At 61.8% G+C, this 57,671-nt stretch carries 31 protein-coding genes (2 of these 31 only partly in view); 21 read left to right on the top strand and 10 right to left on the bottom strand.

All coding sequences use genetic code 11. The features are described from left to right. From BUA36_RS06465 to BUA36_RS30925, 12 genes are all read left to right on the top strand, one after another. On the top strand, positions 1-768 hold the end of the coding sequence (locus BUA36_RS06465; RefSeq protein WP_167544263.1) for a ligand-binding sensor domain-containing protein. The gene continues 2,385 nt to the left of window position 1, outside the view; 768 of the gene's 3,153 nt are visible here — the last part of the coding sequence; its start codon lies off the left edge, out of view; the stop codon is at positions 766-768. Positions 769-944: 176 nt separating this feature from the next. After that, positions 945-2,108, top strand: coding sequence for a DUF5009 domain-containing protein (locus tag BUA36_RS06460; RefSeq protein WP_072782497.1), 1,164 nt, complete (start codon positions 945-947; stop codon positions 2,106-2,108). A gap of 1 nt (position 2,109) precedes the next feature. After that, positions 2,110-3,201, top strand: coding sequence for an acyltransferase family protein (locus BUA36_RS06455; RefSeq protein ID WP_072782494.1), 1,092 nt, complete (start codon positions 2,110-2,112; stop codon positions 3,199-3,201). A 7-nt stretch (positions 3,202-3,208) separates the two neighbouring features. After that, a complete protein-coding gene (locus tag BUA36_RS06450) occupies positions 3,209-4,471 on the top strand; it encodes a glycoside hydrolase family 18 protein (protein ID WP_072782491.1) in 1,263 nt (420 codons plus the stop codon). Next, positions 4,468-5,382 carry a glycoside hydrolase family 18 protein gene (locus tag BUA36_RS06445; RefSeq protein ID WP_139260368.1) on the top strand — a complete coding sequence of 305 codons (915 nt, stop codon included), beginning with the start codon at positions 4,468-4,470 and terminating at the stop codon, positions 5,380-5,382. Before BUA36_RS06450 ends, BUA36_RS06445 begins: the two co-directional genes overlap by 4 nt. Before the next feature lie 325 nt (positions 5,383-5,707). Next, the gene (locus BUA36_RS06440; RefSeq protein ID WP_072782485.1) at positions 5,708-8,368 is read left to right on the top strand and encodes a TonB-dependent receptor; all 2,661 of its coding nucleotides are present in this window, start codon (positions 5,708-5,710) and stop codon (positions 8,366-8,368) included. A 117-nt stretch (positions 8,369-8,485) separates the two neighbouring features. Then, positions 8,486-10,096: a glycosyl hydrolase family 18 protein gene (locus BUA36_RS06435; RefSeq protein WP_072782483.1), complete on the top strand. Its 1,611-nt coding sequence runs from the start codon at positions 8,486-8,488 to the stop codon at positions 10,094-10,096. A gap of 21 nt (positions 10,097-10,117) precedes the next feature. After that, positions 10,118-11,020 (top strand): SMP-30/gluconolactonase/LRE family protein, encoded by a 903-nt coding sequence (locus BUA36_RS06430; RefSeq protein WP_208861861.1) that lies wholly within the window; start codon positions 10,118-10,120, stop codon positions 11,018-11,020. 23 nt (positions 11,021-11,043) lie between these two features. Beyond that, on the top strand, positions 11,044-11,655 hold the full coding sequence (locus BUA36_RS30185; protein WP_072782480.1) for a PulJ/GspJ family protein: 612 nt from the start codon (positions 11,044-11,046) through the stop codon (positions 11,653-11,655). Then, positions 11,655-12,575, top strand: a complete 921-nt coding sequence (gspK, locus tag BUA36_RS06420; RefSeq protein WP_072782478.1) for a type II secretion system minor pseudopilin GspK — start codon at positions 11,655-11,657, stop codon at positions 12,573-12,575. The genes BUA36_RS30185 and gspK overlap by 1 nt, the downstream gene beginning before the upstream one ends. Before the next feature lie 35 nt (positions 12,576-12,610). Then, the gene (locus BUA36_RS06415; RefSeq protein ID WP_208861860.1) at positions 12,611-14,308 is read left to right on the top strand and encodes a beta-N-acetylhexosaminidase; all 1,698 of its coding nucleotides are present in this window, start codon (positions 12,611-12,613) and stop codon (positions 14,306-14,308) included. A 10-nt stretch (positions 14,309-14,318) separates the two neighbouring features. After that, a complete protein-coding gene (locus BUA36_RS30925; protein WP_072782475.1) occupies positions 14,319-16,196 on the top strand; it encodes an MFS transporter in 1,878 nt (625 codons plus the stop codon). Between the two features lie 2 nt (positions 16,197-16,198). Here the strand turns inward: BUA36_RS30925 and BUA36_RS06405 are convergent, their stop codons facing one another. From BUA36_RS06405 to BUA36_RS06380, 6 genes are all read right to left on the bottom strand, one after another. Continuing rightward, positions 16,199-16,849 carry a DUF2459 domain-containing protein gene (locus tag BUA36_RS06405; RefSeq protein WP_072782473.1) on the bottom strand — a complete coding sequence of 217 codons (651 nt, stop codon included), beginning with the start codon at positions 16,847-16,849 and terminating at the stop codon, positions 16,199-16,201. Next, positions 16,849-17,217: a hypothetical protein gene (locus BUA36_RS06400; RefSeq protein ID WP_072782470.1), complete on the bottom strand. Its 369-nt coding sequence runs from the start codon at positions 17,215-17,217 to the stop codon at positions 16,849-16,851. Before BUA36_RS06400 ends, BUA36_RS06405 begins: the two co-directional genes overlap by 1 nt. 99 nt (positions 17,218-17,316) lie before the next feature. After that, a complete protein-coding gene (locus BUA36_RS06395) occupies positions 17,317-18,687 on the bottom strand; it encodes a Dyp-type peroxidase (RefSeq protein WP_072782468.1) in 1,371 nt (456 codons plus the stop codon). Position 18,688: 1 nt separating this feature from the next. Beyond that, complete coding sequence (locus BUA36_RS06390) at positions 18,689-19,387, bottom strand: hypothetical protein (RefSeq protein WP_072782466.1); 699 nt, start codon at positions 19,385-19,387, stop codon at positions 18,689-18,691. 12 nt (positions 19,388-19,399) lie between these two features. Beyond that, positions 19,400-20,485: a catalase family protein gene (locus BUA36_RS06385; RefSeq protein WP_208861859.1), complete on the bottom strand. Its 1,086-nt coding sequence runs from the start codon at positions 20,483-20,485 to the stop codon at positions 19,400-19,402. Between the two features lie 68 nt (positions 20,486-20,553). Beyond that, positions 20,554-21,771, bottom strand: coding sequence for a DUF2252 family protein (locus BUA36_RS06380; protein ID WP_072782463.1), 1,218 nt, complete (start codon positions 21,769-21,771; stop codon positions 20,554-20,556). A gap of 203 nt (positions 21,772-21,974) precedes the next feature. On the opposite strand from BUA36_RS06380, the gene BUA36_RS06375 reads away from it, so the two are divergent. The 7 genes from BUA36_RS06375 to BUA36_RS06345 all read left to right on the top strand — a co-directional run bounded on the left by BUA36_RS06375 (position 21,975) and on the right by BUA36_RS06345 (position 49,257). Beyond that, positions 21,975-24,560: a bifunctional aconitate hydratase 2/2-methylisocitrate dehydratase gene (locus tag BUA36_RS06375; RefSeq protein WP_072782461.1), complete on the top strand. Its 2,586-nt coding sequence runs from the start codon at positions 21,975-21,977 to the stop codon at positions 24,558-24,560. 276 nt (positions 24,561-24,836) lie between these two features. Continuing rightward, positions 24,837-25,337, top strand: a complete 501-nt coding sequence (locus tag BUA36_RS06370) for an RNA polymerase factor sigma-70 (RefSeq protein WP_072782459.1) — start codon at positions 24,837-24,839, stop codon at positions 25,335-25,337. A gap of 68 nt (positions 25,338-25,405) precedes the next feature. Beyond that, a complete protein-coding gene (locus BUA36_RS06365) occupies positions 25,406-25,612 on the top strand; it encodes a DUF4880 domain-containing protein (RefSeq protein WP_072782456.1) in 207 nt (68 codons plus the stop codon). 136 nt (positions 25,613-25,748) lie between these two features. After that, on the top strand, positions 25,749-25,979 hold the full coding sequence (locus BUA36_RS06360; protein ID WP_072782453.1) for an MbtH family protein: 231 nt from the start codon (positions 25,749-25,751) through the stop codon (positions 25,977-25,979). A gap of 15 nt (positions 25,980-25,994) precedes the next feature. After that, on the top strand, positions 25,995-31,265 hold the full coding sequence (locus BUA36_RS06355; RefSeq protein WP_072782450.1) for a non-ribosomal peptide synthetase: 5,271 nt from the start codon (positions 25,995-25,997) through the stop codon (positions 31,263-31,265). Beyond that, a complete protein-coding gene (locus BUA36_RS06350; RefSeq protein WP_072782447.1) occupies positions 31,262-38,830 on the top strand; it encodes a hybrid non-ribosomal peptide synthetase/type I polyketide synthase in 7,569 nt (2,522 codons plus the stop codon). The genes BUA36_RS06355 and BUA36_RS06350 overlap by 4 nt, the downstream gene beginning before the upstream one ends. Next, positions 38,830-49,257 (top strand): non-ribosomal peptide synthetase, encoded by a 10,428-nt coding sequence (locus tag BUA36_RS06345; RefSeq protein ID WP_072782444.1) that lies wholly within the window; start codon positions 38,830-38,832, stop codon positions 49,255-49,257. Before BUA36_RS06350 ends, BUA36_RS06345 begins: the two co-directional genes overlap by 1 nt. A 57-nt stretch (positions 49,258-49,314) precedes the next feature. Here the strand turns inward: BUA36_RS06345 and BUA36_RS06340 are convergent, their stop codons facing one another. After that, complete coding sequence (locus BUA36_RS06340) at positions 49,315-50,058, bottom strand: GNAT family N-acetyltransferase (RefSeq protein ID WP_139260364.1); 744 nt, start codon at positions 50,056-50,058, stop codon at positions 49,315-49,317. Beyond that, positions 50,051-51,004 (bottom strand): alpha/beta hydrolase, encoded by a 954-nt coding sequence (locus BUA36_RS06335; protein WP_072782629.1) that lies wholly within the window; start codon positions 51,002-51,004, stop codon positions 50,051-50,053. Before BUA36_RS06335 ends, BUA36_RS06340 begins: the two co-directional genes overlap by 8 nt. A 137-nt stretch (positions 51,005-51,141) precedes the next feature. Between BUA36_RS06335 and BUA36_RS06330 the strand changes: the two genes are divergently transcribed. Then, entirely contained in the window at positions 51,142-51,981 is an 840-nt protein-coding gene (locus tag BUA36_RS06330; protein ID WP_072782441.1) for a formyltransferase family protein, read from the top strand. A 37-nt stretch (positions 51,982-52,018) separates the two neighbouring features. Here BUA36_RS06330 and BUA36_RS06325 read toward each other — a convergent pair whose 3' ends face one another. Next, a complete protein-coding gene (locus BUA36_RS06325; RefSeq protein ID WP_072782438.1) occupies positions 52,019-54,217 on the bottom strand; it encodes a TonB-dependent siderophore receptor in 2,199 nt (732 codons plus the stop codon). 138 nt (positions 54,218-54,355) lie between these two features. Beyond that, positions 54,356-55,591, bottom strand: coding sequence for a lysine N(6)-hydroxylase/L-ornithine N(5)-oxygenase family protein (locus tag BUA36_RS06320; protein ID WP_072782435.1), 1,236 nt, complete (start codon positions 55,589-55,591; stop codon positions 54,356-54,358). Positions 55,592-55,752: 161 nt separating this feature from the next. On the opposite strand from BUA36_RS06320, the gene BUA36_RS06315 reads away from it, so the two are divergent. Continuing rightward, on the top strand, positions 55,753-57,671 hold the 5' portion of the coding sequence (locus tag BUA36_RS06315) for a penicillin acylase family protein (RefSeq protein WP_072782433.1). It continues 451 nt past the right edge of the window; 1,919 of the gene's 2,370 nt are visible here — the first part of the coding sequence; its start codon is at positions 55,753-55,755; the stop codon falls past the right edge of the window.

Here is a 57,671-nt window from a genome sequence, read left to right as displayed (position 1 = left end):
TCAGCGCTGATACTGGTGTGGCTGGGCCACCGCACCCGTGAACGCATGCATGCGCGCCGGCGGCGCGAGCTGGAGGTGCAGGTGCGGACCCGCACGCAGGAGCTGGAGCAGGCGCAAACCCAGCTGCAGCGCTATGTGGAAGACCGCGAACGCCTGTTCCTCTCGATCTCTCACGATCTGCGCACGCCGATCACGCGCCTCAAGCTGCGCTCCGAGCTGCTGAACAATGACGCCGTGCGCAGGGAGTTTCATGACGATCTGGATGATCTGGACATGATGGTAAAAGGTGCGCTGCAAACCGTGAAGGACAGTGACATCTATGAAAACACCACGCCCGTCAGGCTGGACGCGCTGATCGGGCGCATGCTGCGCAGCGCGCAACTGGCCGGACACAAGATCGGCTTTGCGCCGGCCGGACTGGTGGTGCACGCCAGGCCGCTGGCGCTCAAGCGTGCCATCGGCAACCTGTTGGACAATGCCCTGTTCTACGGCGGCCGCGCCGATATCTCTACCTCGGAGTACGACGGTGTGGTGCATATCCAGATTCGAGATTACGGGCCGGGCGTGCCGCCGGAACAGCTGGCGCAACTGTTTGAGCCGCACATGCGGCTCGATCATGGACGTGCCAAAAATGCGGATGGTCTGGGACTGGGACTGGGAATCGCCCGCAGCATCATCGAAGAAAACCAGGGCACGCTGGTACTGCAGAACCATCCGGAAGGTGGCTTGCTTGCCACGATCCTGCTGCCGGGCGCCATCAATTCGTAATGATTTGTGAACTGGCGGAGTTCAGGGGCACCGGTTCTGCGGCGATGCAGACCACTTCTGTAAAGAAGCGTAAGCGCGATTCCTCCATTTTTAATGATTCTTCCATGTAATCAATCACTTGCCGTGTTAGCTGGGTGCCGTTGCGAGGCCCGTCAGGCACATGCTAGTGTCTCTGCATGCAAATAAAAAAACTCCCTGTTCTACCGCGCCAGCGCATCGTCGCCATCGACGCCTTGCGCGGCCTGACGTTCGTTGTCATGCTGTTCGTGAACTGCCTGTCGGGCGCCGACGGCGTCCCTTACGGCATCCAGCACATGGCGGCCAGTGTTGACGGCATGAGCCTGGCCGACATCGTGTTCCCGGCGTTTCTGTTCGTGGTCGGTACCTCGGTGCCTTTCAGCCTGAATCACCGGCTGGCAATCGGGGGCAGTATGGGCCAGACCCTGCGCCAGGTTGCGGCAAGGGCGTTTGGCCTGATCGTCTTCGGCCTGTTCATGGTCAACACGGAGGAGGGCTACAACCAGGCGGCAATGGGTATCTCCATCGAGCTGTGGGCCTTGTGCTTTTTTGGCGCGGCGCTGCTGGTATGGGGCACGCGCAGCAACCGCCTGCTGCGCTGGTCTGGCGTGGCGGCAATCGTGTTCCTGGCGCTGGTCTACCGCAGTGGTCCGGCCGGCGATGGCTGGATGCAGACGTCGTGGTGGGGCATTCTGGGCTGCATCGGCTGGGCGTACCTCGCCGCCAGCCTGGTGTATCTCGCCGGGCGTGGACGGCTGGCAGTGCTGGTTCTTGCGGCAGTGACCTGCGTGCTGTGGTTCATGGCCAGCCACGCTTTCGATGGCAACGAAGTCGTCGCCATGCACGCCACGCATACCTCCGTTGTGTTGTGCGGCGCCATCTGCGCGCTGCTGTTGTTTGATGGCGCACGTGGCGCCGATGGCAAGCGGCGGGTAGCGGCAGGTTTGGCAATGGCCTTGCTGCTGTCCGTGGCGGCGTACCTGCTGCATCACGTTTATCCCATCTCCAAGATCGGCGCGACACCGCCGTGGGCGCTGTATTGCGCGGCGCTGTGCAGCGGCCTGTTGGTACTGCTGTACTGGCTGACCACAATGCGTCACCTCACGCAATGGACTGCGCTGGTGCAGCCTGCAGCGGCCAATCCCCTGGTGACTTATCTGCTGCCGATCGTGCTGGCCACGCTGATGCGCTACCTGCATCTGCACTGGTGGCCGGTGCTGATGCATGGCGGTGTTGCCATCGCTTTCGCGCTGCTGTTTTCTTCAGTGATCGTGGCGGTCGTCGCTGTCCTGAATGTCTATAACGTTAAACTGAAACTCTGAGATGTCGAATCCTGCTTCCCCGCGCTATCTGGCGCTGGACGTCTTCCGCGGCCTGACGCTGGCGCTGATGATTATTGTGAATACCCCTGGCGGTGAAAACAGCTATGCGCCGCTGGAGCACGCGCTCTGGCATGGGTTCACGCTGACGGACCTTGTCTTCCCGTCCTTCCTGTTTGTGGTGGGCGCTGCCATGAGCTTGAGCATGAAGAAGTTCGAGGCCCATAGCGAGGCGTATTTCCTCAAGCGCGTGCTCAAGCGCGGTGCGCTGATTTTCTTGTGCGGCTATCTGCTGTACTGGTTCCCGTTCTTTACGCCGGACTTCACGCTGGCGCCGTTCGCGCATACCCGCGTCATGGGCGTGCTGCAGCGGATCGGCCTGTGCTACGTGTTTGCCGCGCTGATCGTGCGTTATAGCGGCTTGCGCGGGGCCGCCGTATTCAGCGTGATCGCGTTGACGGGATACTGGTGGCTGCTGGCTTCCTTCGGTGACTACACGCTCAGTGGCAACGCCGTGCTCAAACTCGATCTGGCGCTGCTGGGCGCACCGCATCTTTATCACGGCGAGGGCATCGCATTTGATCCGGAAGGAATACTCAGCACCTTGCCATCCATCGTCAACGTGCTGGCGGGTTATGGCGCGGCGGTGTGGCTCCGGCAAAAGCGCCCGCTGACGCAGCTGGCGATGGCGGGAGCGGCCTGCCTGTTGCTGGCGTACGGATGGGACGCGCTGCTGCCGATGAACAAAAAGCTGTGGACCAGTTCCTTCGTGGTCTGCACCGTGGGCTGGGATCTGATCATCCTGGCGGTGCTGTCTGCTGTTATCGACAAGGCGGGGCTGCGGTCTGGCACATACTTTTTCGAGGTCTTCGGCAAAAACACGCTGTTCATCTATGTGCTGGCGGATGTCGCGGTGATTGTGCTGGCACGGCTGCACGTGGGCGGCGACATGCTGTACCGCTGGCTGTATCAAACCCTGTTCCTGTCGTGGTCATCGCCTTACAACGCGTCCCTGTTGTTCGCGGTGGCGTACATGCTGGCATGCTGGCTGGTGGCCTATGTGATGGACCGCCGAAAAATATACATCAAACTCTGAGGAGACTATGCGTACACGTTTATCCTGTCTGGCCATCGCAGCGGCCCTGTTGGCTGGCGGCGCTCACGCCGCCGAAGTGGGTTCCTACTACACCGGCTGGAGCATCGGCAAAGGCTTCCGGCTCAAACAGCTGGACCAGTCCGGGGCCGCAGCGGGCTACACCTACCTGGTGTATGCGTTTGAAAATGTCTACAAAATGCCGGATGGCGGTGTGCGTTGCGACAGTGGGCGCGATAGCGAGGACACGGCCAACGGCATGAACGCGACGCTGGATTATGCGCGCCGCTTTACGGCCGATGAATCGGTGGACGGCAGCGCCGACCGGCCAGGGCAGGCGCTGGCGGGTAACTTTAACCAGCTGGCGCAATTGAAGAAACGCCATCCCCAGCTCAAAGTGCTGGTGGCCCTGGGCGGCGGCGAATGGTCGCATCAGTTCCCGGCTGGTGCGGCGACGCCGGCGCTACGCAGTGCTCTGGTTTCGTCCTGCATCAACCTCTATTTGCGTGGCAATCTGCCCAAGCTGGACGGCCATGGCGGCATCGGTGCGGCTGCTGCGGTGTTCGACGGTATCGATCTGGATTGGGAACATCCCGGCCCGGACGACAAGGCCAATTTCACATTGCTGCTGGAGGAGTTCCGCCGCCAGCTCGATGCGCTGGGCAAGGAAAATGGCAAGCGCTATCTGCTGACCGCCGCCATCAACAGCACCGGCGACAAGATGCGCCATACCGATCCCGCTGCTTATAGCCGCTCGCTGGACTGGATCAACCTGATGACCTATGACTTCCACGGCGCGTGGAGCAAGCAGGGGCCGACCGGCTTCCAGTCCAACCTTTACTCCGATCCGGCCAGCGGCGACGCCAGCCCGCGTAGCGTGGATGCCGGCGTCAAGCGCTTTATGAAAGCGGGCGTCCCGGCAGAGAAAATCGTCGTTGGCGTACCGTTCTATGCGCGTGGCTGGAGCGGCGTCAGTCCGGCCAACAACGGCTTGTATCAGCCGGCGACCGGTGCGGCGCAGGGATTCGAAGAGGGCGCGGAACAGTATTCAACCATCGCAGCGCGCGGCCTGAAAGTTTTCTATCATCCGCTCACCAGACAGTTATGGACCTACGATAAAGGGACTTTCTGGACCTACGATGATCCGCGCGTGATCCGCGAAAAAGCGGCGTATGTGCGCAAGCAAGGCCTGCGCGGCCTGATGTCCTGGTCACTGGACCAGGATGATGCCGCCTTCTCGTTGTCGCGCGCGATGCAGGAAGTACGCCAGTGAGATTAAAACACGTTGTCGCCGGCGTCTGTATTGCCGGCGTGGTTGCTGCGGTGGGTGCGGCACTTGGCATGCAGGGCGCTACACCGGCGGGCCTGCCGGCGCGGATTCTGGCGGGCTATTATCCCGGCTGGTACGAGGCGCCGGTGCGCTTGCGTGACATCGAACCGCACTATGGCCTGGTGTATTTGTTTGCCGCGCGGCCGGTGGGCGGTGCACCCGGCAGTACTGGCGCCGTGTATTGGACGTCACCCGGGGATGGCCGTGGCGCCGCCGCACACTTCAAGGACGATCTCCAGTATGTACGCCGGGTGCAGGGCCGCAAGATCATCCTGTCGGTCGGCGGCGACGGCAACGGCATGAGTTTTCCCGACCGCGCCAAATCGCGCGCCTTCATAGCCAGCATCGCCGGCTTGCACCGCCAGTTCGGCGGCATTGATGGCCTGGACTGGAATACCTTCCAGGCCAACCAGCGCCCCGATACGGCCGAAATGATCTGGATCAGCCTTGAACTCAAACGCATGTATCCCGGCTTTATTATCAGCGCACCACCGGCGCCGTGGAGCGCCATCGACCAGCGCTTCTGCCGCGACATGCTGAACGCGGGTGCGCTCGACTACTGTGCGCCGCAGTACTACGACGGCCCCAATCTGGCCGACCCCGCGTATGTCATCGCCAACGTTGACCAGTGGGTCAAGCTGCTCGGCGCATCGCATGTGGTGGTGGGCTTCGGCATCAACAACGCTGCCAATTTCATGAGCGATGCACAGGTGGCAAGCACCTGGCGCGAACTGCAGCGCCGCCATCCTGACTTGCGCGGCGCCTTCAATTGGGAACTGGCGACGGATGAACGTCAGGGCTGGCCGTTTGCCCGCAAGATCGGACCGATGGTGCTGCAGGCCGCAGCGCCATGAGCGGGCGTCTGGCGCTGTGCCGACGTGCTTGCGTGTTGCAGGCACGGCACAGCAGCTCTGTAATGAATTGTAAAGAGATGCAGGTTTTTCGGAGCGATGGCGGCGACCATCAGGGCACATACGGCGGCTCCGTAAGGAAGTGTAAGTGCAGTGTCAGAGGTAAGTAGAAATAGTCAATCAATTCAGAAGCTTATGATTTTTATGATGATGTGGGCGCAGGTTTGTTGCGGCCACAAAGGCAGTGTTAGTGTTGAACCACGGATGCAAATAAACGCAAACAAGAGCAGTTAGGATTTCAATCAACAAAACAACAAGAGGAAAGAGCATGTTTGATTTGAACCGCAGGAAAACCCTCATCAGTTCTGCCGTTGCCGGGGCGCTGGCCATGCTGGCCGCACCAGGCTACGGACAGGAGGAGGCCAGCAAACCCAAGTCCGCCGATACCATTCAGGAGGTGATGGTGACGGCAACGCGTTACAGCACGTCGCTGCTGAAAACGCCGGTGGCAGTAACGGCCGTAACCCAGGAAGACCTGACGCGCCAAGGCGCGCTCAATGTGAAGTCGCTGTCCGGCGAAGTGCCCAACCTGCAGCTGGGCGGCGCGGTGGACGGCAGCTCCGGGGTACAGATCGCGATTCGCGGCGTATCGAATTCCGACTTCACCGAGATCGGCAACCCGGCGGTTGGCCTGCACGTTGCGGGTATTTATTCGCCGCGTCCGCAGGGCGCGCTGGCGCTGCTGTTTGACCTGGACCGGCTGGAGATTCTGCGCGGCCCGCAAGGCACGCTGTTTGGCCGTAACTCGACCGGCGGCAGCATCAACGTCATTCCGAACAAGCCTGTGATTGGCAGCAAGGAAGGCAGTGTTGAACTGGACCTGGGCAACTACAACCACCGCCAGCTCAGCGTGGTGCAGAACATTCCCGTCACCAGCGACTTCGCGTTGCGCTTCACTGCCATGGGCGTCAAGCGTGACGGCTGGATCAATCAGACGCAGGACAAGTACGACGTCAACATGCCATCGAAAGGCTTCCCGGCGGACGGCATTCCCGATACCGACCAGCGCCTCAACCGCAAACTCGACAAGAGCGACTACTACACCAACCGCAATCAGTGGGCCGCTCGCCTGTCCGGCCTGTGGAAGGTGAACAAAGACCTGCAATGGCTAGTCTCTTACGAAACCTACCAGAACAATGATGCAGGCGATCTGGCGCTCAAGGACTGCGCGCAGGCGGCGGGCACGCCTTACGCGTGCAAAGGCGGTAAATACGACGTTGCCATCAACGTGCCGGGCGTGACCGATATGTCGATCCGCACGCTGCGCTCCAATATTGTGTGGAATCTGAACCAGCAAACCGACATCGAATATAGCTATGCCCACGCGGTACAGCGCCGTTTCCAGCAGCAGGATAGCGATGCCGGTTACCAGAATATCGAAGCGGATGTCAACGCGACCGCAGCGGCCGGCGGCGATCACTGGCCGGTGGTGGACAACGCCACCTATACCCTGGGCTCCCGGTTTGCATCCGACGTGCACGAGCTGCAGCTGCGGCAGAATTTCGGCTCGCTGCGTTATGTAGCTGGCCTGTTCTACATGAAGGAGAAGAACAGCATCGACTTCGGCCAGGATTTCCTGAATCAGGGACCGAGCGGCTATCCGTACGCGAACTTCTACCATCAGCCCGACCGCCGCTCCGAATCCAAGGCAGCGTTTGCGCAATCCGACTGGCAGTTCGTCCCGGCCTGGAATTTCACGGCGGGCGTCCGCATGAGCAAGGACTCGCGGGCCGATAACAATGGCCAGTTCTGGGAAGCGTATGGCAAGGACTACTTCAATGGCATCCTCGATCCCGGCGGTCCGGGCACGCCGGGCTACACGGGCGTCAATTCCAGCCTGCTCAAGCCTGGCATGGGCGCTTACTATGGCAGCAGCGCATTTCCTGCTGCCTCGTCGATCAGCAACCACGCCGAGTCGTGGAGCAAAACCACCGGCCGCCTGGGTCTGACCTGGCAGATCAATCCGCGCAACATGGTGTACACCTCGCTGTCGACCGGCTACAAGGCGGGCGGTTTCAATGACCGCTTCAATCTGTGCGGCACCGAACTCGATGCCAACGGCAAGCCGTATGATTGCGCCTCCGGCCCACCGGGACCGCAGTATTCCTTCCTGCCGTACCGCCCTGAGACCGTCACCAATCTGGAATTCGGCTACAAGGGCAAGCTGCTGGATGACCGTCTGACGCTGTCTGCCACGGTGTTCTACAGCCGCTACAAGGACATGCAGGTCACCGGCCAGCATACGGTTGGCCGCAGCAAACGCACCTGCGACGCCGACCATCCGGCTTGCGATGCGGTGATCAGCTGGTGGTCGACGCAGAACGTGGGCCGCGCCGACATCAAGGGCCTGGAGCTGGAAGGGCAGTACCGCCCATGGCGTGATGCGCGCATCAGCTACTCGGCCTCGCTGCTGAGCGCAAAGATTGCGGACTATCCAACCTACAGCGACGACATCGGCTGCACCGCGCGCGCCGCGCAAGGCGTGACGCCATGCCCGGACTACTACACCGGCACCGATCCGTCGCTGGCGCAACTGCGTCCCTACAACGTGGTCGGCAACCACCTGCCGTATTCGCCGCCCAAGACCTTGAACCTGAGCTTCTCGCAGGACTTCTACTTCAACGACGGCTGGTCGCTGTCGCCCTGGATCCAGTGGCGCTGGCAGGACAAGATGTATTTCTCGCTGCGTAATCTCGATACGCCGCACCTGTCCGATGCCCAGCAGGCCTATAGCCAGGTGGACGCCTCGCTGCGCCTGAGCGCACCGGGCGGCTCGAAATTCCCATGGCACGCCGAACTGTATGTTCGCAATCTGGGCGACGTACGTGCCAAGACCTGGGCTGGTATCGGCGGCCCGCAGCAGACCTTCACCGTGGCGTCGTACAACGATCCGCGCATGTTCGGCATTCGCCTGGGCACCGAGTGGTAAGCGCCCCGGCAGTCTGATTCAACCCGTGGTAATGCAGCAAGCGGCGGTTCGTACGCGGACCGCCGTGGGGCGAACTCGCCCAGTCGTTCCTGATGAATACTCAACCTGGAGACTTTCGTGATTGCTACCAAAATTGTTTCGTCCCGGCTGCGCACCCTGGCCGCTTCCCTGTCACTGGCCGCCGCCGTACTGAGCGCCGATGCATCCGCCGGCGCTTTCGTACTGGCCTATACCGACGGCCAGCTGACCCAGTCCTACACCAATTTGCAGGCGTATTACGGCAGCCTGTCGGCGGTCGGCCTGGGCTCATCGTATGCGATGCTGGCCAACGGCAGCATCGACAGCAGCGGTGTTACAGCCACCACCAACAGCATCATCACTTTCGCCAAGAGCAAAAGCCTGCCGCTGTATCCCACCGTGTCGGATTACAGCAATTCCTACGGTGGCTTTGACCCGTCGGTAAGCAATGGCTTCCTGGCCACCGCCAGCGGCCGTGCGGCTGCCGTGACCAGCCTGGTCAACCTGGCGGTCAACAATGGCTTTGCCGGTATCGACATCGACCTTGAAGCCGTGCAGCCTGCCATGAAGACGCAGATGTCGTCCTTCATCAGCGCACTGGCGACGGCGCTGCACAACCAGAACAAAAAACTCATCATCAGCATTCCGCCGATGAGCGGAGACGGCCAGCCGGCTTACCTGGCGGGCTATGACTATGCGGCCATCGGCGCGGCGGTGGACTACTTCCAGCTCATGACGTATGACGAAGTCGGGCCAGGCTGGTCCTCCTCCAGCTCCGCTACCTGGCCAGGACCGGAAGTGGGCCTGGACTGGATGCAGGCCAAGCTGAGTTATGCGGTATCGCGCGTGCCGGCGGCCAAGGTGCTGCAAGGCCTGCCGACCTACGGCTATGACTACAGTACGGGCGCTATCGCTTACTGGAAGGGCGCGAACGGCGTCTCGGGCTACAACGATGTCATTGCGGCCCATGGCGCTACCAAAAAACGCGACACGCCATCGGCAACGCCATACGCTACCTGGGGCACCGTGGTGCAGCAGCCGGATGGCACCGGATGGAGCAGTAGCACCAAACAGCCGGTGCTCTGGTATGACGATGCGCAGAGCATTACCGCCAAGGCCGCGCTGGTGAACACCTATGCGCTGGGCGGCACCAGCGTCTGGGCCATGGGCTATGAAGATGGGACTTTCTGGAGTGCGGTGTCGGCAGGCCTGGGGAATGGTGGCGGCGGTACAACAGATAGCAACATCGCTACCTCCGGCAGTGGTTACGTGTGGACCGCTAATACCACTTCGACCGCAAACACCAACAAGGCGGCAGCGGCGGCAGTCAATGACGGCAACACCAGCACCAGCCTGACCCTCAACGGCGCGGGGGAAGGCGGAAACCAGAAATGGCAGGCGGCTGGCGTGACCTTCGCAGCGGCCAAGACCATTTCATCGGCCAAGTTCATTAACGGCGTAATTGACACTTATGGCAACGGCTATTTTGAAGCCGGATTGAGCTTGCAGTACACAAGCAACGGTACGACTTGGGTAGACTCTGGGTGGGCTGTGAGCCCGGCCTACCCGAACAGCGCATCGGCTGGTGGCGTGACCTACACCTTTAGCGGCACCGGCATCAGCGGCGTAACCGGGGTGCGGGTGGCGGGACGCACCGGCGCTTCGTCATGGAGCGGGTCGATCAAGGAGCTGCAGGTGCTGGGCCATTGAATTTATTTTAAGGAGTAATGCATGCGGTGCATGATGGTGGTTTTGCTGTCGGCAGGATTGAACTGGAGCGCGCCTTCGATGGCCGAGGAGTTGTATGTCGCGACTGCGCTGACAGCCGAGCGCAGTTTTACCGCCGGGATAGAAGGCCCGGCGGTGGACGCGGCAGGCAATATCTACGCGGTCAATTTTGGCCGCCAGCAGACCATCGGCATCGTCACGCCGCAAGGCGCCGGGCGCGTGTTTGCGCAGTTGCCCGGCGCCTCCGTGCCGAACGGCCTGCGGTTTGACCGCCAGGGAGCGCTGTATGTGGCCGACTACGTTGGGCACAATGTGTTTCGCATCGCCCCGGGTTCCAGCCTGCCACAGCTGTACGCCCATGAGGCGAAGATGACGCAGCCAAACGATCTGGCGATGACTGCGGACGGCGTGCTGTATGCCAGCGATCCTGACTGGGAACATAACACTGGCCGCGTGTGGCGCATCGACACGGACGGCAAGGTCAGCCTGGCGGCGGATGGCATGGGCACCACCAATGGCATTGATCTGAGCCCCGACGGCCGCACGCTGTACGTGAACGAGAGCGTGCAAAAGCTGATCTGGGCCTTCACGGTGGGGGCGGGTGGCGCATTGACGGACAAGCGCTTGCTGCACCGCTTTGAGGACTTTGGCATGGATGGCATGCGCGTCGATGTGGACGGCAATCTGTATGTGAGCCGCTTTGGCAAGGGCACGATCGCCAAGCTGTCACCGGGCGGCGTGCTGCTGCAGGAAATCCGTCTGCCCGGCGCGCGGCCCAGCAATCTGTGTTTCGGCGGTCCGGATGGCCGCACGGTGTATGTGACCGAGGTCGAACACCAGCGGCTACTGCAATTCCGGGTTGACCGTCCCGGCCTGGAGTGGCAGCGCATACAAGGCCGCCAGTGAGTCACCCGCGCCACGCAGACGGCATGTCGCTGATCGAGCTGCTGGCCGCGATGCTGGTGCTATCGCTGATGACCGTGATGGGGTGGCGCGCGCTGGACGGCATACTCGCTTCGCGCATGGCACTGAACGCGCAGCTGGACGCCATGCGCGGACACCAGCTGGCCTTTGCCCAGCTGGAGGCTGACTGCGCGCAGCTGGTACGAAGCGCGGCGCTGGATGGACAGCCGACGCTGTCCGCCGCGCCGGGACGGCTGGTGATGCTGCGTAGTGTCGTTGTTGACGGCGGTGCCGATCAGATGCAAGTGGTGGTCTATCACACCGACGGCGCTCAGCTGATCCGCAGTACCTCGGCCGCCACGCGTGATATCGAGCAGCTGCGAGCTGCCTGGCAGGCGGCAATTGCCGGTGTGGCGCCGCAGGCCGGCGCCGCGCTGGACCAGCAGGTGGCGGCAGTGGAGCTGCAAACCTGGAGCGGCGGTGCATGGCAGCCCATCGCGGCTGCTGGTGGCGTGAGAATACGTACCCGGCGCGTGGTCAGACCACCGTCGGCGGATGTACCTGGTCTGCAGGTGATACTGCACCCGGCCGGCAGCGTTGCCCCGCTGGTGCGGATGTTCATGCTGGGAGCAGGCTAATGCAGCACGGTGGCAGCCGCCGTCAGCGCGGCATCGCAATGGTTACTGCGTTATTGATTACCACGCTGGCGGTGAGCGCGGTCGCCAGCCTGTTCTGGCATCAGCAGGTCCAGGTCCGCATGATGGAAAACCAGCGCCTGCATGTGCAGACGCAGTGGGTGCAACGCGCGGGCCTGGACTGGAGCCGGCAGATATTGCGTGACGATGGCCAGCGCTCCCCCGAACTGACGACGCTGGACGGTGTCTGGAATACGCAGCCCGCCGAAATTCGTCTGGACCGCTACTTCGACCGTGATCCAGGCGATGCGGTGGCGGCCAGCATTACCAGCCGGCTGGTGGATGCGCAGTCGCGCTACAACCTCGCCAACCTGGCCAACGGCAGCACGCTGAACCTGCCGGAAGTCCGCCTGTACGAGCGCTTGCTGGCCAGTCTGCAGCTTGATCCGGCGCTGGCCTTGCGCACTGCGCAGGTGATCGCTGCCAGCCAGCCGGGTGAGGGCAGTACCAGGCGCCAGGTGGCGCTCAAGCGTATCGATGAATTATCCAGCGTGCCAGGCTATACGCCGCCGGTGCTGGCCGCGCTGGCAGCTTTCATCATTCTGCTGCCTGCGCCTGCCGAACTGAATCTGGAAACGGCGGCGCCGGAGCTGCTGGCCGCCGCCACGCGCCTGTCCTTGGCGCAGGCGCGCCAGCTGGCGGAGCGCCGCCGCCAGGCGTATTTTCGCAGTATGGCGGAATTTCGCGCTGCGCTGCCTGATGGCTCGGTGCTGGATGGCGTGCAGGCCGGTTTGCGCAGCGACTATTTTCTGGTCGAGGGCAATATCCGGCTGGCGCATGCTGAACTGAATACCGTTTCATTGCTTTACCGGCCGCGTGGGAGCGCGGCCGCCATTGAGCTGGTCTGGTCCCGCGAGGAATGACTGGCCGGTGTTTTCATTTTACGTTTGAGGTGAGTATGCGTTTACAAATTGTGGTGTCATGCTGGCTGGGGATGATGGGGGCAGCATATGCGCAGCAGGTCGTGCCGCTGCCGGCACATATGCAGCGCAATGCCGGCGAGTTTGTGCTGACCTCCGCCACGCGCATCGTTGCGGATGGCGCGGCGCGGCCGGAGGCGCAGATGCTGCGCGACTATCTGCGTCCGGCCACGGGCTTTGATCTGCCTCTGGCGACGGCTGGCGGGACCAATGTCATCCAGCTTAAACTGGACAAGAAACTGGCCAAGCTGGGCAAAGAGGGCTATCGCCTCGCCAGCGACGTGCATGGGGTCACCATCACCGCGGCAGAACCGGCGGGCCTGTTCTACGGCGTGCAGACGGTGCGCCAGATGCTGCCAGCGGATATCTACCGCAAGGCGCAAGTACAGCGCCGCTGGCAGCTGCCTGCCGTCCGCATCGAGGATCAGCCGCGCTTTGGCTGGCGTGGCAGCCATCTGGACACGGCACGGCACTTCATGCCCAAGAGTTTTGTACTCAAACACATCGAGCTGCTGGCGCAGAACAAGATGAACGTATTTCACTGGCATCTGACGGACGATCAGGGCTGGCGCATCGAAATCAAGCGCTTTCCGCTGCTGACGCAAGTGGGCGCCTGGCGTAGCGAAACCCAGCTGACGCCGCGTCCCGGCGATCCACCGGGCCTGCGTTACGACGGCCAGCCGCATGGCGGCTACTACACGCAAGAGGATATCCGTGAAGTGGTGGCTTATGCGGCGGCCCGCCACATTACCGTGGTGCCGGAGATCGAGATGCCGGGCCACGCGCTGGCGGCGATTGCCGCCTATCCTGAGCTGGGCAACCAGCCGGCGACCCGGCTGGCAGTGGGCCGTGAATGGGGCGTGATCCGGCAAGTGTTCAGCCCAGAGGACAACACCATCCGCTTCCTGCAACAGGTGATGGACGAGGTGCTGACGCTGTTCCCCGGCCAGTACATCCACGTCGGCGGCGACGAGTGTCCCAAGACCGAATGGGCGCAATCTCCTGCGGCGCTGGCGCGCATGAAGACGCTGAAGCTGGTGCCGGCATCGGCCACGCTGGAAGACATCCAGCATTACCAGGACGCGCAAGGCAAGCCTGCCGAACATCCCGCACTGCATCAGCTGCAAAGCTGGTTCATCGGTCAGATGGACGCTTATCTTTCGCAGCATGGCCGCCGCCTGATCGGCTGGGACGAAATTCTGGAAGGCGGCCTGGCGCCGGGGGCGACGGTCATGAGCTGGCGCGGCGAGGAGGGTGGCCTTAACGCCAGCCGCGCCGGGCACGATGTGGTCATGACGCCCGAGCGCGAAACCTATCTCGATTACGCGCAGATCCCGGCCAACACAGAGGGCTACCGCGAACCGCCGGGAGCGCGTGCGGTCATCACGCTGGAGCGCATCTATGCCTACGACCCGCTGCCTGCGGCCATGCCGCCGGAACTGGCCGGGCATGTGCTGGGCAGCCAGGTGCAGTTGTGGACCGAATACATGAACGGGCCGCGCGAGGTGGAGTACATGGCCTGGCCGCGCCTGCTGGCGATGGCGGAAGTGTTATGGACGCCGAAACCACGCAAGGACTACAGCGGCTTCCAGCAGCGCCTGCCGTCGTCGCTGCAGCGTCTGGACGTACAAGACGTCAATTACCGTACTGCTGACGGCCCACGCTGGCCACGCTGAGAGGAGCGCCATGTCGCAAAAGAGTTATCAGATATTCCTGGCCGTGGTCAGCGGCCTTGCCGGCCTGCTGTACGGAATCGATATCGGCATCATTGATCCGGCGCTGCCTTATTTGAACCGTGCCACCAGCCTGTCGGAAAGCCAGTTGTCGCTGGTGGTGGCGGCGGTGCTGGGCGGCTCGATTCTGGGTTCGGTGGTGGCCGGCGCGCTGGCCGACTGGCTGGGCCGCAAACCCATGATGGTGATGAGCGCGCTGATGTTTGTCGGCAGCGTGGCCGTGATTTATCTGTCGCAGTCCTTTGTGCCGCTGTTGCTGGGCCGCCTGTTGCAGGGCACCAGCGGTGGCGTGATCGCCGTGGTGGTGCCCCTGTATCTGGCCGAATGCCTGCCCGCGACCCAGCGTGGGCGCGGCATGGCGGTATTCCAGTTCATGCTCACGGGCGGGATTGTGCTGGCGGCTTTCGTCGGCAACCATTATCTGGGCAACGCGGAGCTGGAAATCCAGGCGGCAGGCAGCGACCAGCAGCGCATCGTCGCGGCGGCCGACCATGCGTGGCGCAGCATGTTCCTGACGGTGATGTATCCGGGCGCCCTGTTTTTCCTGGGCTGCTGCCTGGTATCGGAGTCGCCGCGCTGGCTGATACGCCATGGGCGTGCAGAAAAAGCGCGCGCTGCGCTGGCACGCCTGCTGCCACCGCCGGCCGCAGCGGCGGAATTTGAGGATATCGGCAGTGCGCTGGCGGCGGAGCGCGCCCGGCCCAAGACGTCGCCGTTTACGGCGCTGACGGAGATGCTGACTGAACGCCGTTATGTGCTGCCATTCGTCCTGGCCTGCATTATCCTCGGCTGCAACCAGGCGACGGGCATCAATTCGGTGCTGCAGTTCATGTCGACCATTTTGCAAAAAGCCGGACTCGATCCGGTTTCGGCGGCGGGCTATGGCACGCTTATCAAGATCCTCAATTCAGTGATGACGGTGGTGGCGATCATACTGGTTGAACGCAAGGGCAGGGTATTCCTGCTGAAGCTGGGGACGGGCGGGATTATCGTGTCGCTAGGTCTGCTGGCGGTGCTGTTCTACCGCTTTGAGTCGCAGCGGGTTGACGTGCGCGCCGACGTGGCGGCGCTGGTCAAGGACAACCGTCTGGATTTCAACCTGGCGGATGCGCGCTGGGCTGGCCAGGGTGCGGTGCAACTGAGCATCCTGTATCAATACGGCGACCATCAGCAAGTCGCGGAAGCCTATACGCCGACCGATGCATCGCTGGCGGTGCTGGCGCGTGCAAGGTCGGAGCTGCAGGCGCTGCCCGCCGCGCAGCGTGCGTTGCTGGAGCAGGCGCAGCTGGCCTGGAGTGGACGCGGTGCAGCCGCGGCTGCAGATCAGGCGCAGCAGCTGATTGCCACGCTGCCGCCGGCATCGCGTGACGCGCTGAATGCGGCACGGCGCGTGTATGCGGCGCAGCATGTACAGGTGCAGGCCGCCGGCCCTGCTGCGGAACGGCTGCCGCTGCAGATCGTCCGCGCCAGCGTCGGCCCGACACCCAGCCGCGCGACCGGCCTGCTGGCGGCGCTGTGCATCGGCGGCTTTATCGCTTTCTTCTCGATCGGGCCTGGGGTGTGCGTGTGGCTGGCGCTGTCCGAACTGATGCCGACACGGATACGCTCGGTCGGCATGGGCGTCGCGCTATTGATTAACCAGGGCACGGGAACATTGATTGCAGGCGCCTTCCTGCCGATCGTCGGCAATTACGGCTTCCACCTCATGTTCCTGTTCTGGACCGCTTGCACCGTGGTGTACTTCGTGACATCGGCCTTCTTCCTGCCCGAAACCAAGGGCAAATCGCTGGAAGAAATCGAGCAGCTGTTTGCGCGGCCGGGGAAGACGTAGAACTACTTCTGCCGCTGGAGCGCAGAAATGCGCTCGGCTTGCTCGAAGACGCTGCGGGCAGTCAGGTTGATGCCCGATACCGGCAAGCCGGCGGCCCGCAGCGCGCCAACCAGCCATGAGTTGCAGTTGTTGAACATGCTGTAATTGCCGGTGGCCTTGTAGAACAGGTTCAGGTTGGCCACCTGCTTGCCGAGGTAAACCGGCTTGCCGTCCGCATCGGCGGCAATGCTGCGGTCAACGTAGGCAACCAGTTGCGCATAGCCGCTTTCCGTGACTGCCAGCGCGACGCTGTCTCCGGCTGCCACGCCCAGTGGTGGATTGGTCTCGCGGCCGCCTACCTGCAAGGCAGGATAGTCGGACGCCACCAGCGCCTTGACGGCCTGGCCCATGCTGGGGTGGTCTTCCACAAAATACTCGCCATCGCCCCAGCCGACCAGCATGTACTTGTGGTCCTTGAAATCGTGCCCCAATTTGGTGCTGCGGGCCAGGAAGGACGGGCCGTCAAACAGCAGCGCGGTATGCCAGCCGTACTGCACCACATGCACGGTGTACGGCGTTTTTTCTGCCGGCAGGTCAGCCCGGCTCGGGGTGCCGGCACAGCCGGTCAGGAATAAGGTGAAGGCGAAGAGGAAGCACTGCTGGATTGATTGCATCAAGAAAAACGGCCGAAGGTCAGAAATACCCACGCTACCACAATCACTGCCATGCCGGCCAGTGTCATACATGACCAGGTGAAGAAGCAGGCCGACAGCATGGTGGCCTGCAAACCGCGCTCAAACAAAAATCCCAGCCCGAAGTCGAACGTGGCCAGCATGCTCCAGCGGCGCAGGTAGACCGGCAGGTAGCGGCTCATGTATTTGTTGTGCTGCAGCGCCGCGTGGCGCTCAAACCGGTTACGTGCCGCATTGACGTCGCGGAATAGCCAGTCGAAGAAGATGAACCGGTAGAGCAGGGTGCGGAACGGTATGGCCGGCGGCTCTGGCGTTTGATTCTCTTGATTGGGCTTCAATATTTCCGTCATCTCGAGCTCTCCCGCTGGTTTGTGGGCCGCCATCCTGCTGTTTAGCATATACGCAACGGCGGCCAGCCTCAAGCGAATGTGGAGGCTGGCGTTGCCTACTTAACGCCAGTCGGCATTTCCTATCCAGCGCAGCGCGCTCAGCGACGGCATGAACAGGTACTCACCGCCGCGCAGGCGGTTGAAGGTGTTCACACCGTCTATCCGGCGGCGCACCGGCGTTTCCGGAATGGTGAAACTGCCTGGCGGCTCCTGCAGCCCCACGAGCGGGTCGCGCTCCTCGCCGAGGTCGATGAAGTTGCCGCGGTTGATCCATTCCTGCTGGAAGAACTCGATGGTGTCGTAGGCACGGGCGCTGATAAAAATGAAAAATATGCCGCTGTCGCCCTTGTCATCTTGCGCCGTCAGGCTGCGCTGCCACTTGGGACCAAAGGTCGAGGAGCGGCGAATGATCCGGTGGATATTGATGTCAGTGAGGATGGTCAGCTGGCTGTCACGCGGATTCAGGCGCCGCATATGCGCGGCGTGCGGACACAGCAGGCCGCGCGGGTCCTTGGAAAAATCGAAATCGTTATTCCGGCCGGGATCTGCGCCGAGGGTGGCATCGTCGTGGTCCGGCGACATCACCAGCGGGGCGCCGCTGCGCCAGCGGCCGACCATTTTGGCGGCCAATAATTCTTCGTCGGCCTCGCTGCTCGCCTGGTTGCGGATGAAGTCATTGAAGGCGCCGACCTGGCTTTGATACTTGCGCAGCACCACAAAAGAGCCGTTCCGGCCGAGCTCGGTTGGATCAGGCATGGCCACCGGCGCGCCCGTTTCGCTGTTTTCACCCAGGATGAACTCTCCGGCGGCGATGGCGCGTTCCTGTCCAGGCGTGGGCGCGATGCCGCTGCCGGCGATGGACGGCTGCGAAATGGAGTCGCGGAAGCCAAACGGATTCTTGGCATCGGCGTCGGCGCCGAAAGCATGCTGTGCCACCAGCGTGACGCCGTGCGAGCGGCCCAGTTCGTCCATGGCCTTGGCTTTTGCCACGTCCAGCGCGGCCTGGTCGCGCGCATAAATCGTCAGCGCCAGGTGGCAGGTGCCCGGCTGGAATGCCGGGTCCCAGTGCTCCGGTGCGTTGCTGCCGACATCGCGCAGCTGCTCGGAACGCTGCGCCATGCCTTGCTGGAACGGCAGCGGGAAGCTGTCCAGCGAAGCCTGCGGCACTTCCAGCGCCTTCAGGCCCTGGAAGCTTAGCGCCATGCCCATCCAGGCTTCGCGGTCATCGGTCCAGCCGGCGGCTGATGGAATGTGTTCCGCCATGCGGCGTATCAGGTCACGTCCGCCTTCGGCGTCGTCGATATGCAGCATGGCATGCAGGCCGACATATGGCTCCGGGCGGGAACGCAGGATCAGGGCCTGGATATCATCGAGCGCCAGTGTGACGTGTTCGCGCTTGAAGCGCGCTGTGAGATCGGTGAGGAAAGCCATATCAGTAATCCACTCCTTTCGGCTGGGACAAGGCGGTACTCAACTGATTGAGTGCCTGGCGGGTGGCTTCGTCCTGCGGCGGCTGGCGCGACATCTGGTCAAGGAAGGCATTGAGCGCCTTGTCCATGCGCTGGAAGCGGCGGGTGTCCACCACCGTGACCTGCGGATTGGCGACAAACCAGCCCGCCGCGTCAATCTGATGGCCGGCGATGAAGTCTTTCACGGCCGGGCTGTCGATGCCAGGCCAGCCCTCGATATTGGCAAACAGCAGATCCATCAATTCCGGAATCTTGGTAGCGAAGTCGTTGATGTAGCTGTCCCAGTCGCCGTCGTAGGTGGTGGCGAACAGGATGCGCGTATCGTTGTCAAAGAACACGAAGCGCATATCGTGCAGCGTGGAGACCCGCTGCGCGCCATCCATATTGCCGTTGGTCAGGTCGAAAATCCGCCGCAGGCGCTCGGCGCCGCCAGGCTTGAGCGGCGCGATGGCCGTGAGTTCGGAGACGTTGCCGGACTGCTTGCCCGCGCGCCCGGCGGAGCTGGCGCTGCCCTTGAGGTCCGGGTTATGTTTGCGCACCAGGGCTTCCAGCGCGATTTTCGCCAGGTGGGGTGCATCATGGGCGACCGCGTCGATCTTGCGGCGGATGGCTTGCAGGGCCGATTCGTCGGCCAGGCGTGGGTCGGTACTGTGGTCAGTCATGGGAGTGTCCTTTCAATCGGGAATATCGGAAGCCTGGCCCGGCTCAACGCGCGGCTGCGCGTTCATCGCATGGCGGAAGGCAGTGGAGCGTTCGTAGGCAAATCGGCGGATACGCATGATGCCGCCAAGCGGCTGGTGCGCAACGATGCCGTTCCATGGGTTGAACGACAAGACGTCGTCACCATAGACCTGGCGCGCCGGATGGGCGGTGGACTGCGGCGCGAAGCGCAGCGTGGCAAGCGGGCGGTGCGGCGAGGCATGTTCCGGCCAGGTGACAGCGGCATCTTCCACCGGCATGCTGGCCAGATCGGTGCATAGCTGAGCCGACAGCGTGTACTCGGCGCCGTGCTGGGCAAAATGTGCTGCGACTGCATCGCGCATGCCTGCGTAGGCGATGTCGTCCACCGGCTGGCCGGTCAATTGGCGCACACTGGCCGAGCTGGGATGCAGTGCCAGCTTGGCGATGTAGTCGCCGAAGCGGATGGCGGCCTGGGTATGGTAGGTCTCGCCCAGCGGATGGTGATTGTCGCGCGCGAGTCCGTCCAGGGTAGCGCCCGGCGTGCCGCCCAATGCTTCGACCACCTGCTTGGCGCCGTGGGCGGTACCGGCCACCAGCCGTTGGAAGGTGTCGGGCGCATGGGCATTGGCCTCCAGCAGCGTCAGCATGCGTTTGTATTTGGCGATGGTGCCGAAGGCGAGGGCAGGGAAGTTCACCATCAGGAAGTCCTGGTTGTGGCCACCGATATCGGGCGTCAGCCGCTCACCTTCGACGCCGATGATCTTCAGCGCAAAGCCACGCGCTGCCGGGATGGCATCGGAATGGATATCGCCCGGCGCCGACGACAGCCTGGCGACCACGTCGTAGGTGCGCGGCTGGGCGAACAGGCCCTGGCGCAATTCGTCGGGCAAATCGGCATGCACCGTGAGCTGCCCTTTGAGCAGGCCGTTCGACTTGGCATGGGCATCGCGCAGTGCATGGCGGTGGCGTTCGAAGGCGCAGCGTGAGGTGGCGCCCATCTGTTCAACGATCTGGTTGATGAGTGTGCGCTCTTCTTCATCGATGACTTCAATGTCTGGTGTGTAAAGTATGGGGCTCACAATTTCCTCGGTAGTTGGGATTGAAAACGCACGATGGTGCTTTTTTTGTTTAAAAAAATGGCGTTGCTTTAGGCGGACATGGCGTACTGGCGGCAGTGCTCCAGATAGCCCGCCTCGTGGCTGGCGACCAGTTGCACCACGCTTTGCCACAGCCATTCCGGCGTGCCGGTGATCTTGCCGGGATTGGCCATCAACTCCTGCAGCCACTGGGCGCGGACGCCACTGTCCATTTGCGCGGCGTGGGCGCGGCCGACCACGTAGGCCAGGTAGCTTGCGGTGCGTACCGCGTCATGGATATCGAGCTGCTCAATTTCCAGTTTCAGGTCTTGCGGCATCAGCTGGCGCACGAATACGCCGCGCTCCATGAAGCGGCGCGCCACCATGCGCTGCCCCAGCGAGGGCGACAGGTGGCTGGCGCCTTCAACCACGCGCCGGGCGTTATCGCGCGGCATGCTGATGCGGCGGTAGCGCGGACTGGTGGCCGCCACCGCTTCCTTGATGTCGACCAGGCAGTGCGCGCCATTGAAATCCACCAGTACCGCGTAGCGCAGCAGGCCTAGCGAGCTGCAACCCTTGACCCAGTAGGCGGCATCCAGCACGGTGGCTTGCGGTGCCTCGGCGTCGGTGTCGCCTACAGCACGGCTGCCGGTGATGTGCTCCATGACGAGCGGGTCGGCAAACAGCTCTGCAATGGCGGCGCGTTCCGCCTCGCTCAGGGGCCAGAAGTTCTTGCCGAGCGGGATAGTCTGGCGCACGTCGATGGCGCGCTCCCGCGCCAGCATGCGCCATGACCGCTGCTGGGCGTGGCGCAGCGCGGACTTGACCACGCCAGGCTTGGCGACCAGGCCATCGTGGCCGGGATAAAACGCCCGCTGGTATCCGAGCAGCATGTGCTGTAGCATATGCGCTGTGACCACGCCCGGCAGCGACGAGCCCCGTGCCGCTGTTGCCAGTGACAGGCCAAGCCGGATCAGATCATGGGTGGGGTTGCCGATGGTGGTCTGGTCGAAATCGCGTAATTCGAGTTGCACCTTGCCGTCGAAATCGGCCACTGGCCCCAGATTGCCCACGTGGCAGTCGCCGCAGATCCAGATCGCCGGCCCACGCGGCAGCCGTTGTCCTGCCAGCGAGTGCAGCCAGTCGTAATACTGTGCGGTATTGCCCCGTACATAGGCATGCGGCGACCTGGCCATTTTGGCGTCGCGTCGCCGTAGTAACAAAGGGCGCCGTTGTTCCGGGGCGGGCAGGGTAGATGGCCTGGAGGAGTATGTTGGTGTTTTTGCCATGAACACGATTCTGCCCGGACTCCGCCGGCGTCACTGTGCGTAGCCCAACAGTAGAGCTCAAGTGCTTTTGTGCATCGAATGTGGCAAAAACTGCGGTGGCGTCTCCTATTATATGTCTTATATAAGAGTTGTTGATGTACAATAGCGCTCAGAACAGGCGGTCGCTCATTGCCTGCCCTGCAATCAACCTGACGAGATCTCTTATGTTAGCTGCTTATCGTGACCACGTTGCCGAACGTGCATCCCTTGGTATTCCTCCGCTGCCGCTGTCCGCAGCCCAGACCACCGACCTGGTGGAACTGCTGAAGAACCCACCTGCCGGTGAAGAACAATTCCTGGTCGATCTGATCACCAACCGCGTACCTGCGGGCGTGGACGATGCCGCCAAGGTCAAGTCCGCCTTCCTGACCGCCGTTGCCAAGGGCACCGAAACCTCGCCGCTGATTTCGCGCGAACTGGCGACCCAGCTGCTGGGCACCATGCTGGGCGGTTTCAACATCAAGCCGATGATCGATCTGCTGGATGACGCGGTGGTCGGCGACGTCGCCGCTGAAGGCCTGAAGAAAACCCTGCTGATGTTCGACTACTTCCACGACGTCAAGGAACTGGCCGACAAAGGCAATGCGCGCGCCAAGGGCGTGCTGCAATCGTGGGCGGATGCCGAGTGGTTCACCTCGCGTCCGGAAGTACCACAGAGCCTGACCCTGACCGTGTTCAAGGTTTCCGGCGAAACCAATACCGACGATCTGTCGCCAGCACCTGACGCCACCACCCGTCCTGACATTCCGATGCACGCACTGGCGATGCTGAAAAATCCACGCCCAGGCATCAATCCTGAAGAGCCAGGCAAGGTCGGTCCGCTGAAGCAGCTGGAAGCGCTGAAAGCCAAGGGCAACCTGGTGGCCTACGTTGGCGACGTGGTCGGTACCGGTTCGTCGCGTAAATCCGCGACCAACTCGGTGCTGTGGTTCACCGGCGAAGACATTCCATTCATTCCGAACAAGCGTTTCGGCGGCGTCTGCCTGGGCACCAAGATCGCTCCTATCTTCTACAACACCATGGAAGATGCGGGCGCACTGCCGATTGAGCTGGATGTGACCCAAATGGAAATGGGCGACGTGATCGAACTGCGTCCATACGAAGGCAAGGCCCTGAAGAACGGCGTTGTCATCGCCGAATTCAAGGTGAAATCCGACGTGCTGTTTGACGAAGTCCGTGCCGGTGGCCGTATTCCGCTGATTATCGGCCGTGGTCTGACCACCAAGGCGCGCGAAACGCTGGGCCTGCCAGCATCGACGCTGTTCCGCCTGCCGCAGAACCCGGCCGACACCGGCAAGGGTTTCTCGCTGGCGCAGAAGATGGTTGGCCGTGCTTGCGGCATGCCAGAAGGCCAGGGCATCCGTCCAGGCACCTACTGCGAACCGAATATGACCACCGTGGGTTCGCAAGACACCACCGGCCCGATGACCCGCGACGAGCTGAAAGATCTGGCTTGCCTGGGCTTCTCGGCGGACCTGGTGATGCAATCGTTCTGCCACACTGCGGCGTATCCAAAAATCGTCGACGTGAAGATGCACCGCGAACTGCCAACCTTCATTGAAAACCGCGGCGGCGTGGCACTGCGTCCAGGCGACGGCGTGATCCACTCGTGGCTGAACCGTCTGCTGATGCCGGATACCGTCGGCACCGGCGGCGACTCGCACACCCGTTTCCCTATCGGTATCTCGTTCCCGGCAGGTTCCGGCCTGGTGGCGTTTGCCGCCGCCACCGGCGTCATGCCGCTGGATATGCCGGAGTCGGTACTGGTGCGCTTCAAAGGCGAAATGCAGCCAGGCGTGACCCTGCGTGACCTGGTCAACGCGATTCCGCTGTACGCGATCCAGCAAGGCCTGCTGACCGTGGATAAGAAAGGCAAGAAGAACATCTTCTCCGGCCGTATCCTGGAAATCGAAGGTCTGCCGAAACTGAAAGTGGAACAGGCATTCGAGCTGTCCGATGCGTCGGCAGAGCGTTCGGCTGCTGGTTGCACCGTGCACCTGGATAAAGAGCCGATCATCGAGTACATGACCTCGAACATCACGCTGATGAAGTGGATGATCGCCAATAACTACCAGGACAAGCGCACGCTGGAACGCCGTATCAAGGCCATGGAAGCATGGCTGGCCAACCCGAACCTGCTGTCGCCGGATGCGGACGCCGAATACGCAGCGGTCATCGAAATCGATCTGGCCGACATCCACGAGCCTATCGTCGCCTGCCCGAACGATCCGGACGACGTCAAGACCCTGGCTGATGTGGCCGGCGACAAGATCGACGACGTGTTCGTTGGTTCGTGCATGACCAACATCGGTCACTTCCGCGCGGCGTCCAAAGTCCTGGAAGGCAAATCGGATATCCCGGTGCGTCTGTGGATCGCACCGCCGACCAAGATGGATGCGCAACAGCTGACCGCCGAAGGCCACTACGGTACGCTGGGCCGCACCGGCGCCCGCATGGAAATGCCGGGCTGCTCGCTGTGCATGGGTAACCAGGCGCAGATCCGCAAGGGTGCTACTGTGATGTCGACCTCGACCCGTAACTTCCCGAACCGTCTGGGTCTGGAAACCAATGTGTACCTGGGTTCGGCGGAACTGGCGGCGGTGTGCTCGGCACTGGGCCGCATCCCGACCAAGGAAGAGTACATGTCGCACATCGGCGTGATCGACCAGAACGCTGACAAGATCTATCGCTACATGAACTTCGACCAGATCGAAGAGTTCCGCGCTGTCGCCGATACGGTCAAGGTCTAATCCGGTCTTCCGGCTATCGCCCAAAAGCCCCTGAGCAATCAGGGGTTTTTTTTCGACTATCAAAAAGATATCCATTGGCTGTAGACGGATGGGGGCGGGCCGCTGCTGGTTTTCCCTGGCAAAGCCCGTGGTGACGGGGCCTGCACCCCTCTTTGTACGCAACAGTATTTTCCTGGCGTCCTGCAAAAAAAGACACATTGCAAAAAAGGCTAGCATCTGCGAGAATTGGTAAACGCGAATCATTATCATTCCAACTCCTCACATATGCCCATGCCCATGACCACTGCTGTCGACATCCGTCAGCTCTTTATTGCATCCCGCACCCAATTGCGCGATGCAGCCGCGCGCATCCTGGGTTGCCGCCAGCGCGCCGAGGATGTTGTGCAGGATGCGTATGTCAAGCTGGCCGACGGTATCGAAGAGCTGCATATTTTGAATCCCGGGGCCTACCTGTTTCAGCTGGTGCGCAACCTGGCCATCGACCGTCATCGCCGCGCCGCTTTCGAGCAGCAGGTGTTTTCGCCGGGCGAGGAAGACTTGCAGCCCGGTTCGAACGTCACGCCGGAAGTGCAGGCCATCCACACCCAGGAGCTGGTCCGTGTGGCGCGTGCGCTCGACAAACTGCCGGAGCGCACCCGCGCCGCATTCGAGCTGCACCGCCTGGCCGGCAAAACCCAGCGCGAGGTGGCGGCCCATCTTGGCATCTCCACCACGCTGGTGAACTTTATGATCCGCGATGCGATGGAATGCTGCCGCGATGCCTTGCGGGCGGCCTGATAACGCCAGTTGATATAATGTGCCGGCGGCGTCAATGACGATGTCGTGCATCTCATATCGGCAAGGCCATGACGACAAATACAAACGCTGACCAGCATTGGCAAAGCGCCCTCGATTGGATACAACGCGAGCACGAAAATGCACTCGATGAAGCTGCGCTGGCCGAACTGGCGGCGTGGCTGAAAGCCTCTCCCGATCACCTCAAGGCATATGAAGAAGCGCGCCGCGTCTGGCTTGCGGCGGGCCTTGTGCCGCCTGCGGACAGGCAGGCCTGAACTGGCGCCGTAGCCGCTTTTTCCTTACCCATCGCAGTAAATTTCGCTTTGCCTCATGCGTCATAGGGGAGAGTAGTGCCGCTGGCCTTCCATGTCGGAATGCGCGGCGCTGCCATCACCATCATGAGGTTAGCGCATGTCCACCAGTTGTTTCGATCGTGAAGATGAAGTCTTCATCGTCCTTGTAAATCACGAAGAACAGTATTCGATCTGGCCGCAATGGAAAGCGGTGCCCGGCGGCTGGCGTGCCGTCGATGGCGTGCGTGGCAACAAGAAGAGCGTGCTGGAATACGTCGAGAAGACGTGGACCGATATGCGTCCGAAGTCGCTGCGCGACTGGATGGCCGAACAATCCAGCGCACGCTGATACGCGGGACATCCGATGCTTACTCAGTCGCCCGCGCGCCACTATCCCGAGAATTTTGTCGCCCATCTGCGCGCGCTTGCCAAACAGCGTCCCGACGACGTCGCCCTGATTGTGGTGGCCGAGCGGGACGGCGCGGCTTTTGATGCACCCGTTTCCTATGCCTTGCTGGAGCAGCGCGTGCGTGCGCTGGCGGCGCATTTGCAGCGCCGCTTCGGCCATGGCGAACGCGTATTGCTCCTGCTGGATAATGACGATCACTATGTGGTCGGCTTCTTCGCCTGCATGTACGCGGGATTGGTCGCGGTGCCGGTGTTTCCGCCGGAGTCGGCGCGGCCGCAACATCTGGCGCGGCTGGTTGGTATCGCGGAGGATGCGCAGGCGGCTTGTATCCTGACGTCCGGCGCGATCCTGGCGATGGTGGGCGAGGCCATGAGTGCATTCGGCAGCGCGGTGGTGATTGCGGCCGATGGCTTCAGCGCCAGTCTGGCGGATGAATGGGCGGAGCATGCGCCGGCAAGCAGCGACGTCGCCTTTCTGCAGTACACCTCGGGCTCGACCTCGACGCCCAAAGGCGTGATGGTCACGCACGGCAACCTGATGGCAAATGAGCGCGCCATCGAAACCAGCATGGATGTGCGTAGCAGCGACATCTTCGTCTCCTGGCTGCCGCTGTATCACGACATGGGCTTGATCGGCGGCCTGCTGCAGCCGCTGCATCGCGGGATTCCCGTCGGCTTGATGACGCCGAAATTTTTCCTCGAACGGCCGGTGCGCTGGCTGCAGGCGATATCGCGGTTGCGCGCGACCATCAGTGGCGGGCCGGATTTCGCGTTCCGTCTTTGCCTTGAACGGATCAGGGATAGCCAGATTGCGCAGCTTGACTTGTCGAGCTGGCGGCTGGCGTTTTCCGGCGCGGAGCCGGTGCGCTACGATACGCTGCGTGATTTCATCGCCCACACCAGGCCTGCTGGTTTTTCCGCTGATTCAGTCTACCCATGCTATGGCCTGGCTGAAGCCACGCTGCTGCTGACTGGCGGCCGCCGTGCCGAGGGCTTATGCGTACAGGGCTTCTCCGCTGAGAGCCTGGCGCAAGGCCAGCCGCTGGCGGATGACGGTGGCGCCATGCTGGTGGCGTGTGGCGCCATCGCTGTCGATCACGTGCTGGAGATTGTCGATCCTGAGACGGGCCGTGTGCTGGATACCGGACATGCCGGCGAAATCCAGGCCAGCGGCCCAAGTATCGCCCGTGGTTACTGGCGGCGCGAGGATGCCAGCGCCGAAACGTTTATCGAACGCGATGGGCGGCGCTGGCTGCGCACGGGCGACCTGGGCTTCCTTTATGACAGACAGCTGTACATCACGGGCCGCATCAAGGACTTGATTATTGTGCGCGGCCTCAATATCTATCCGCAGGATATCGAGCAGGGCATCGAGGCGGATGTTGAAGCCGCGCGTAAAGGGCGGGTGGCGGCGTTTGCCGTCAGGACGCCCGATGGCGGTGAAGGCGTCGGCGTGGCCGTCGAAATCTCACGTGGCTTGCAGAAGCTGGTACCAGTGCAGGCATTGGTGGAAGCCCTGAGCCAGGCGGTTGTCACGGCCTGCAAGGAACCGGCATCGGTAGTGGTGCTGCTGAATCCGGGCGCGCTGCCCAAGACATCGAGCGGCAAACTGCAACGCGGCGCGTGCCGCAAGGGCTGGCAGGAGCGCACGCTGGACGCCTATGCGGTGTATGAATTCGGTGCATTTGCATCAGGAGGCCCTGCGGATGCGGATAGTGCAGACGCAGCGCCGCTGAACGACACCGAGGCAGTATTGGCGGCCCTGTGGCGCGATGTGCTCAAACGGGATGCCGCAACGGTGTTTGTGCGCGAGGCACATTTTCTCGCCAGCGGCGGCAATTCGCTGACGGCGGTACAGCTGGCGGCGCGCATAGGCGAGCGTTGGCATGTCGATTTTCCGGTTCGCCTGCTATTCGAGCATCCGCAATTGGGCGCGATGGCCGCTGCCATCGGCAGACAGCCGCAGGCTGCCGTCCATCCCGTCACCATCGTCCCGCTATCAGCAGATCGACTTGGTGCGCCGCTGCCGCTGTCGCATGCCCAGCAAAGACAGTGGTTCCTGTGGCAGATGGCGCCGGAAAGCTGCGCCTACCACGTCAGCGGAGCGTTGCGTTATACCGGCCCGCTGGATAGCGCCGTACTGCGTTCAAGCTTCGAAGCGCTGGTGGCCAGGCATGAATCGCTGCGTACCTTGTTCCAGCCAGGCGCAGATGGCAAGGGAGAGCAGCTGATACTGCCTGAGTTGCCGCTGGCCTGGTCGGAAAACGACCTGCGCGAACTCCCCGCAAACGCGCGTGAAGCCGAAGCACTGCGCCTTGCGGAAGAACTCAATGCCGAGCCGTTCGACCTGTGCCACGGCCCGCTACTGCGCGCGAAACTGCTGCGCCTTGACGGCGAAACCCATATCCTGGCAGTGGCCATGCACCACATCGTTTCGGACGGCGTGTCGATGCAGGTTTTGCTGTCCGAGCTGGGCGCGCACTACCGCGGAGATGCTGCGGTCATGGCGCCACTGCCGGTACAGTATGCGGATTACGCCGCCTGGCAGCAGGCATGGTTGCAAGAGGGTGAAGGCGCACGCCAGCTGGCGTACTGGCGCGAACAGCTGGGCGGTGAACAGGCGGTGCTGGCCTTGCCGGTCGATCGTCCACGGCCCGCAGTGGCAAACTATAAGGCAGCCGCCCATCAGCTGGAACTGGCGCCGCAACTGGCTGAGGCGTTGAATGCGTGTGCGCGCCGCAACGGCAGCACGCTGTTCATGGCGCTGCTGGCTGGCTTCATGGCGCTGCTGCACCGCTACAGTGGCCAGCGCGATATCCGTGTCGGCATCCCGATCGCCAACCGGCAGCGCATCGAGGCGGAAGGCCTGATCGGCTTCTTCGTCAACACCCAGGTGCTGCGTGGCGATATTCAGGGCCGTGGCAGCCTTGGCGCGCTGCTGGCGCAGGTGCGAAACGCTGCACTGGAGGCGCAATCGCATCCCGATCTGCCGTTCGAGCAGCTGGTCGATGCCCTCCAACCCGAGCGCAGTCTGAGTCATACCCCATTGTTCCAGGTGATGTTCAATCATCTGCGTTCGGACTTCGGAACACTGGCGCAACTGCCTGGCGTGACAGCCGAATACCTCCGCCTGCGCGAGCAGGCCGCGCAGTTTGAGCTGACGCTGGAAACGACGGAGCAAACGGATGGCCGTCTTGGCGTACGCTTCATTTACGCAGCAGAGCTGTTCGATGCCGCGACAATCGCCCGGCTGGCCGAAGACTATCTGGCTATCCTGGCGGCGCTGGCGCACCGCAGTGAGCTGGCGGTAAGCGATGTGGCGCTGGTAAGCCAGCATGAGCAGATCCAGCTGGAGAAATGGGGCGTGAATCCGGTCCGCCATCAGGACGCGGAGCCGGTGCACCGCAGCTTTGAACACAATGCGGCGCGCTATCCCGACGCGATAGCTTTGCTGTTTGGCGATCAGGCACTGAGTTATGCGGAACTCAACGAGCGCGCCAATCGCCTTGCGCATCGGCTCATCGCGCAGGGAATCGGCCTGGAAAGCCGCGTCGGCATCGCGGTTGAACGTTCGTTTGACATGATGACAGGGCTGCTGGCGATACTGAAGGCGGGCGCCGCCTACGTTCCGCTGGATACCGATTATCCGGCTGAACGGCTGCGCTACATGGCCGAGGACAGCGGCATCAGCCTGCTGCTGACGCACAGTGCGCTGACGGACAATCTTGCGTTGCCCGCGCTGCCCGTCCTGCTGCTGGACCAGATTGACCTTGACGCTGAGAGCACCGCCAATCCAAACGTTGCCGTGCATGGCGAGAACCTGGCGTATGTCATCTACACCTCCGGCTCGACCGGCAATCCCAAGGGCGCAGCCAACCGCCATCGTTCCCTATCCAGCTGCATGGCCTGGATGCAGGAGACCTACCGCCTGACGCCTGCCGATACGGTGCTGCATAAAGCCGCTTTCGGTTTCGACGTCTCGGTATGGGAGCAGTTCTGGCCACTCACCACTGGCGCACGCCTGGCGTTGGCTTTGCCGGGCGATCAGCGCGATCCGGCACGCCTGGTGGCGCTGATCCAGCAGCACCAGGTCACGACGGTGAATTTTGTGCCGCCGATGCTGCAAGCCTTCCTCGCGCATGAAGGCATTGAGGCCAGCACGCGGCTCAAACACATTATCTGCGGCGGCGAGGCCATGCCGGCCGACACGCAACGTGAGACGTTTGAACGTCTGCGCCGGGCCGGTCTTCACAACCTTTACGGGCCGACCGAAACTGCAATCCACGTGACCCATTGGGCCTGCCGCAACGACGGACAACGCCTGGTCCCGATCGGCCGCCCAATCAGTGAAACCCACGCATACGTACTGGATGCGGACCTGAACATGGTGCCGGCCGGCGTCGCGGGCGAGCTGTATCTGGGCGGCGTTGCGTTGGGGCGCGGCTATCTGCATCGTCCGGGATTGAGCGCCGAGCGTTTTGTCGCCGATCCTTTCGATCCGCGCGGCGGCCGTTTGTACCGCACCGGTGACCTGGTGCGCTGGAACGGGGAAGGGCAACTGGAATACCTCGGGCGTATAGATCATCAATTGAAGATACGTGGCCTGCGCATCGAGCTGGGCGAAGTGGAAGCGCAACTGCTGGCACAGCCGGAAGTGCGTGAAGCGGTGGTGGTGGCGCGCGATGCCGGCGGCGGCAAGCGCCTGGTGGGCTATGTGTCGGCGCACGAAGGAAAACAGCTGGACAGCGCTGAATTGAAAGCGCGTCTGGCCCGGCGCCTGCCGGACTATATGGTGCCGCAGCAGATCGCGGTGTTGCCGTCGCTGCCGCTGAGCGCCAACGGCAAGGTAGACCGCAAGGCGCTGCCGGATGTGGCGCTGGCGCAGCGTACCGCCAGCGAAGCTCCCCGTGGCCAGCTGGAACAGGCGCTCGGCCAGCTCTGGTGCACCTTGCTGGGACTGGAGAGTGTAGACCGGCGCGACAGCTTCTTTGAGCTGGGCGGTAATTCGTTGCTGCTGTTGCAGCTCCAGCGCCGTCTGGCACAGCAGCTCGATCTGCAGGCGTCCGTGATTGACCTGTTCAAGTATCCGACGCTAGAGGCGCTGGCCGCTTTCCTGAGCAGCGCTGCACCGGCCGTGCGGTCAACGGCAGCAGTCGATGAACGTGCAAAACGCCAGCGTGGCGCATTCTTACAACGTAAAGCAGTCGCAGAAAGAGTTTCGACATGAATCTCGCAGATCAAGGCCTGCCCGGACAGCAGGAGTTTAGCGGCGTAGAGATCGCCATTGTTGGCATGGCAGGGCGGTTTCCCGGGGCCTCCGGCGTGGATGAACTGTGGCGCAATATCGTTGGTGGCGTGGAGTCGCGTCAGGTATTCGATGACGAGAAATTGCGTGAACGCGGTGTCGCCAATGCTGCTCTGGCGGATACGGCGTATGTAAAAGCAGGCATGGTGCTGGACGGCCTGGATCAATTCGATGCGGGCTTTTTCGGCTACTCGCCGCGTGAGGCAGAGCGGCTCGATCCACAACAGCGCGTCTTCCTGGAAACCGCGTGGCACGCATTGGAACACGCAGGCTACGCTGGCGCTGCCACGCCGGCACTCACTGGCGTCTATGCGGGATGCGGCAGTAATCTTTACCTGATGCGCAATCTGCTGCCCGGCGTGGACTGGGCGGCCAGCGACATTGCTTCGCTGCTGGGACTCATGAATGGCAACGACCAGGGATCACTGGCGACGCGCATCGCATACAAATTGAATCTGCGAGGCCCTGCGGTGTCGGTGCAAACGGCATGTTCCACTTCGCTGGTGGCGGTACATATGGCTTGCCGCTCGCTGCTGAATTATGAAAGCGATCTGGCGCTGGCCGGTGGTGTCTGGCTCAATTTGCTGCAGGAGATGGGCTACCGGCACCAGGCTGGTGCGATTCTCTCACCGGATGGCCATTGCCGCGCGTTTGACGCGGCGGCCGGCGGAACGGTCATCGGAAGCGGTGCGGGCATTGTGGTGCTCAAGCGGCTGGATGAAGCGCTGCGCGATGGCGATACCATTCACGCCGTGATTAAAGGATCGGCACTGAATAATGATGGTGCTGAAAAGATGGCGTATAGCGCGCCCAGCGTCGATGGCCAGGCCGAAGTGATACAGGCGGCATTGGCGATGGCGGGTGTCGATGCAGGCACGATAGGCTATGTGGAAGCGCATGGAACGGGCACCGCGCTGGGCGATCCGGTGGAAATCGCCGCGTTGACCCAAGCCTTCCGCGCCAGTACGCAGGACAGCGCTTATTGCGCGATTGGCTCGGTAAAAACCAATATTGGCCACCTCGATGCGGCGGCCGGCGTCACCGGCCTGATTAAAGCCGCGCTGGCCCTGAAGCACGGCATTCTGCCGCCCAGCCTCAATTTTGAGCAGGCCAATCCGCAAATCGATTTCGCCGCAAGCCCTTTCTATGTGAACACCGAGGCGCGCCCGTGGACCACGGGCGGCGCACCGCGCCGTGCCGGCGTCAGCTCGTTTGGCATGGGGGGAACCAACGCCCACGTAGTGCTGGAAGAGCCGCCAACGCTAGTGCCGCAGCCGGTGTCCGGCGCTGCGCAACTGCTTCTGCTGTCGGCGCGCAGTGAAGAGGCGCTGGATAACGCGGCTGCGCAGTTGGCAGACCATCTGGAACGCCACCCGGCGCAGCGCCTCCGGGATGTCGCCTACACGCTGCACGCCGGGCGTCGCCATTTTGCTCACCGTGCGCTTGCATGGGCAGATAATCACGGTGACGCGGTCAAGGCATTGACGGGATCGGGTGCGCAGATGGTGCGCGGTTTGGCCATGGCCGATGCACCGGCGGTAGCGTTCCTGTTCCCCGGCCAGGGCGCGCAGCACACCGATATGGGGAGGGACCTGTACCGGACCAACAACGTCATGCGCGAGAGCGTGGATTGCTGCTGCGCTTTGCTGAAAGGCCGTCTTGGTCTGGATCTGCGCGATCTGCTGTATCCCGCGCCGGAAAACGAAGCCGCTGCAGCAGCGCAGCTTGAGCAGACTGTCTACACGCAGCCCGCGCTGTTCGTGCTGGAATACGCCATGGCGCAAATGTGGATCAGCCATGGCGTCAAACCCGATGCGCTGCTGGGTCACAGCATCGGCGAGTATGTCGCTGCTTGCCTGGCGGGTGTGTTCACGCTGGAAGACGCGCTGACCATTGTCGCTGAGCGCGGGCGCCTGCTACAGGCAAGTGCCGAGGGAGCCATGCTGGCGGTCAGCCTGGCCGAAGCACAGTTGGCGCTTGGCGCAGATGCCGGCTGCGATGTCGCCGCCGTGAACGCCGCTGATTTATGCGTCCTGGCTGGGCCGCTTGCTGCCATCGAAGCCGTTGAGCGTCAGTTCAACGCGCGTGCAGTGGCTGTACGTCGCCTGCATGTCAGCCGGGCTTTTCATTCTTCGCTGGTGGAACCGGTACTGGCTGAATTTGAAGCCGTACTGCGTACCGTGCACCTGCAGGCACCGGGGATTCCTTTCATATCCAACCTGAGTGGCGACTGGATCACGGATGACGAAGCCCGTGATCCCGCTTACTGGCTGCGCCATATGCGTGGCACTGTGCGTTTCGTCGACGGCCTGACGACTTTGCTGCAACCACCCAATCGCGTGCTGCTGGAGGTAGGACCAGGCGAGACGTTGACCAGTCTCGCACGCCGCCATCCGCAGTCGACTGGCCGGCCGGTATTTGCCACGCAGTCGCATCCTGCCCGGCGTAGCCAGAATGCGCAGCAGTATATGCAATGCCTGGCGCAGTTGTGGGTGACTGGCGTTGTACTGAACCCTTCGGCCCTGGGGATCAATGGAGGCCGTCGCGTTGCGCTGCCAGCCTACCCATTTGAACGGAAGTCATATTGGGTCGTGCCGGAGACCGTGGCGCCGTCCGAGAAGCCGCGTGGCATGGACGACTGGTTCCTGCATCCGGTGTGGAAGCGCGCCATGCCATTGGTGGTTGCGGACCAGCAGCGCCGTGGTGCTGTGCTGATACTCGGCGATGAAGACAGTTTTGCCAACAGCCTGGCCAGTCAGTGTGCCGCTCAAGGACGGGCGGTGATACACGTTGAACGCAGCTCCGGTTTTGAACGCATTGCGGCAGACCGCTATGCCGTGCGTCCTGATAGTGCGGAGGATTTCAAACAATTGCTGGCCGCAGTGCAGTTCTCCGCTATCGACGTGTGCCATTTGTGGACACTGAATCCGCAGTCCGACATGCTGGGACAAGGCTTTTACAGCTTGACGGCACTGGCGCGGGCACTGGATGATGCGGGCGTACGCGATGCAGCTATCACCGTCATCACCAGCGGCATGGAAGATGTCACCGGAACCGAGGAACTGCATCCCCAACTGGCTACGTTGAACGGTGCGTGCAAGGTCATTCCTCAGGAGTATCCGCATATCTCCTGCCGTTTGCTGGACGTCCTGCCAGGACAGGTATCGCCAGGTCAGGTGGTCGCCGAAATGAACGCGACGAATGGTGAACCGCTGGTGGCATATCGCGGCGCTCATCGCTGGATCAAGGATTACGAGCCCTTGGCGCGGCCGGTGAGTGGGGATCAGCGTTTACGTCAGAACGGCGTCTATCTCATCACGGGTGGCGCGGGCGGTGTCGGCATGATACTGGCGCATTACCTGGCGCAGGCATGGCGGGCCAGGCTTGTACTTGTGAATCGCAGCGTCATGCAGGCCGATGCGCCCGTGCTGCGTGAGCTGGAGTCGCTTGGTGGCGACGTTCTGGCGCTACAAGCCGATGTGAGCGACGCAGAACAGATGAACGCGGCCATCGACACCGCACGACAGCACTTCGGCACCCTTAACGGCATCATTCACGCCGCAGGCGTTGCTGGCGTCGGCATGATCGCGACGAAGCAGAAGCCGGCCATGGAGAAGGTCTTCGCGCCCAAGGTACAGGGCACAATCAACCTGCTGAACGCCACAAGGAATGAACCGCTGGACTTCATTCTGCTATGTTCCTCGCTGACAGCCATCACCGGCGGTTACGCACAAGCCGACTACTGCGCCGCCAACGCCTTCCTGGATGCTTTGGCGCAGCGCGGCAGCGATCCATGGCTGGTATCGGTTAACTGGGATGTCTGGCGCGATGTCGGGATGGCGTCAGGCCAGCGCCTTCCTGATGGCGAGGGCATCACGGCCGCTGATGCTGGCCTTCTGCTTGAACGTATTCTTTCCGGTCCGTCCGTACCGCAGGTGTTGATATCCACCATCGGATTACAGCGACAGATCGCGCGCAGCGCTTCGATGGAAATGGCTGAGCGTCTATTGGCGGCCCCTGAGTCAAAACGGCAGCAGCATGCGCGTCCAACCTTGTCCGCGGCCTACGTTGAGCCTTCCGGCGCTCTGGAAACCGGCCTGGCATCGTTGTGGAGTGAATTCCTTGGCATTACACCGGTAGGTGCGAACGATAACCTGTTTGAACTCGGTGGGGATTCGCTGCTCGCGATTCAATTACTGGCCAAGGTGCGCAGCACCTATGGCATCGAGCTGCATCCCACAGGATTTTTCAAAAATCCCACGGTCGCCGCGTTGGCAGTCACGATGGGCGGTGCTGCACCGGATGGGGGGAGCTCGCCCGCTATTGTGCCGCGCTCAGATAGTGGTCCGGCGTCACTGTCTTACGCCCAACAGCGGTTGTGGTTCCTGTGGCAGCTCGACCCGGAAAGCGCAGCTTATCATTTGAGCGGAGGTCTGGGCTTTAAAGGCAAGCTGAATATCGATGCGTTGCGCGCTGCTCTGGATGGACTGGTTGCCAGACACCCAGCCTTACGCACCGTGTTCCGTCAGGATCCGGATGGGAGCTTGTACCCGGTGGTGCAGGAGCCACAAGCCGTGGCACTGCCTTACCTGAATATGGGCGATGAAATACATCGCCTGTGCGCTCAGCCATTTGATTTATCGAATGGCCCTTTGTTGCGTGCGGCCTTGCTCAAACGTGGGGAGCAGGAGCACCAGCTTGTAGTGGTCATGCACCACATCGTTTCGGACGGCTATTCGACGCAACTGATTCTGGATGAATTGGCCCAGCGATATACAGCGCATGTTCAAGGATCGGCATTGCAGCTGGCACAACTGCCGATTGCCTACAGCGACTACGCCGCATGGCAGCGTGCCTTGCTGGCCGGCCCGGAGGGAGCGCGTCAACTCACGTGGTGGAAAGACCTGCTGGGCGCACAGAATACCGCATTGAATTTGCAGACGTCCCGTCCGCGTAAGGCAGATGCAAGGTATGGCGCGGCGCGGCACGTGATCTCATTGCCGCCAGAACTGACTGCAGGGTTGCGCCGCCAGGCTCAAAACAATGGCGCCACGTTCTTCGCCGTGCTGTTGACGGCGTACCAGGCGCTGTTGTTCCGCTACAGCGGACAGACCGATATACGCGTAGGCGTTCCGGTCGCGAACCGCCATCATGCTGAAACGGCGGGCCTGGTTGGCTTCTTCGTCAATACTCAGGTTCTCCCCGCGAGGCTGAACGCGAAAACGCCACTGGTGCAGCTGCTGGCGCAAACGCGGGATCACGCCTTGAACGCACAAGCGAATCAGGATCTGCCTCTGGACTGGCTTGTGGATGCGATGCAGGTGGAGCGCAATCTGAACGGAAATCCGCTGTTCCAGGTGATGTTTAACCATTTACGGCTGGATCATGGCTCCCTGGCGCAATGGCCAGATCTGGATGTAGAGCGCATCGACCTTGATGAACAAAACGTACAGAGCGAATTGTCGCTGACTACCTACGAAAACTCGAACGGCCAGGTAACGGCCAACTTCAGCTATGCGCCAGAGTTGTTCGATGGTGAGCATATTGAAGCCATGGCCGGACATTATCTGCTGCTATTGCAGGCATTGGCGAATCAGCCGGAGCACGTGGTTGGCGAGGTTGAGCTGTTGAGCGAACGGCAGCTGGACCGCTTGCAGCAATGGGGCGACAACCGTGAGCAGCATGGCCAGGACGCGCCTGTCCACCTGCTGTTCGAACGTCAGGCAGCAGCACAGCCGGACAAATGCGCGCTGCTGTTCGGTGACGAATTGCTGAGCTATGGCGAACTGAATGCCCGCGCCAACCGTCTGACGCATCATCTGATTCAACTCGGCGTGCGGCCCGAAATCAAAGTCGGCATCGCGCTGGAGCGTTCGTTTGACATGGTGATTGGCCTGCTGGCGATCCTGAAAGCGGGTGGCGCCTATGTCCCGCTCGATCCGGAATATCCGGCCGACCGCTTGCGTTATATGGTGGAAGACAGCCGTATTGGCCTGCTGCTGACGCATAGCCAGCTGCCAGGTCAGGTCGGCGTTCGCGCGCTGCTGCTCGATCAACTGGATCTGAGCAGCCAGCCGGCGCACAATCCGGCACCGGTACTCAACGGTGAAAATCTGGCATATGTGATTTATACCTCGGGTTCAACGGGCAAGCCCAAAGGCGCTGCCAACCGACATCGTTCGCTGTACAACCGGCTGGCGTGGATGCAGCAGGCTTACCAGCTGACGTCCGCAGACACGGTGCTGCAAAAGACACCGTTCAGCTTTGACGTCTCGGTATGGGAATTCTTCTGGCCCCTGATGATGGGCGCACGGCTGGCGATTGCCGCACCGGGCGAACACCGAGAGCCTGCGCGCCTGCGCGAGCTGATTTGCCGTCATCAGGTGACCACGCTGCACTTCGTGCCATCGATGCTCCAGGCCTTTATGGCACATGACGGCGTGGCCGCCTGCACCAGCTTGACGCGGATTATTTGCAGCGGCGAGGCGTTGCCGGTGGAGGCGCAGAACAGCGTGTTCAAACTGCTGCCGCAGGCGGCGCTGTATAACCTGTACGGCCCCACCGAAGCGGCGATCGATGTCACCCATTGGACCTGCCGTGCTGACGGCAGCAGCCAGGTGCCGATCGGCCAGCCAATCAGCCAGACCAAAACCTATGTGCTGGATGGCGACCTGAATCTGGCGCCGGCAGGCGTGGCGGGCGAGCTTTATCTGGGCGGGATCGGCCTGGCGCGCGGCTATCTGGAACGTCCGGCGTTGACGTCGGAGCGCTTTGTCGCCGATCCGTTCGACCCGCAAGGCGGCCGTTTGTACCGCACCGGAGACCTGGTGCGCTGGAACAGCGAAGGGCAGCTGGAATACCTGGGCCGTCTCGATCATCAGGTGAAAATCCGTGGCCTGCGCATTGAGCTGGGCGAGATCGAAGCACAACTGCTGGCGCAGCCGGAGCTGCGCGAGGCAGTGGTGGTGGCACGTGATAGCGCGGCCGGCACCAGGCTGGTGGCCTACATCTCGCTGCAAGCAGGCCTGCATTGCGAGACGGCCGAGCTGCGGGAACGGCTATCGACAGCACTGCCGGACTATATGGTGCCAGGCGCCATCGTGGTGCTGGATACCTTGCCGCTCAACGCCAATGGCAAGATAGACCGGAAAGCACTACCTGAGCCGGAACTGTCGATCACCACCGAGTACGAGGCGCCACAGAATGAGGTCGAAATCACACTGGCTGCGTTGTGGCGCGATCTGTTAGGCGCAGCGCAGATAGGCCGCAACGACCACTTCTTCCAGTTGGGTGGACACTCGCTGCTTGCGGTCCAGCTCACGGCGCGCATTCAGCGCGACATGCAGTTTGAGCTGCACGTCAAAGACGTATTCCGTTATCCGCTGCTCGCCGATCTGGCGCGACATGTCGGCAGCCAGCTTGGCAACTCGAATGACCAGGCCCTGGCCGACCTTGATTCCTTTATCGATAGTTTGGAGAATGTTTAATGAGTGACGTCGCAACGCGCCGTATTGCGGAGAAATTTGCGCAACTGTCGACGGCACAGCGCCGCGTGGTGTATCAGCGTCTCAAGGCGGATGGCATGAGCATCGGCCAGTTCCCGATTCTGAAACGCGCCGAATCGGCGACGCAGGCTTGCGCCTTGTCGTATGCCCAGGCGCGCCAATGGTTCCTGTGGCAGCTGGACCCATCCAGCACCGCTTATCATATTGCTGGCGCACTGGAACTGAAGGGTGACTTGAAGCCGGAAGCGGTACGTACAGCCTTCGCCGCACTCGTGGCGCGCCATGAAGCCTTGCGTACCGTGCTTCGCCCAAGTGACGATGGTCTGGCTGAGCAGGTCATCCTGCCGCAGGCTGAATTTCACTTGGAAATGATAGACCTGAGTTCAGTACCGGCAGATGCGCGTGAGTTGCGGGTGCAGCAGGAGGCCATGCGTATCAGTCAGCGGCCGTTCGATCTGCTTTACGGGCCATTGCTGCGCGTCGGTCTGATTCAATCGGCTGCGGATACGCATGTGCTGGTGGTGGTCATGCACCATATCGTTTCCGATGGCTGGTCCATGCAGATCATTGTCAACGAATTCTCTGCGCTGTACCGCGTCGCCGTACAGGAGGGCGAACTGACGCTGGCCGAGCTGCCGATTCAGTATGCGGACTACGCCTTGTGGCAGCGCAGCTGGATGGAAGCGGGCGAGCAGGAACGTCAACTGGCTTACTGGATGAATGCACTGGGCAAGGAGCAGGTGGTACTGCAATTGCCCGCTGACCGTCCGCGCCGCGCGGATGGTGTGTATCGCGCCGCGCGCCATAGTGTCACACTGCCGGCGGAACTGGCACTTAGTTTGCAAAAGCAGGTACAAGGACAAGGCCTGACCCTGTTTATGGCCTTGCTGACTGGCTTCCAGGCTTTGTTGAACCGTTATTCGGGACAGTCTGACGTTCGCGTTGGCGTGCCGATCGCGAACCGCCATCGTGTCGAAAGCGAGGGCGTTGTCGGTTTCTTTGTCAATACCCAGGTACTGCGCAACCAGCTGGATGGCCGAATCAGCCTGTCGCAAGCGCTGGTTCAGACACGCGATGCGGCGCTTGGCGCGCAGGATCATCAGGATTTACCGTATGAGCAGCTGGTCGAGGCGTTGCAGCCGGAGCGTAGTCTGGGCGGCAATCCGTTATTCCAGGTGATGTTCAACCATCAGCGTACCGACTACCGCGCCTTGCAGCAGTTGCCGGGCCTGTCGATGCACGACTACGTGCTGGATCGCCAGCAAGCACAGTTTGAACTGATACTGGATACGCGGGAAGACGAAAATGGTGTGCTGACAGCCACCTTCACCTATGCTGCCGAGTTGTTTGATGCAGCGACAATCGCGCGCATGGCGCAGCACTATCAGACACTCTTGCAAGCTATCAGTGATAGTCCGCAGCAGTTGCTGAATGAAGTCGCGCTGCTGGATGAGGCACAACACACCCAGTTACAGCAATGGGGTGACAACCGTGAACAGCACGGCCAGGGCGCGCCTGTCCAACTGCTGTTCGAACGTCAGGCCGCAGTACAGCCGGACAAAAGCGCGCTGCTGTTCGGTGACGAATCGCTGAGCTATGGCGAACTGAATGCCCGCGCCAACCGTCTGGCGCACCATCTGATTCAACTGGGCGTACAGCCCGAAACCAAAGTCGGCATCGCGCTGGAGCGCTCGTTTGACATGGTGATTGGCCTGCTGGCGATCCTGAAAGCGGGCGGCGCCTATGTCCCGCTCGATCCGGAATATCCGGCCGACCGCTTGCGTTATATGGTGGAAGACAGCCGTATTGGCCTGCTGCTGACGCATAGCCAGCTGCCAGGCCAGGATGGCGTGCGCGCGCTGCTGCTCGATCAACTGGATCTGAGCAGCCAGCCGGTGCACAATCCTGCACCGGTACTCAACGGTGAAAATCTGGCATATGTGATTTATACCTCGGGTTCAACGGGCAATCCCAAAGGCGCTGCCAACCGACATCGCTCGCTGTACAACCGGCTGGCGTGGATGCAGCAGGCTTACCAGCTGACGTCCGTAGACACGGTGCTGCAAAAGACACCGTTCAGCTTTGACGTCTCGGTATGGGAATTCTTCTGGCCCCTGATGATGGGCGCGCGGCTGGCGATTGCCGCACCGGGCGAACACCGAGAGCCTGCGCGCCTGCGCGAACTGATTTGCCGTCATCAGGTGACCACGCTGCACTTCGTGCCATCGATGCTCCAGGCCTTTATGGCATATGACGGCGTGGCCGCCTGCACCAGCCTGACGCAGATTATTTGCAGCGGCGAGGCGTTACCGGTGGAGGCGCAGAACAGCGTGTTCAAACTGCTGCCGCAGGCAGCGCTGTATAACTTGTATGGTCCCACCGAAGCGGCGATCGATGTCACCCATTGGACCTGCCGTGCTGACGGCAGCAGCCAGGTGCCGATCGGCCGGCCAATCAGCCAGACCAAAACCTATGTACTGGACGGCGACCTGAATCTGGCGCCGGCAGGCGTGGCAGGCGAACTGTATCTGGGCGGGATCGGCCTGGCGCGCGGCTATCTGGAACGTCCGGCGTTGACGTCGGAGCGCTTTGTGGCCGATCCGTTCGACCCGCAAGGCGGCCGTTTATACCGCACCGGAGACCTGGTGCGCTGGAACAGCGAAGGGCAGCTGGAATATCTGGGCCGCCTCGATCATCAGGTGAAAATCCGTGGCCTGCGCATTGAGCTGGGCGAGATCGAAGCACAACTGCTGGCGCAGCCGGAGCTGCGCGAGGCGGTGGTGGTGGCGCGTGACAGCGCGGCTGGCACCAGGCTGGTGGCCTACATCTCGCTGCAAGCAGGCCTGCATTGCGAGACGGCCGAGTTGCGGGCGCGGCTATCGACAGCGCTGCCGGACTACATGGTGCCCGGCGCCATCGTGGTGCTGGATACCTTGCCGCTCAACGCCAATGGCAAAGTAGACCGCAAGGCGCTGCCAGAGCCGGACTTCAGTTCCACTTCCTACGAGGCGCCGCAAGGAGATGTGGAGGAAAAGCTGGCCGCACTCTGGGCGGAACTGCTGGGGCTTAAGCAGGTAGGCCGTCATGATAATTTCTTTGAGCTTGGCGGCCATTCGCTGCTCGCGCTCAAACTGCTGGAGCGTATGCGTTCGCAAGGGCTACAGGCTCAGGTACGTACCTTGTTCCAGTACCCACAGCTGACCGCATTCGCAAAAGCGCTGATGCAGGGCCTGTTGGAAATCTCGTCCTACAGCGTTCCACGCAACGGCATTCCTGATGACTGCGATGCGCTGACGCCGGAAATGATTACGCTGGCGACGCTGGACGCCAATGAGATCGCGGTTATTGAAGCCACCGTTCCTGGTGGTGCCGCCAATATTCAGGACATCTATCCACTGGCGCCGCTGCAGGAGGGTATCCTCTTCCATCACCTGCTGCAAAGCGAAGGCGATGCCTATGTCACGCCACAGCTACTGAGTTTCGATAGCGAGCAGCGCCTCCTGGCGTTTGTCGATAGCTTGAACAAAGTCATTGCACGTCACGACATTTTACGTACTGCCGTATTGTGGGAAGGACTGAGAGAGCCGTTGCAGGTCGTCTGGCGCAAAGCCGGGTTGACGACCGAATGGCTTGACGTCGCCAATGGTGACGCCGCTGCGGCACTCACGGCTGCCGTCAATCCTGCAAGCTATCGCATTGATGTGAGGCAGGCGCCTATGATACGCGCGCTGGCCGCACGCGATCACGCCAGCGGACGGTATCTGCTGCAACTGCCTAGTCATCACCTGGTAGTCGATCACACCACGCTGGAATTGCTGGTTGAAGAAATCGGCATGATCCAGCGAGGAACCATACTTCCGCCTGGCGTGCCGTTCCGTGATTTCGTGGCGCGGGCACGTTACGGCGTCAAACCGGAAGAGCAGGAAGCGTTTTTCCGCCAGATGCTGGCAGATGTTGAAGAGCCGACGGCGCCGTTTAATCTTATCGATACTCAGGGCAACGGCAGCGCAGTGGAACAGGCCAGACTGGTGATGCCGCCATTGCTGGCAGCACGCTTGCGACAGGCTGCACAGCGTCATGGCGTGAGTGCTGCTACCGTCTTCCATCTGGCGTGGGCAGTTGTTCTGGCGCGCGCAGCCGGCAAGGATGACGTGGTATTCGGCACGGTACTGTTTGGCCGGATGCAGGGTGGCGAAGATGTCAGCCGCACGCTTGGCCTGTTTATTAATACGCTGCCGCTGCGTATCCGGCTTGGCACGCAGGACGTGGTGCAGTGCTTGCAGCAGACCCATGCCGCGCTCACCGGGTTGCTGCAGCACGAACATGCCAGCCTTTCCCTGGCCCAGCGCTGCAGCGGTCTGCCGGGAGGTACACCATTGTTTTCCGCATTGCTTAACTATCGCTATGGCAGCAAGCCCTCCGAAGACGGCGTGTGGGAAGGCGTGGAACTGCTGGGCGGTGAAGAACGCAGTAATTATCCGTTATCGATGTCCGTCGATGATATGCAGGATGACTTCGCACTGGTCGCACAAGTGCCGCCGTCCATCGGTGCATTACGGATATGCGAGATGATGCAGGAGGCAGTGACTGCACTGGTGGACGCACTTATAGCGCACCCGCAAACGCTGGCCGCTGCATTGCCAGTCATGAATGGGATGGAAACGGCACTGCTGCGCCAGTGGAGCGTGAATCGTCGTCGATATGCCGATGCAGCACCGCTGCATCAGCTATTTGAACGCCAGGTAGCCGCACAGCCAGCATCTTCCGCCTTGCTGTTTGGTGAACAGGTGTTGAGCTATGCCGACTTGAATGTACGCGCCAACCAGCTGGCACACCGATTGTTGGCGTTGGGTGTCAAACCCGAAGACAGGATCGGTGTCTGCATCGAACGTTCGATTGATATGGTTGCGGCATTGCTGGCGATCCTGAAAACCGGCGCCGCCTATGTTCCGCTGGACCCTGAGTATCCGCCGGAGCGTCTGCGCTATATGGCTGAAGACAGCGGCATTAGCCTGCTTCTGAGCCATTCGGGTTTGCAGCACATCGCGCCATCGCTGCCTGCGGAGCGCGTGCTGCTTCTCGACCAAGTTGACGTGGCTGCGGAAAGTACGGAGAACCCTGGCGTTGCGGTACATGTCGAAAATCTGGCATATGTGATTTACACGTCCGGCTCGACCGGTCTGCCGAAAGGTGCAGCGAACCGTCACCGTGCTGTTGCCAGCTGCATGCTGTGGATGCAGGATATCTACCACTTGACCGGCGACGACACCGTGCTGCACAAGGCGCCATTTGGCTTTGACGTCTCGGTATGGGAATTGTTCTGGCCATTGACCTCGGGTGCACGCCTTGCCCTGGCATTGCCAGGCGACCAGCGTGATCCGGCCCGCCTGGTTGCGTTGATACAGCAGCACCAGATCACGACGGTCAACTTTGTGCCGGTAATGCTCCAGGCCTTCCTGGCACACGAGGGCATCGAAGCCAGTACGCGGCTCAAGCACATTATTTGCGGTGGCGAGGCCATGCCATCCGAAACGCAGCGCGAGACCTTCCAGCGCCTGCGTGGCGCGGGGCTGCATAATCTCTACGGCCCGACAGAAACGGCTATTCACGTTACCAGCTGGCCGTGCCGCGATGATGGACAAAGCCTGGTGCCGATTGGCCGTCCGATCAGCGATACCGTGGCGTATGTGCTGAACGCCGGGTTGAATCTGGCGCCAGCTGGTGTGGCAGGGGAGTTGTACCTGGGCGGCGTTAGCCTGGGTCGCGGCTATCTCGGCCGGCCAGGCTTGAGCGCGGAACGGTTTGTGGCTGACCCATTTGATCCGCACGGCGGCCGCCTGTATCGCACGGGCGACCTGGTACGCTGGAATGACGAAGGCCAGCTTGAGTATCTGGGGCGTATCGATCATCAGGTGAAAATTCGTGGCTTCCGGGTTGAACTGGGCGAGGTGGAAGCGCAGTTGCTGGCGCAGCCCGAGGTACGCGAAGTCGTGGTGGTTGCCCGTCAGGGACCTGGCGGCACGCTGCTGGTGGCCTATCTGGCGGCGCATGAGGGACAGCACATCGACGGGATGGTGCTACGGGATCGTTTGCGCCGTACGCTGCCGGAGCATATGGTGCCGGGAGCAGTCATGGTCATGCCGGCACTGCCGCTCAACGCCAACGGCAAGGTTGACCGGAAAGCGCTGCCGGAGCCGGAGCTGGCCGTTCGCAGCCATGTCGCACCACAGGGCCAGTTGGAACAGACGCTGGCAGAGATATGGGCCGAGGTGCTTGGACAAGCGCGTGTGGGGCGCACGGACAACTTCTTTGAACTGGGCGGCGACTCGATTCTGAGTCTGCAAATCGTCGCCCGGGCGCGACGGGCGGGGTGGGCGCTAAATCCCAAGCTGATGTTTACGCATCCGGTGATTGCGGACCTGGCCAGTGTGCTGGAACCGTTGGCGCCCGCCGCACAGACGTCGACACCGCAGATACGTGGCGTATTGGCGGACTATCGGAGCGGCCCGGCGTTGGACGCCGTCTCGGTTGATCCTGCCGATATCGAGGATGTTTATCCGTTGTCGCCGCTGCAGGAAGGTATGCTGTTTATGTCGCTTGAGGCGCCGGGCAGTGGCTTATACATGAATCAGCTCAGCGTCACCGTACATGGACTGGATGCGGAAAAACTCGCTCAAGCCTGGCAGGCGATGGTTCGGCGACACGCGGTGCTGCGGACAAGCTTCCTGTGGCAGTCCGGCGCGGATACTGCGTTGCAGATGGTCTGGCGTGCAGCCAACGCTTTCGTGGAAATACAGGATTGGCGCGGATCTGCTGATATTGAAGCCCGCCTGAGCGCACTGCGTTCGGCCGAACTGTTGCGCATCACTGACTTCTCGCAACCGGCGCTGGCGCGCCTGTTCCTGATACGCGTAGCGGACAATGAACATCGCCTGCTGCTTGGCATGCACCATATCCTGCTGGATGGGTGGAGCCAGTCACGCCTGCTCGGCGAGCTATTGCAAAGCTATGGCGGCGCTGCACTGACGCCAGTCGAGGCGCACTATGGCGACTATATACGCTGGCTTGCCTGTCAGCCGGGAGATGCGGCCGAGCGCTATTGGCGCGGCCAGTTGCAGCAGCTGGATGGCCCAAGCCTGCTGGCAAGCCGCCGGCACGCGGACAGCGGCTATCACAAAATCTATCTGCACTGGGGTGCTGCGCAGACGGGAGTCCTGTCCGATTGCGCCAGGGCGCTGCGGGTCACGGTCAACACGATGGTGCAGGCGGCGTGGGCGACGCTGCTGCAGCGCCATCTGGGTAAGGACAGCGTGTGCTTCGGTGCGACGGTTGCAGGGCGGCCCGCAGATCTTGCCGGTGCGGAAGACATGGTGGGCCTGTTCATCAATACCATCCCGGTGTTGGCGGTACGCCAGCCGCAGCTGCCTGTGGGGGAATTCCTGCGTCAGCTGCAAGCCACCAATCTCGATGCACGCCAGTATGAGCATACGCCGCTGGCGCAGATTCAGCGTTGGGGCGGTGCTGCCGGCCAGGCGCTATTCGATAGCATTATCGTGTTCGAGAACTATCCGATGCACAAGGCGCTGGGCGAGCCGCTGGCGCATGGCCTCCGCTTTGGCGATGTCGGCAGCGAGGGGCTGACTGGCTACGCCATGGACTTGCAGGTGACGCTTGAAGGGGCGCTGGAGATTGAGTTCTGCTATGCACGCGCCAGTTTCGGCGAACGCGAGGTGTTGGCCCTGCGCGCCGAAATGGACCAGCTGCTGCGTACCATGAGCGTGACGCCGGATATGCCGATGGGCGAGCTGCAGAGGCTCGACGCGCAGGCCACGGAAGCGGTGCTTGCGCTTGGACAGACGGACTTCCGCCAGCATCCAGACTGGGTGCATCGTCAGATCGAACGGCATGCGTTGTCACATCCCGAAGCCATTGCGCTGCGCATGGGAGAACAGATGGTCAGTTTTTCAGAGCTGAATCTGCGTGCCAATCGTCTCGCGCACTGGCTGATCGCCCAGGGATTGAAGCCGGAAGACCGGGTGGCGGTACTGCTGCCGCGCTCTGTCGATATGATTGTGACGCTGCTGGCGATCCTGAAGGCCGGCGCCGGCTATGTACCGCTGGACGCGGAATACCCGCTAGAGCGTTTGCGCTACATCATCGGCGACTGTTCGCCGGCGCTGTTGATTAGCAGCGGTGTGTATCAGCATAATCTGCCTTGCCCTACGGTCTGGCTGGAGCAGTTACAGCTGGACGGCCGTAGCGCGGCCGATCCGGACGTTGCGCTCAGCGAGCACCATCTGGCTTATGTCATCTACACTTCGGGATCGACTGGCCAGCCTAAAGGTGTGACGGTGGCGCACGGGCCGCTGGCGATGCATTGTGCGGCGACCAACGAGATCTATGCAACACAGCCAGGTTCTTGCGAACTGCTGTTCATGTCGTTCTCGTTCGACGGCGCCCATGAGCGCTGGATTAGCGCACTGACCGCAGGCGCCTCCGTCGCGATCCGCGATCCGGAGATCTGGACAGCCGAACAAGCCAGCGACGCGCTGCATCGCTATGACGTCTCCACGGTAGCTTTTCCGCCGGCGTATCTGAGCCAGCTGGCCGATTGGGCTGGCATGGCTGGTGATCCACCGCCAGTGGAGTTGTACGTATTCGGTGGTGAAGCAATGCCGAAAGCAGGTTTCGAGCAGGTACGCCGGCATCTGCGTCCACAGCGCCTTATCAATGGTTACGGACCGACTGAAACCGTGGTCACACCATTGATCTGGCAGGCGCGCGGCGATGAGGGATTCGACTGTGCTTATGCGCCAATCGGCCGTCCGGTTGGCGAACGTACGGCCTATATTCTGGACAGCGATCTGCAGCTGGTACCGCATGGCGCCGTAGGCGAGTTGTATATCGGTGGCTACGGGCTGGCGCGCGGCTATATGGGCCGTAGCGATCTGACCGCCGAACGCTTTGTCGCCGATCCATTTGGCGCGGCGGGCGGACGCCTGTACCGTACCGGAGATCTGGTGCGCTGGCTGGATGACGGCAACGCCGAGTACATCGGCCGCGCCGATCATCAGGTGAAAATCCGCGGCTTCCGCATCGAACTGGGTGAGATCGAGGCACAATTGCGCAAGATTGCTGGTGTCAGCGATGTTGCTGTGGTGGCGGTCAATGGCGAGGGCGGCGCAGTCCTGCATGCCTACCTTGCGAGCGATGGACCCGCGCAGGAAGTGATGCAGATGGCACGTATCACGGTCGCTGATGCGCTGCCCGACTTCATGCAGCCCGCCGCTTATGCAGTACTTCCTGAACTGCCACGCCTGCCGACCGGGAAGCTGGATCGCCACTCGCTGCCGGCTATCCTGAGTACGAACGTACGCCAGTATCGCGCGCCGTCCACGCCGCAGGCAGAGCAAATGTGTGAGGTGTGGCGCGAGGTGCTGGGTGTGGAGCGCGTTGGAGAAACGGACAATTTCTTTGAACTGGGCGGCGATTCGCTGCTTTGCCTGAAATTGATTTCGCGCCTGCGTGCGCTGAAAGATGCACGTTTCAACTTCAAGCTGCGCGACCTGACGCAAAAGCCGACTATCGCCCAATTGCTTGGGCTGGATGCGGAAGAGCGCGCGATTCAATCCGGCGTCACGGCGCTGAACCACGAGGGCCACGAGCCCTTATTCTGCCTGCACCCGGGGTTTGGCACCATCTTTGACTACCAGCCATTGGCACGCAAGCTGGATGGCGTGGCCACGGTGTACGGCATCGCTTGCCGGATGCTGGCCGACAGCAGCCACGTTGATGCTTCGCTGGAGCAGATGGCGCGCGACTACACCCGCATGATTCGCCAGGCGCAGCCCCAGGGGCCGTATCGCCTGATGGGATGGTCGCTTGGCGGCACGCTGGTGGCCATGGTTGCGGCACTGCTGGAGTCGGAGGGGCAGACGGTCAGTTTTGCCGGCCTGGTTGATCCCTTCATTCCTGGCGCCGAACAGGCAGTCATGCCGCCATGGCAGCTGGATTTCGCTGACTTCCTGTCCCAGTTGCTGCCGGATGTGACGCTTTCCCCGTTACCGTCGGCGCCGGGGCCTGAGCTGGAAGCACTGCTGTCGCAGGCCTTGGCCGGTAACCGCACGGTGTACGGGGAGATGGGGGCGGCAGAGCTGTTGCGTGGCTTTGAAGTGGCGCGCCATCTGAAGGCGCTGTCGATCGAGGCAGGTCCGCTGACAAAGCTCTCGTGCCAGCCGCATTATTGGTGGGCTGAGGGACGTGCGGGCGATGAGCGGGCGGCACTGTTGCGGCAGACCGCTGCCCAAGGCGTGGCCAGCGAGATCGCGGCAGGCCACTACACGATCATGCGTAATCCACAGTGGCTGGAGCAGGCCGCCCGTTTGGGGGAGGGTGTGTTACAGGGGTAGGTAGAAGGTGAGGCTGGCCCCGCGCGGGGCCAGCCTATTTGGTCGCTGGCGACTTGCTTATCGCGGGGACCAGAATTGTTCGTCGAAGAAGCGCTGGCGTGGCAGGGCGCCCAGTACGGCGCGTTTGTGCGGGAAGTCGAATTCGCCCAGCAGGGAATAGCCGGAACGCTGCAGATTGCGGCGCATGCGCTGGTTGTCCGAGCGCGGCTCAATCACCAGCCGGTGGGTGCGGTGATCGTCCAGGAACAGATAGTGGGAAATCGAAGGCAGCCACGCCGATACAAAGGCCTTGCCGCGGCAATCCGCTTCGCCGATCAGCACGTGCCAGCCACGGTCAAAATCGGTGGCGTCGCAGAACGGCGAGATGCGGTCTTCCTTGGCCCAATATACTTCGAAGTAGCCGATCGGCCTTTCGTCCAGGCAGGCGATGAGCGGAATGCTGTGCGGGTCCGCGCCTAGCCGTTCCAGATAGCTGCGGTGATAGTCGAGGCTACCTTCCTCCTCCCAAAACTCGGCGACAAACGGATCGTTCATCCAGCGGTGAAAATGGGGTAGGTCGGCATCGATATCGGCTACGCGAAAGCTCAGTGTCTGCTGCAGCCATGGGATGTGGCGCTGGTACACCACGCCCACAGGTTGCGCAGGACGCGCGGGATGACGATGTCCGCCGCTGATCTCGAAACTCAATGGGAATACCCGCTGCGCTTGCGGCAACCACAGCGCGCGGTCGTGTGCGTTGTGCTGATTCAGTACAGGCTTACTGCGCTCTTCTGCGTGGGACGCGGCCTGGAGTTCAATCATTTGCTGTTACGCCGGCAAAGGCGCCAGATAAGATGTGCGCCAGATCGTCGCGCAGGGTGTCCGCGTCGTCAACGATATTTCCCAGCCGCGCAAAGTCATGCACCATGCCGGTGTAAATCTTCTGCGTTACCGGTACGCCGGCGTCGTGCAGCTTGGCGCCATAGGCCACGCCTTCATCCAGCAGGGGATCGTATTCGGCCAGGACGATGTGTGCTGACGCCAGGCCCGAGACATCCTGTGCCGCCAGCGGCGCAAAACGCCAGTCATTGCGGTCATGCGGGTGATTCAGATAGTGGGCAAACATCCATTGCAGGGTTTCCGCCTCCAGCAGATAACCCTGGCCATGACGCTCATGGGACGGACTGTTTTGCTGGCTGCTGGTGCAGGGATAGAGCAGCACTTGCAGCGCCGGTTGCCGTTGACCGGCGTTTTTCAGGGCGATGCAGAGCGTGGTGGCCAGCGTGCCACCGGCGCTGTCGCCGCCAACGGCGAGACGTCCGGCGTCAATTCCGTGGCTGGCGGCGTGCCTGCATAGCCATTGCCAGGCATCGCGGGCATCGTTGTACGCAGCGGGGAATTTATGTTCCGGCGCCAGCCGGTAATCGACCGCGAGCACTTTGCAGGGCGTGCGCTCTGCCAGATCACGGCATAGCGCATCGTGAGAGTCAAGGCCGCCGATGCAGAAGCCGCCGCCATGGAAGAACAGCAGGCAAGGCAGGCTGTCCGTCGACGGTGGTGAGTACAGCCTCGCGCCGACCTGGTGACCGTCAGCGCAGGGCAGGGACAGGTCTTGCGTGGCGACCGATGCAGCGCCGGGCGCATCGAGCATGGGTGTTGCTTCGTCATAGCTGGCGCGGGCGGCGGCCGGCGTTTGCAGATGCATAGGCTGGCTATCGCCGGCTTGCACCAGCTCCAGGAAAGATGCGAGGTCGGGATTGAGCGGCATGACAAACAAAAGTGATGACAGTGTCTGATAGACGATCCGCATGGCGGTTTGTTTAGCTAACTTTTTTGTGTGCTCGCTCGTCATGCTACTAAGTCCGGCAGTCCGGCCCGAATAACCAACTTGAACGCATATACCCTATGTCGAAGGCAAAAATCGTCTATATCTGCTCGTTGAGGAATGCCACTGCCGATCAGGCGGGACAGTACATCGAGTACAAGGAACAGCAGCGCTACATGAAATCGCCGCTCGAATATCTGACCGAGGCGCTTAACGAGACCAGTCTTGGCCTGTCCTACAGCCTGGAAGCCGTCATCTATGATGATGACGCCGACTCTCCGCGTGACCGTGAAAAACTGGCCGGCTATGGCTTCCGCCGGGAGCAAGGCAAGAAGTGGATCTATCCGCAAGGCCTGGCGGTACAGGGCCGCGCGCTGGATGATCTGCTGCAGCCGATCCCGTCGACCTATCGCCGTCACGCTAAAGGCACACCGGAGCACATCGCAGGCAAGCGCGATTTCGAGGCACGCCTGCTGGCACGCCTGAACGAGCTGGATGCCGACCTGGTGGTGCTTGACGGCCTGCTGGTGATCCTGGATGAACTGGTGCGGCCCGGCGCGGCATATCATCGCCGTATCGTGAATATCCATCCAGGCATTACCCGTCTGGAGTCGCCCTACGAACGGCGCGGCGCCTGGGCTACGCTGGACGCGTTGTACGGCGCGCGCGGCGAGAAGGTGGTTGACTGGACGACGAAAGAGACAGTCGCGGTCGAGCCGTTACGGATGACGGGCGCTTCATTCCACTATGTCGATAACGGCATCGACTCCGGCGAAGTGATTGTGGATGTGCTTAAAACGGAGATCGATCCCGAAGACACGATACTGGAACTGCGCTGGAATAACTTCAACTACAGCCTATTCCCGGCGCTGCATCAGGGCCTGACGCTGATGGCAGGCCGCCTGCGCAAGGCTGCCTGATAAGAATGCCGGGCATTGCACCCGGCCTTCTTCATTCTCAGAACTGGTACTTGAGCGTCGCCAGCACATTGCGTGGCGCGCCAAAAGTGATGTTCTTGAAGGTGTCGATCTGGTTGGCGTAGTACTTCTTGTCAAACAGATTGTTCACATTCACTTGCAGCGACAGCTGTGGGCTGTACTGGTAGTTCGCCATCAGGCTCGCCACCGCATAGGAATCCTGACCTACCTGTACGGTCTTGCCGTTGCGTGGATCGGTGATTTCCGCATAGCTGCGGCCTTCCCAGTTCACGCCGCCGCCGATCGCCAGCTTGCTCCATTCGCCAGGCAGGCGATATTTGGTGTAAGCCTTCAGCATCTTGTGCGGATGCGCGGTGTTGATGTCCTTGCCGGTGCCATCCTCGCTGTTAAACTGGCTCCAGCCCAGGCTTGCGCTCCAGCCGCGCGCCAGTTCGCCGCTCAGCTCAAACTCGTAGCCCTTGGTCTTGGTGCCACTGGTGGTGGTGTAAGCCTGTTCGCGGGTATTGGGAATGACCTCGTTGCCATCCGGGATGGCAAAGTTGTCCTGCTTGATGTGGAACACGGCGAACGAGGTATTCAGCTTGCCGTCAATCAGCTCGCCCTTGACGCCGGCTTCAAATGCCTTGCCCTTGAGCGGATCGACATAGACGCCGCGCTTGTCGCGATAGTTCTGCGCATCGAAGATGGTGGTGTAGCTGGTGTAAAGCGTGGTTTGTGGCGTCAGGTCGTACAGCGCGCCGACATACGGCGTGATCTCGCCGTTGTGGGTGATCTTGAAGGCTTCCGCCGTCCACAATGCCTTGTCGCCTTTGCGCTCCCAGTTGGTGACACGGCTGCCGACGATGAATTTGAGGGCGTCGGTCGCCTGCAGGCGGGCCATGGCATACGCGCTGGTCTGCGTATCGCGGTTGAAGCTGCCGGTCTGGTAGGGCGACCAGTTGGGTTCAGGATAAGCGCCGGTCCAGGCGCGGAAGTCGCCGATAGGCGGCAGCACGCTGGCATCGCTGGAAAGCCACAAGGTCTTGTGTTCACCGTGCAGAATACCAACGGCCAGTTCATGCTTGCGGCCAGCCAGTTCGAACGGGCCGGATGCGGTCAGTCCAAAGTCGCTTTGCTTGTCGCTGACGCCATAGCCGATGATCCATGGTTCCAGACCCAGGCCGGTGTTGCGGTCTACCACGCCATCCATCCAGTTGAGGCGCTGGTCACCGCTGTTGGTGCGCTGGTTGGACGAAGCTTGCAGCTTCCATTGATTGGCGAAACGGTGTTCCAGCGTGGCGAAGGCGGTGCGCTGTTTGGTATCCCAGAAGTTCCAGCTGGCGGCGGTGGTGGTCGAACGGTCCCAGTCGGTGCGCGTGAAGTCGCTGTAGAAAATCGGCAGACCTGCCCATTGGTTGCCGCGGTGACGGTCGCGCTGCTCGCTGAAGCCGACACTGAGGCGGGTATCCGGCGTCAGGTCGGCGTCGATCACGCCATAGGCCAGGGTCTTGCGGGTGTTTTCCAGCCGGATGAAGTTGTCCTTGTCTTCTGCGCTGATGACGACGCGGCCGCGTACCGTGCCTTCTGCATTCAGCGGCGAGCTCAGATCGATAACGCCGTTGCGCTTGTCCCAGGAGCCCACGCTCAGGCTTGCCGAGCCGGTGAAGACCTTGCTGTCCGCATGCTTGCGGATCAGGTTAATCGAAGCGGATGGATTACCCGTACCGCTCATCAGGCCAGTAGCGCCGCGGATCACTTCAACGCGGTCATAAATCGCGGTGTCGGCCTGCGACTCGCCTGCGTTGCCGCCGACCATAGGAATGCCGTCCATCTGGATTTTGTCGATCTGGAAGCCGCGCGCGTAGTAGTAAGCGCGGACACTGTCGATTTCCTTGGCCGAGACACCGGTGGTGTTATTCACCACATCGAAGACGGTGTGCAGCGCCTGGTCATCCAGTCGCTCGCGCGTAATCACGGTCACGGATTGTGGCGTATCGCGGATCGACAGATTCAGGCCGGTGGCGCTGGTGCTGGCACTGGTGGTGTAGGAGCCGCTGCCTTCCGTCGGGCCGGTGGCGCCGGCAGTGACAGTGACCGTGCCCAGTGTCTGGCCGTCCTTGGCGACGGATGCAGGTGCTTGCTCGGCGTGAGCCATGCCGCCCATGGAAAGACTGGCCAGCGCCAGTTGCAGGACCAGCGCACCGCGCCGGAGAGGGATGTGACGAAGAACAATATGCATATTTACTTGCCTGGTTGATAATAATAAAAAGCAGCTGTACATGCTCAAAAGAAACGGGCGCATGTAGTCCTACCCCGCTGACGAATCAGCGAGGCAGAAATTTAAGAAAAAGTTATTCCGCTTTCGCGGCGGCGGGGATCAGGCGGCGGCTTGCAGGGCGGCGCCGATTTCCTGGCTGCGGATGGCGGTGATGGAAAGCAGGGTATCGGACAGGCCGTGCGAGGCTTCGCAGCTGCCTTGCAGGAAGACGCGTGGCGCGAAGCGCTCATCGGCGATCAACTGGTAGTTGCGGTCCACTGCCATATTGTCCAGCCATGGCGACAGGGCTGACAGCAGTTTCTGATGCTGCTGGCGGCGATAGCCTGTCGCCAGGATCACCGCGTCGTAACGGCTGGCGAAGGTGGTGCCGCTGTCCTGGTCCTTCAGTTGCAGCTGGATGCCGCTGGCTTCCGCGTTGACCGTCACCACTTCGTGGCGGCGCAGGAACTGGTGGTGCTGGTGGCCCAGTACTTTTTGCTGGTAGAAGACACGGAAGATCTGCTCGATCAGGTCTGTATCGGCGACAGCGTAGTTGGTGTTCAGGTGTTCCTCGATCAGGGCGGCGCGCTCCGATGGCGGCTGCTTGAAGACGTAGTCGGTGTAGTCGGCGTTGAAGATTTCGTTGATAAAGGGGCTGTCGTCCGCGGGTTTCATGGCGCGTGCACGCGTCACCAGATCGACGTGGCAGCCCTTGCCGTGCAGGTCCATGAAGATTTCGGCTGCACTCTGCCCGGCGCCGATCACGGCGACGCGGCGCGCATCCTTCAGTTTATTCATGCTGGCCAGGTAGGCGCTGGAGTGGAATACGCGCGCATCGTCGCGGAACGGCGCAAAGCATTCGGGGATGGACGCGGCGCCGCCGATGCTGACCACGATATTGCGCGCCAGGCGCTCATGCTGCTCTCCGTGGCTGTCGCGTGAGACGACCGTCAGGTGCGTCACGCGGCCATCCTGCTGTACTGGCAGCACCGCCGTTACTTCTTCGCCGTAGCGGGTTTGCGCTGCGAACTGGCGCGCGGCCCAGGCCAGATAGTCGTTGAACTCATAGCGGCTTGGGTAGAATGTCTTGAGATTGATGAAGTCCGGCAGGCGCTGCTGCTGGTGCAGATAATTCAGGAAGGTGTAGCGGCTCGCCGGATTGCGCAGGGTCGCCAGGTCCTTGAGGAAGGAAATCTGCATGTGGGTACCATCCAGCAGCATGCCGGGATGCCAGGCAAAGTGCGCCTGTTTTTCCAGGTACAGCGCGTCAGGCGAGTGGCCTTGCTCCTGCAATGCAATGGCCAGCGCCAGGTTGGATGGGCCGAAGCCGATGCCGATGAGATTATGGATGTGCATGATGTGTGTCCTGTTATTCCTGTTAATCGGTTTGGGGAACCGGCGTTGTACGGTCTTGCACCCATGACGATCCGCGCGCCAAAGTGTTTAGCATCCAGCGCGTTTAAATAAACGCCGCACTGAAACGTCAGGTGGGTGAGCGAACTTCGAAAGGGCGGGACATGTTGAGGCGGTTGAAATTCGGGTTGATGGCGATGCTGGCGTGCGCCGCCGCCCAGGCGGGCAATATCGAGATCCGGCGCACGGCCGATGGCATCCCGCATATCAAGGCTGCCAGCTGGCGTGACCTGGGGCAGGGCTATGGCTATGTGCAGGCGGAGGACGCGCTGTGCACCATGAGCGAAGCCTTCACCACGTTCAAAGGCCGGCGCAGCCTGCACTGGGGCGCGGCCAACCGTCCAGCGCATGAGTCCATGATGGGGCGGTCCAGCAATCTGGAAATGGATATATTCTTTGCCGGCTTCCTGACGCCGGAGCTGATCCAACAATACCGGCAGGAGCAGCCTGCGGATCTGCAAGCGCTGGTAGATGGTTTTGCATCGGGCTTTAACCGCTATGTCAAACTGGCGCGCAAGCTGGGTAAGGTGGCTTGCGCAAATGAACCCTGGGTGGTGGAGGTCACCGCTGACGATATTTACCGCCGCATGTACGCAGCGACGCTCAGTGCTGGCTACGCGCGATTTATTCCCGCCATTGTCAACGCGGCGCCACCGGGCGCGAACAAGCAGGCGGACAGCACGGAGCAGCCGTCCCTGCGAGAACTGCTGGCGCAAACCATCGGCAACCAGCCTGGCATCGGCAGCAATGCGATTGCGCTGGGTGGGGATGTCAGTGGCAAGACGGAGCCAGTCCTGTTTGGCAATCCGCACTGGTTCTGGCGTGGGCCAGACCGGTTTTACCAGGCGCACCTGACTATTCCTGGCAAGCTGAATGTGGCAGGTGTTTCCTTCCTTGGCGTGCCGGTTGTGATGCTCGGTTTTAATGACCATGTGGCGTGGAGCCACACGGTGTCGGAAGCACGGCGTTTTGGCTTGTTCGATCTGACCCTGTCCGGTGCTACCAGCTATCGCGTCGATCAGCAGGTGGAGGCGATGCAAACGCGTACAGTCACCGTTCCTCTGCGTGCTGCTGACGGCAAGGGGCGCAGTGTCAATCGCACCCTGTATTTCAGCCAGTTCGGCCCCGTGGTTGACCTGGGTGCGCGCGCGCCGCAGCTGGCGTGGAGCGAACAGAAGGCCCTGGCGATGCGCGACATCAACGGAGAAAACTTCCGCGCCTTTCGCACTTTCTTCTACTGGAACCAGGCGCGCTCGCTGGATGAATTTGTGGCGATTCAAAAGCGCGAGGCCAGTATTCCATGGGTGAACACGATCGCCATTGGGCGTGACGATGCGCGCGTCTGGTATGGCGATATCGGCGCGGTGCCGAACGCCCCGGATGATCTTCGCGCCCGTTGCGCCACGCCGGTATCGACGGCATTTGCCGGCCTCGATGCCAGTACACCGGTGCTGGATGGCAGCCGGGGCGAATGTGACTGGCTGAACGGCGCCAGCGCGGCCCAGGCGGGCGCCATGCCTGCTGCACGTCTGCCAGGCCTGTTCCGCAGCGACTACGTAGCGAATATGAACGACAGTTATTGGCTGACCAATCCGGCGCAGCCGCTGGAGGGCTATGCACGCCTGTTGGGCGGCGAGCGCGAAGAGCCTTCGCTGCGCAGCAAGGCCGGACACCGCATCGCTGCCAGCTTGCTGGCGCGTGCGCCGTTGGCGCCGGCCGATGTAATGCATAGCCTGGGCGAGCAGGGACTGGACGCCCGCTCACTGGCGGCGCAGCAGTACAAGCAGCCGTTGTTGCAGGCGATTTGTCAGCGTGGCGAAGTGGAGGTGACCCGCGATACTGAAACACGCAAGACCTTCGACACCGTTCGCAAGGTCCCACTGGATGAAGCGTGCGCGGTGTTGCGCGCCTGGCCGGATAGCGCCAACGCCCAGGACCGTGGTGCGCTGTTGTGGGAGCAGTTCTGGGCGCGCGTGGAGCGCATACCGGATGAGGAGCGCTTCAGCGTTCCTTTTGATCCCGC

This window comes from Duganella sacchari (genome assembly GCF_900143065.1).
Lineage (GTDB): Bacteria > Pseudomonadota > Gammaproteobacteria > Burkholderiales > Burkholderiaceae_D > Rugamonas > Rugamonas sacchari.
This window is presented reverse-complemented; position numbering and strand designations above follow the sequence as displayed.

Coding starts and splice junctions, on each gene's coding strand:
- BUA36_RS06455 (WP_072782494.1), top strand. CDS start 2,110: ATGTCGAATCCTGCTTCCCCGCGCTATCTGGCGCTGGACGTCTTCCGC.
- BUA36_RS06400 (WP_072782470.1), bottom strand. CDS start 17,217: ATGACGGAAATATTGAAGCCCAATCAAGAGAATCAAACGCCAGAGCCG.
- BUA36_RS06340 (WP_139260364.1), bottom strand. CDS start 50,058: ATGATTGAACTCCAGGCCGCGTCCCACGCAGAAGAGCGCAGTAAGCCT.
- BUA36_RS06350 (WP_072782447.1), top strand. CDS start 31,262: ATGAATCTCGCAGATCAAGGCCTGCCCGGACAGCAGGAGTTTAGCGGC.
- BUA36_RS06345 (WP_072782444.1), top strand. CDS start 38,830: ATGAGTGACGTCGCAACGCGCCGTATTGCGGAGAAATTTGCGCAACTG.
- BUA36_RS06440 (WP_072782485.1), top strand. CDS start 5,708: ATGTTTGATTTGAACCGCAGGAAAACCCTCATCAGTTCTGCCGTTGCC.
- BUA36_RS06390 (WP_072782466.1), bottom strand. CDS start 19,387: ATGACTGACCACAGTACCGACCCACGCCTGGCCGACGAATCGGCCCTG.
- BUA36_RS06355 (WP_072782450.1), top strand. CDS start 25,995: ATGCTTACTCAGTCGCCCGCGCGCCACTATCCCGAGAATTTTGTCGCC.
- BUA36_RS06335 (WP_072782629.1), bottom strand. CDS start 51,004: ATGCCGCTCAATCCCGACCTCGCATCTTTCCTGGAGCTGGTGCAAGCC.
- BUA36_RS06360 (WP_072782453.1), top strand. CDS start 25,749: ATGTCCACCAGTTGTTTCGATCGTGAAGATGAAGTCTTCATCGTCCTT.
- BUA36_RS06380 (WP_072782463.1), bottom strand. CDS start 21,771: ATGGCAAAAACACCAACATACTCCTCCAGGCCATCTACCCTGCCCGCC.
- BUA36_RS30925 (WP_072782475.1), top strand. CDS start 14,319: ATGTCGCAAAAGAGTTATCAGATATTCCTGGCCGTGGTCAGCGGCCTT.
- BUA36_RS06320 (WP_072782435.1), bottom strand. CDS start 55,591: ATGCACATCCATAATCTCATCGGCATCGGCTTCGGCCCATCCAACCTG.
- BUA36_RS06325 (WP_072782438.1), bottom strand. CDS start 54,217: ATGCATATTGTTCTTCGTCACATCCCTCTCCGGCGCGGTGCGCTGGTC.
- BUA36_RS06460 (WP_072782497.1), top strand. CDS start 945: ATGCAAATAAAAAAACTCCCTGTTCTACCGCGCCAGCGCATCGTCGCC.
- BUA36_RS06370 (WP_072782459.1), top strand. CDS start 24,837: ATGACCACTGCTGTCGACATCCGTCAGCTCTTTATTGCATCCCGCACC.
- BUA36_RS06375 (WP_072782461.1), top strand. CDS start 21,975: ATGTTAGCTGCTTATCGTGACCACGTTGCCGAACGTGCATCCCTTGGT.
- BUA36_RS06395 (WP_072782468.1), bottom strand. CDS start 18,687: ATGGCTTTCCTCACCGATCTCACAGCGCGCTTCAAGCGCGAACACGTC.
- BUA36_RS06405 (WP_072782473.1), bottom strand. CDS start 16,849: ATGCAATCAATCCAGCAGTGCTTCCTCTTCGCCTTCACCTTATTCCTG.
- BUA36_RS06330 (WP_072782441.1), top strand. CDS start 51,142: ATGTCGAAGGCAAAAATCGTCTATATCTGCTCGTTGAGGAATGCCACT.
- BUA36_RS06415 (WP_208861860.1), top strand. CDS start 12,611: ATGCGTTTACAAATTGTGGTGTCATGCTGGCTGGGGATGATGGGGGCA.
- gspK (WP_072782478.1), top strand. CDS start 11,655: ATGCAGCACGGTGGCAGCCGCCGTCAGCGCGGCATCGCAATGGTTACT.
- BUA36_RS06365 (WP_072782456.1), top strand. CDS start 25,406: ATGACGACAAATACAAACGCTGACCAGCATTGGCAAAGCGCCCTCGAT.
- BUA36_RS06430 (WP_208861861.1), top strand. CDS start 10,118: ATGCGGTGCATGATGGTGGTTTTGCTGTCGGCAGGATTGAACTGGAGC.
- BUA36_RS30185 (WP_072782480.1), top strand. CDS start 11,044: ATGTCGCTGATCGAGCTGCTGGCCGCGATGCTGGTGCTATCGCTGATG.
- BUA36_RS06450 (WP_072782491.1), top strand. CDS start 3,209: ATGCGTACACGTTTATCCTGTCTGGCCATCGCAGCGGCCCTGTTGGCT.